This window comes from Stenotrophomonas maltophilia (assembly GCF_003970865.1).
Taxonomy (GTDB): Bacteria; Pseudomonadota; Gammaproteobacteria; order Xanthomonadales; family Xanthomonadaceae; genus Stenotrophomonas; species Stenotrophomonas maltophilia_AR.
This window is the reverse complement of sequence record NZ_RXLZ01000003.1, coordinates 55912-112304: the sequence shown is the minus strand read 5'-3', so window position 1 is coordinate 112304 and position 56393 is coordinate 55912. Positions and strand designations below refer to the sequence as shown.

General features: G+C 67.1%; 52 protein-coding genes, 1 other RNA gene, 1 pseudogene and 1 riboswitch (2 of these 55 only partly in view). Of the genes and pseudogenes, 38 read left to right on the top strand and 16 right to left on the bottom strand.

The genetic code is table 11. From position 1 onward, the window contains the following. The 4 genes in view from wecB to EKL94_RS01815 are tightly spaced (at most 6 nt apart) and all read left to right on the top strand, a layout consistent with a single transcriptional unit that may run on beyond the window. Positions 1–249, top strand: the final stretch of a protein-coding gene (wecB, locus tag EKL94_RS01830; protein ID WP_126927751.1) for a non-hydrolyzing UDP-N-acetylglucosamine 2-epimerase. Its footprint begins 936 nt before the window's first position; only the last 249 of its 1185 coding nucleotides appear in the window; its start codon lies beyond the left edge, outside the window; its stop codon occupies positions 247–249. Further along, positions 246–2447 (top strand): hypothetical protein, encoded by a 2202-nt coding sequence (locus EKL94_RS01825; RefSeq protein WP_126927750.1) that lies wholly within the window; start codon positions 246–248, stop codon positions 2445–2447. The genes wecB and EKL94_RS01825 overlap by 4 nt, the downstream gene beginning before the upstream one ends. Positions 2448–2453: 6 nt before the next feature. Then, positions 2454–4601 carry a glycosyl transferase family protein gene (locus EKL94_RS01820; RefSeq protein WP_126927749.1) on the top strand — a complete coding sequence of 716 codons (2148 nt, stop codon included), beginning with the start codon at positions 2454–2456 and terminating at the stop codon, positions 4599–4601. Beyond that, positions 4598–7420, top strand: coding sequence for an NfrA family protein (locus tag EKL94_RS01815; protein WP_126927748.1), 2823 nt, complete (start codon positions 4598–4600; stop codon positions 7418–7420). Before EKL94_RS01820 ends, EKL94_RS01815 begins: the two co-directional genes overlap by 4 nt. Here EKL94_RS01815 and EKL94_RS01810 read toward each other — a convergent pair. From EKL94_RS01810 to ettA, 3 genes are all read right to left on the bottom strand, one after another. Beyond that, positions 7414–8379: a DUF4434 domain-containing protein gene (locus tag EKL94_RS01810; RefSeq protein ID WP_126927747.1), complete on the bottom strand. Its 966-nt coding sequence runs from the start codon at positions 8377–8379 to the stop codon at positions 7414–7416. The two genes, EKL94_RS01815 and EKL94_RS01810, sit on opposite strands and share 7 nt — an antisense overlap. A 122-nt stretch (positions 8380–8501) precedes the next feature. Then, positions 8502–9818 (bottom strand): NCS2 family permease, encoded by a 1317-nt coding sequence (locus EKL94_RS01805; protein WP_049429488.1) that lies wholly within the window; start codon positions 9816–9818, stop codon positions 8502–8504. Positions 9819–9919: 101 nt separating this feature from the next. Then, positions 9920–11584 (bottom strand): energy-dependent translational throttle protein EttA, encoded by a 1665-nt coding sequence (gene ettA, locus EKL94_RS01800; protein WP_005412220.1) that lies wholly within the window; start codon positions 11582–11584, stop codon positions 9920–9922. 253 nt (positions 11585–11837) lie between these two features. On the opposite strand from ettA, the gene EKL94_RS01795 reads away from it, so the two are divergent. From EKL94_RS01795 to ribD, 9 genes are all read left to right on the top strand, one after another. Then, complete coding sequence (locus EKL94_RS01795; RefSeq protein ID WP_126927746.1) at positions 11838–12311, top strand: RcnB family protein; 474 nt, start codon at positions 11838–11840, stop codon at positions 12309–12311. A gap of 187 nt (positions 12312–12498) precedes the next feature. Next, positions 12499–13752 carry a serine hydroxymethyltransferase gene (glyA, locus tag EKL94_RS01790; RefSeq protein ID WP_126927745.1) on the top strand — a complete coding sequence of 418 codons (1254 nt, stop codon included), beginning with the start codon at positions 12499–12501 and terminating at the stop codon, positions 13750–13752. A 66-nt stretch (positions 13753–13818) separates the two neighbouring features. Beyond that, a complete protein-coding gene (locus EKL94_RS01785; RefSeq protein ID WP_126927744.1) occupies positions 13819–14238 on the top strand; it encodes a hypothetical protein in 420 nt (139 codons plus the stop codon). Between the two features lie 27 nt (positions 14239–14265). Continuing rightward, the gene (locus EKL94_RS01780) at positions 14266–14700 is read left to right on the top strand and encodes a hypothetical protein (RefSeq protein WP_126927743.1); all 435 of its coding nucleotides are present in this window, start codon (positions 14266–14268) and stop codon (positions 14698–14700) included. An 86-nt stretch (positions 14701–14786) separates the two neighbouring features. Next, positions 14787–15221 carry a hypothetical protein gene (locus EKL94_RS01775; RefSeq protein WP_126927742.1) on the top strand — a complete coding sequence of 145 codons (435 nt, stop codon included), beginning with the start codon at positions 14787–14789 and terminating at the stop codon, positions 15219–15221. A gap of 103 nt (positions 15222–15324) precedes the next feature. Further along, positions 15325–15450: a hypothetical protein gene (locus tag EKL94_RS22595; protein WP_260473354.1), complete on the top strand. Its 126-nt coding sequence runs from the start codon at positions 15325–15327 to the stop codon at positions 15448–15450. A gap of 97 nt (positions 15451–15547) precedes the next feature. After that, complete coding sequence (locus EKL94_RS01765) at positions 15548–15982, top strand: hypothetical protein (protein ID WP_126927740.1); 435 nt, start codon at positions 15548–15550, stop codon at positions 15980–15982. A 197-nt stretch (positions 15983–16179) separates the two neighbouring features. After that, complete coding sequence (nrdR, locus tag EKL94_RS01760; RefSeq protein WP_004143350.1) at positions 16180–16701, top strand: transcriptional regulator NrdR; 522 nt, start codon at positions 16180–16182, stop codon at positions 16699–16701. A gap of 167 nt (positions 16702–16868) precedes the next feature. After that, positions 16869–17954, top strand: a complete 1086-nt coding sequence (ribD, locus tag EKL94_RS01755) for a bifunctional diaminohydroxyphosphoribosylaminopyrimidine deaminase/5-amino-6-(5-phosphoribosylamino)uracil reductase RibD (RefSeq protein ID WP_126927739.1) — start codon at positions 16869–16871, stop codon at positions 17952–17954. Between the two features lie 35 nt (positions 17955–17989). On the opposite strand, the gene EKL94_RS01750 is transcribed toward ribD, so the two are convergent. From EKL94_RS01750 to EKL94_RS01740, 3 genes are all read right to left on the bottom strand, one after another. Next, positions 17990–18379, bottom strand: coding sequence for a hypothetical protein (locus tag EKL94_RS01750; protein ID WP_260473353.1), 390 nt, complete (start codon positions 18377–18379; stop codon positions 17990–17992). A gap of 134 nt (positions 18380–18513) precedes the next feature. Beyond that, positions 18514–19398, bottom strand: coding sequence for a hypothetical protein (locus tag EKL94_RS01745; protein ID WP_126927737.1), 885 nt, complete (start codon positions 19396–19398; stop codon positions 18514–18516). A gap of 151 nt (positions 19399–19549) precedes the next feature. After that, a complete protein-coding gene (locus EKL94_RS01740) occupies positions 19550–20170 on the bottom strand; it encodes an outer membrane beta-barrel protein (RefSeq protein WP_126927736.1) in 621 nt (206 codons plus the stop codon). Between the two features lie 187 nt (positions 20171–20357). Then, positions 20358–20503, top strand: a riboswitch (FMN riboswitch). Between the two features lie 74 nt (positions 20504–20577). On the opposite strand from EKL94_RS01740, the gene EKL94_RS01735 reads away from it, so the two are divergent. The 5 genes from EKL94_RS01735 to thiL all read left to right on the top strand — a co-directional run bounded on the left by EKL94_RS01735 (position 20578) and on the right by thiL (position 24534). Beyond that, positions 20578–21204, top strand: coding sequence for a riboflavin synthase (locus EKL94_RS01735; protein WP_024957263.1), 627 nt, complete (start codon positions 20578–20580; stop codon positions 21202–21204). Beyond that, on the top strand, positions 21201–22301 hold the full coding sequence (gene ribB / locus EKL94_RS01730; protein ID WP_126927735.1) for a 3,4-dihydroxy-2-butanone-4-phosphate synthase: 1101 nt from the start codon (positions 21201–21203) through the stop codon (positions 22299–22301). Before EKL94_RS01735 ends, ribB begins: the two co-directional genes overlap by 4 nt. A gap of 206 nt (positions 22302–22507) precedes the next feature. Beyond that, positions 22508–22975 (top strand): 6,7-dimethyl-8-ribityllumazine synthase, encoded by a 468-nt coding sequence (gene ribH, locus EKL94_RS01725; protein ID WP_005408061.1) that lies wholly within the window; start codon positions 22508–22510, stop codon positions 22973–22975. Next, positions 22972–23451: a transcription antitermination factor NusB gene (gene nusB, locus EKL94_RS01720; protein ID WP_005408062.1), complete on the top strand. Its 480-nt coding sequence runs from the start codon at positions 22972–22974 to the stop codon at positions 23449–23451. The genes ribH and nusB overlap by 4 nt, the downstream gene beginning before the upstream one ends. Before the next feature lie 120 nt (positions 23452–23571). After that, positions 23572–24534, top strand: a complete 963-nt coding sequence (gene thiL / locus EKL94_RS01715; RefSeq protein WP_126927734.1) for a thiamine-phosphate kinase — start codon at positions 23572–23574, stop codon at positions 24532–24534. 151 nt (positions 24535–24685) lie between these two features. On the opposite strand, the gene EKL94_RS01710 is transcribed toward thiL, so the two are convergent. Genes EKL94_RS01710 through EKL94_RS01700 form a run of 3 tightly spaced genes read right to left on the bottom strand, consistent with a single transcriptional unit; the run spans position 24686 to position 26404 of the window. Next, complete coding sequence (locus tag EKL94_RS01710) at positions 24686–25057, bottom strand: DUF805 domain-containing protein (protein ID WP_126927733.1); 372 nt, start codon at positions 25055–25057, stop codon at positions 24686–24688. A gap of 49 nt (positions 25058–25106) precedes the next feature. After that, complete coding sequence (locus tag EKL94_RS01705) at positions 25107–25829, bottom strand: fimbrial biogenesis chaperone (protein WP_126927732.1); 723 nt, start codon at positions 25827–25829, stop codon at positions 25107–25109. Between the two features lie 59 nt (positions 25830–25888). Next, entirely contained in the window at positions 25889–26404 is a 516-nt protein-coding gene (locus tag EKL94_RS01700; protein WP_126927731.1) for a fimbrial protein, read from the bottom strand. Positions 26405–26661: 257 nt separating this feature from the next. On the opposite strand from EKL94_RS01700, the gene EKL94_RS01695 reads away from it, so the two are divergent. From EKL94_RS01695 to EKL94_RS01685, 3 genes are all read left to right on the top strand, one after another. After that, positions 26662–27645: a fimbrial protein gene (locus EKL94_RS01695; protein ID WP_185829975.1), complete on the top strand. Its 984-nt coding sequence runs from the start codon at positions 26662–26664 to the stop codon at positions 27643–27645. Between the two features lie 142 nt (positions 27646–27787). After that, positions 27788–30235, top strand: a complete 2448-nt coding sequence (locus EKL94_RS01690) for a fimbria/pilus outer membrane usher protein (protein WP_260473352.1) — start codon at positions 27788–27790, stop codon at positions 30233–30235. A 16-nt stretch (positions 30236–30251) separates the two neighbouring features. Further along, positions 30252–30755: a fimbrial protein gene (locus tag EKL94_RS01685; RefSeq protein WP_126927728.1), complete on the top strand. Its 504-nt coding sequence runs from the start codon at positions 30252–30254 to the stop codon at positions 30753–30755. Between the two features lie 21 nt (positions 30756–30776). Here the strand turns inward: EKL94_RS01685 and EKL94_RS01680 are convergent, their stop codons facing one another. Continuing rightward, entirely contained in the window at positions 30777–31187 is a 411-nt protein-coding gene (locus tag EKL94_RS01680; RefSeq protein WP_126927727.1) for a hypothetical protein, read from the bottom strand. Between the two features lie 464 nt (positions 31188–31651). Here EKL94_RS01680 and EKL94_RS01675 point away from each other — a divergent pair, with 464 nt between their 5' ends. Further along, positions 31652–33673, top strand: coding sequence for an acyltransferase family protein (locus tag EKL94_RS01675; RefSeq protein WP_126927726.1), 2022 nt, complete (start codon positions 31652–31654; stop codon positions 33671–33673). 101 nt (positions 33674–33774) lie between these two features. On the opposite strand, the gene EKL94_RS01670 is transcribed toward EKL94_RS01675, so the two are convergent. The 4 genes from EKL94_RS01670 to EKL94_RS01655 form a co-directional block, all read right to left on the bottom strand. Continuing rightward, on the bottom strand, positions 33775–35160 hold the full coding sequence (locus tag EKL94_RS01670) for an FAD-binding oxidoreductase (protein ID WP_126927725.1): 1386 nt from the start codon (positions 35158–35160) through the stop codon (positions 33775–33777). Next, positions 35157–35801 (bottom strand): metal-dependent hydrolase, encoded by a 645-nt coding sequence (locus EKL94_RS01665; RefSeq protein WP_126927724.1) that lies wholly within the window; start codon positions 35799–35801, stop codon positions 35157–35159. Before EKL94_RS01665 ends, EKL94_RS01670 begins: the two co-directional genes overlap by 4 nt. A gap of 110 nt (positions 35802–35911) precedes the next feature. After that, the gene (locus EKL94_RS01660) at positions 35912–36280 is read right to left on the bottom strand and encodes a YraN family protein (protein WP_185829974.1); all 369 of its coding nucleotides are present in this window, start codon (positions 36278–36280) and stop codon (positions 35912–35914) included. Then, positions 36270–37991: a penicillin-binding protein activator gene (locus EKL94_RS01655; RefSeq protein WP_126927722.1), complete on the bottom strand. Its 1722-nt coding sequence runs from the start codon at positions 37989–37991 to the stop codon at positions 36270–36272. The genes EKL94_RS01660 and EKL94_RS01655 overlap by 11 nt, the downstream gene beginning before the upstream one ends. An 81-nt stretch (positions 37992–38072) precedes the next feature. Between EKL94_RS01655 and rsmI the strand changes: the two genes are divergently transcribed. Both rsmI and rnpB read left to right on the top strand, forming a co-directional pair. Continuing rightward, complete coding sequence (rsmI, locus tag EKL94_RS01650; RefSeq protein WP_126927721.1) at positions 38073–38891, top strand: 16S rRNA (cytidine(1402)-2'-O)-methyltransferase; 819 nt, start codon at positions 38073–38075, stop codon at positions 38889–38891. Between the two features lie 208 nt (positions 38892–39099). Continuing rightward, positions 39100–39451, top strand: an RNA gene (rnpB, locus tag EKL94_RS01645) — RNase P RNA component class A. A gap of 138 nt (positions 39452–39589) precedes the next feature. Here rnpB and EKL94_RS01640 read toward each other — a convergent pair. Both EKL94_RS01640 and EKL94_RS01635 read right to left on the bottom strand, forming a co-directional pair. Continuing rightward, a complete protein-coding gene (locus tag EKL94_RS01640) occupies positions 39590–40069 on the bottom strand; it encodes a DM13 domain-containing protein (protein ID WP_126927720.1) in 480 nt (159 codons plus the stop codon). Between the two features lie 317 nt (positions 40070–40386). Then, on the bottom strand, positions 40387–41139 hold the full coding sequence (locus tag EKL94_RS01635) for an NRDE family protein (RefSeq protein ID WP_126927719.1): 753 nt from the start codon (positions 41137–41139) through the stop codon (positions 40387–40389). A gap of 323 nt (positions 41140–41462) precedes the next feature. Between EKL94_RS01635 and mraZ the strand changes: the two genes are divergently transcribed. The 14 genes and pseudogenes from mraZ to ftsZ all read left to right on the top strand — a co-directional run. After that, on the top strand, positions 41463–41909 hold the full coding sequence (gene mraZ / locus EKL94_RS01630; protein ID WP_004143635.1) for a division/cell wall cluster transcriptional repressor MraZ: 447 nt from the start codon (positions 41463–41465) through the stop codon (positions 41907–41909). A gap of 14 nt (positions 41910–41923) precedes the next feature. Continuing rightward, positions 41924–42892, top strand: a complete 969-nt coding sequence (rsmH, locus tag EKL94_RS01625; protein ID WP_075675368.1) for a 16S rRNA (cytosine(1402)-N(4))-methyltransferase RsmH — start codon at positions 41924–41926, stop codon at positions 42890–42892. Continuing rightward, positions 42889–43152, top strand: a complete 264-nt coding sequence (gene ftsL, locus EKL94_RS01620) for a cell division protein FtsL (protein WP_005412242.1) — start codon at positions 42889–42891, stop codon at positions 43150–43152. The genes rsmH and ftsL overlap by 4 nt, the downstream gene beginning before the upstream one ends. Then, positions 43149–44993 (top strand): peptidoglycan D,D-transpeptidase FtsI family protein, encoded by a 1845-nt coding sequence (locus EKL94_RS01615; protein WP_126927718.1) that lies wholly within the window; start codon positions 43149–43151, stop codon positions 44991–44993. The genes ftsL and EKL94_RS01615 overlap by 4 nt, the downstream gene beginning before the upstream one ends. Next, positions 44990–46498 (top strand): UDP-N-acetylmuramoyl-L-alanyl-D-glutamate--2,6-diaminopimelate ligase, encoded by a 1509-nt coding sequence (locus EKL94_RS01610; RefSeq protein WP_126927717.1) that lies wholly within the window; start codon positions 44990–44992, stop codon positions 46496–46498. Before EKL94_RS01615 ends, EKL94_RS01610 begins: the two co-directional genes overlap by 4 nt. Next, positions 46495–47889, top strand: a complete 1395-nt coding sequence (locus EKL94_RS01605) for a UDP-N-acetylmuramoyl-tripeptide--D-alanyl-D-alanine ligase (protein ID WP_126927716.1) — start codon at positions 46495–46497, stop codon at positions 47887–47889. The genes EKL94_RS01610 and EKL94_RS01605 overlap by 4 nt, the downstream gene beginning before the upstream one ends. Continuing rightward, on the top strand, positions 47879–48964 hold the full coding sequence (gene mraY / locus EKL94_RS01600; protein ID WP_010481929.1) for a phospho-N-acetylmuramoyl-pentapeptide-transferase: 1086 nt from the start codon (positions 47879–47881) through the stop codon (positions 48962–48964). Before EKL94_RS01605 ends, mraY begins: the two co-directional genes overlap by 11 nt. A 1-nt stretch (position 48965) precedes the next feature. Beyond that, positions 48966–50285, top strand: coding sequence for a putative lipid II flippase FtsW (ftsW, locus tag EKL94_RS01595; RefSeq protein WP_126927715.1), 1320 nt, complete (start codon positions 48966–48968; stop codon positions 50283–50285). Next, entirely contained in the window at positions 50282–51370 is a 1089-nt protein-coding gene (murG, locus tag EKL94_RS01590; RefSeq protein WP_126927714.1) for an undecaprenyldiphospho-muramoylpentapeptide beta-N-acetylglucosaminyltransferase, read from the top strand. Before ftsW ends, murG begins: the two co-directional genes overlap by 4 nt. 40 nt (positions 51371–51410) lie before the next feature. After that, the gene (gene murC / locus EKL94_RS01585) at positions 51411–52847 is read left to right on the top strand and encodes a UDP-N-acetylmuramate--L-alanine ligase (RefSeq protein ID WP_126927713.1); all 1437 of its coding nucleotides are present in this window, start codon (positions 51411–51413) and stop codon (positions 52845–52847) included. Next, positions 52844–53806 (top strand): D-alanine--D-alanine ligase, encoded by a 963-nt coding sequence (locus EKL94_RS01580; RefSeq protein ID WP_126927712.1) that lies wholly within the window; start codon positions 52844–52846, stop codon positions 53804–53806. Before murC ends, EKL94_RS01580 begins: the two co-directional genes overlap by 4 nt. After that, positions 53803–54480 (top strand): annotated as a pseudogene (locus EKL94_RS01575) (cell division protein FtsQ/DivIB); the annotation flags it as partial. The gene EKL94_RS01580 and the pseudogene EKL94_RS01575, both read left to right, overlap by 4 nt. A gap of 68 nt (positions 54481–54548) precedes the next feature. Continuing rightward, the gene (gene ftsA / locus EKL94_RS01570; RefSeq protein ID WP_005408083.1) at positions 54549–55784 is read left to right on the top strand and encodes a cell division protein FtsA; all 1236 of its coding nucleotides are present in this window, start codon (positions 54549–54551) and stop codon (positions 55782–55784) included. A 170-nt stretch (positions 55785–55954) separates the two neighbouring features. After that, a protein-coding gene (gene ftsZ / locus EKL94_RS01565; protein WP_126927710.1) for a cell division protein FtsZ crosses the window boundary here: on the top strand, positions 55955–56393 show its 5' portion. Its footprint extends 797 nt past the window's final position; the window shows 439 of its 1236 coding nt (coding positions 1–439); it begins with the start codon at positions 55955–55957; its stop codon lies beyond the right edge, outside the window.

Here is a 56393-nt window from a genome sequence, read left to right as displayed (position 1 = left end):
GAGGCGGTCGAGGCCGGTGTGGTGACGCTGGTCGGCACCACGCCCTCACGCATTGTCGAAGCGGTCAACGCGGCACTGGCACAACCACCGCACCCGACCCGCTTCGATCCCGACGCCAGCCCCTACGGCGATGGTCGCGCCAGCGTGCGCATCGTCGCCGCGCTGCGTGGTACGCCGCTTCCCGAATTCTCGCCCGGCCTCCGCAGCAGCGGCGCCGTCCACCCCCATCCACGCGAAGTGACGCCATGACCCAGACCGGCCGCTCTCCCCTGTTTGCATCCGCCGCCGCGTTCGTCCTGTCGGGCGTGGTGGGCAGTGCCCATGCCGCCGACAGCGTCGCCGGCCAGTTCGCCGAGTGGAGCGGCGACGGCACGGTCAGCCGGCAGATGACCCTGCGCGAACTCGGTTTCCGCCAACCGCTGGTGCTCAGCGGGCAGGAGAGCCAGCGCGAGATCTACCTGCCGGTGCCGGCCGGCGTCGCCACCCGCGATGCGCAGCTGCAGCTGGATGGGCGCTATGTGCGCGGTCACGCCGGGCGCACTTCCGGCCTGTGGTCGGTCGATGGCGATCCGATCGCCGCACGCTCGATCACCGATGCACAGGGTGACGCCAGCCAGCTGCTGGCCATCGATGGCGAACCCCGCCAGAACGGCTTCGTGCGGGTCGGTGTCGGCTGGTGGTCGATCGTGTCCGACTACCAATGTGCCGACCAGAGCGCGCCGGCCAACGTGCTGCGGCTGTCGCCGGACTCGCGCTTCAGCTACCGCTTCGACGGCCGCGCCGTGGACACCGTGGCCAAGGCCTGGGGCGCGCTGCCCCCGCAGGTGCGCCTGCTGGTGGACGGCAAGGCGCTGCAGGCCCCCATCTACGACGCGGCCTGGCGCATTGGCACGGCCCTGCAGGCCGGTGGCAAGCAGGTGCAGGTGGTGGGACTGCCCAAAGTCGGTGACAGCGTCGACCTGACCGGCATCAGCATCCCGGCCAGCCTGCAGGGTGTGCCCGCTTATGCAGCGTTGGCCGCAGGCGAGCGCGCATATGTGATCAAGGATCTGGCTGAAGTGGGGGCACTGCTGTCGCTGCGTGACAGTGGGCCATTGGCCGCAGAGGTGATGATCGGCAGCGATGCGTTGCGGGCCGGCGTGCGCGCGGCCCTGGATGCGCTCGCTGCACAGGTCGGCGCCACCGGCGCCGATGCGGTCACGGCGTTCGCTGTGTGGCGTGGTACCGACATGGGCGGCCTGGAAAAGCCCGCCGCCAACGCGTCAGTCAGCGTGGTGGCCGTTGCCGGTCGTCCGACGCTGGTGGTCGACCCAGCGGCGGCGGGCAAGGTTTCCGGACTCTTCGCCGAACAGTGGCGCAGCTATGCGCTCGGCCGCAGCCTGCAGGTCAGCGCAGCGGGCACGCCGAAGCTGGACGGTGACCAGGTGCTGCTGAGCCGGCTCGGCAACATCGCCGGCACGATGGATGTCGTCACCCGCGCGGACCGCAGCGCCACCTTCGACCTCGGGGCGCTGTCGGCCGATGGGCGCCTGCCCGAAGAGGTGGTGATCGATGTCTCGGCGGCTCCCAACGCGGCCGGGCAGGGCGCGGTGGCGACGATCTACTTCAACGACTATCTGCTGGGCGGCAAGGTGCTGTCGGCCAACGGCCAGCCGCAACGGCTGGTGGCCAAGGTGCCGGCCTACGCGCTGTCGGCACGCAACGAGATCCGCGTCAGCTTCCTGCGCCAGCCGGCACGCCCCTACTGCCACGATCCGGCCACCGCGTATCCGGTCTCGATCCTGCCCAGCAGCCACCTGACCCTGGCCAAGCGTTCGCTGGGCAGTGACTTCGTCGGTGCCAGCAGTCAGCTGTCACGCGGCAACCAGATGTTCGTGCCCGCCACCTGGCTGCAGGACGCGCCGGCATCGCTGCGCAAGGTGATCGCGGTGGCCAGTGCAGTGGGGGCCTCGCCAGAGGCGTCGGAGCTGAAGGTGGTCGATGCCGGTGCGGCGGTCAGCCCGGGTGCGCCGTGGCTGGCCTTCGGAGTGGCGCCGTCGGGTGTCGATGTGGCCGGCCTGAAGGACGGCCACCTGCTGATCGGCGGCAAGCCGCAGCCGCTGCTGGATGTCAGCGGCCTGGACCGCGCCGCGGTGGTGCAGGTCGGCACCTCCGGTGGCCAGCTCGGCGTGCTGTACAGCGATCTGGGTGCACAGGCACCGTCGTTCGGCGCACCGTTCCGGCTGCTGCGCGGTGATCTCGCGGTGCTCGACGGCAGTGATGCCGTGCGCGAGTTCGATCGCCAGGATCCTTACGGAAGCCGCGTTGCCCAGGATGGCAATCCGCAATCGAAGTGGGAACGGCACATGGTCTGGTTGCTGCTGCTGGTCGGCGTGATCGTGTTCGCGCTGCTGGCCGCCCGCGTCACCCAGGTGCGCCGCCGCAAGTCCGCCAACGCAGGGCACTGATCCACCGTGGACGGTCTGTTCTGGAACATCCAGCTGGCCAACTACTACGCCGTCCTGGAAACCACGGCGGCGGCGGTGGCCGTGCTGATCCTGATCTCCAGCCTCGATGATCTGTTCATCGACGTCTGGTACTGGGTGCGCGAGAGCTGGCGCGCGCTGACCATCAAGCGTCGCGAAGCGTACCGGCCGCTGACCCAGGAAGACCTGATGCAGCGGCCGCAACAGCCGCTGGCGATCATGGTGCCGGCGTGGATGGAGTACGACGTCATCGCGCAGATGGTGGAGAACATGATCAACGTACTCGACTACCGCGAGTACGTCGTGTTCGTCGGCACCTATCCCAACGACCAGCAGACCATCGATGAAGTCGAGCGCATGCGCCGCCGCTACAAGCGCCTGCGCCGCGTTGAAGTACCGCACGACGGGCCGACCAGCAAGGCCGACTGCCTGAACTGGCTGATCCTGGCGATCTTCGATTACGAGAAGCGCCACGACATCGAGTTCGCCGGCGTGATCCTGCACGACAGCGAGGACGTGCTGCACCCGATGGAACTGCGCTTCTACAACTACCTGCTGCCGCGCAAGGACATGATCCAGCTGCCGGTCACCTCGCTGGACCGCGAGTGGTACGAACTGGTGGCCGGCGTCTACATGGACGAATTCGCCGAATGGCACGCCAAGGATCTGGTGGTACGCGAGAGCGTGTCCGGCATGGTGCCCTCCGCAGGCGTCGGTACCTGCTTCTCGCGGCGCGCGCTGCTGGCGCTGAGCGCGCAGACCGACAACCAGCCCTTCAACACCGACAGCCTCACCGAGGATTACGACGTCGGTGCGCGACTGGCGGCGATGGGCATGCAGTCGATCTTCGCCCGCTTCCCGGTGCAGTTCCGCGTGCGCCGCCCGTCATGGTTCGGCTGGGGACCGGTGCGCGAGCGCACCCAGCAGATGGCGCTGTGCGTACGCGAATACTTTCCCGACAACTTCCGCGCGTCGTACCGGCAGAAGGCACGCTGGGTGCTGGGCATCGGCCTGCAGAGCTGGGAGTCGCTGGGCTGGCGCGGCTCGCTGGCCACCAAGTACCTGCTGGCGCGTGACCGCAAGGGCATCATCACCTCGTTCGTCAGCATCATCGCCTACCTCATCTTCCTGCAGCTGCTGCTGTTCTGGCTGTTGAAGATGACCGGGCTGTGGACGATGCAGTTTCCCAGCGTGTTCCAGGCCGGTACCTGGCAGATGAATGTCGCGCTGCTGACCACCGCAGCGCTGGCGACCCGCGTCGTGCAGCGCTTCTACTTCGTCAACCGGTTGTACGGCTGGGAGCACGCACTGATGTCGATCCCGCGCATGGTGGTCGGCAACATGATCAATTTCATGGCCACCGCCCGTGCCTGGAAGGTGTTCCTGGCCTACCTGCTGTTCGGCAAGCGCATGGTCTGGGACAAGACCATGCACGACTTCCCGGATGCGGCGCAGCTGGTGCAGACCCGCAAGCAACTCGGTGAACTGCTGACCACCTGGCAGGCGGTGGAACCCGAACGCCTGCAGCAGGCGCTGGACCAGCAGCAGGCCGGTCGCCAGCAACCGCTGGGCCGCATCCTGCTCACCCAGGGCTGGCTGGATGATGAAACGCTGGCCGAGGCGATCGCCTTTCAGGGGGACCTGCCACGCGCGGTGATCGACGTGGATTACCTGCGCGCCTGCCAGTTCCCGGTCAGTGCCGATGCCTGTGTGCAATGGCGCATGCTGCCCTTGCCGCCGCGCCAGCAGGGAACACTGCGGCTGGCCGTGGCCAGCCCATTGCCCGAAGACGCGTTGGCCCTGCTGAAGCAGGAAACCCGCAGCGAGCACATCGAACAGAGCATCGCCCGCGAAAGCGAGATCAACGCGGGCCTGCGCCTGATCGGTGGCGACCGGCAGTGGCAGCTGGACAATGTGCCCCTGCTGGGTGACCTGCTGGTGGAGATGCGCCTGATCGATCATGCACGCTTCGAGATCGCACTGGACGACTACATGCCGCAGCGCGACGGTCGCATCGGCGACTACCTGGTCAAGCAGGGCATCACCACCGAAGAGGCCGTGGCCCAGGCCATGCAGGAGCAGCGCAGGCGTGCGGCCACGCTGCAGTCGCCGCCTCCCGGAGCCTTACCGGCATGAAGACCACCCTGCTATCCACCGTCATTGCCGTGGCACTGGCCACGGCCGCCGCGCCGGTGCTGGCGCAGGCCGATGCGGCACTGCCGCTGTCCGGTGCGGCCTACCGCATCGCCGAGCAGGCTTTTGCCGCCTATGAACGTGGCGATTACCCCGCCGCCTACCGGCAGTCCAGTGAAGCGATCCGGCTGCGCCCGGATGTGGTGCGGCTGCGCCTGCTGCAGATCTATGCGCTGCAGAAGCTTGGTCGTGGCGCAGAAGCGCAGCAGCAGGCGCGCCGTGCGCTGGCCGCGGGGATGAAGGATCCGGCCTTGCCGGCGCTGGCGGCCGCTGCGCCCAGGACGACCACAGGTGCCGCGCGCAGCACAGCGGTACCGCGTGCACCCGCAACGGTGGCCGACCGCAACAATCGGCAGGCCTACATGCTGGCAACCGAAGCCTATGCGGCCTACGACGCCGGGCAGATGGGCATCGCCGCCAGCAAGGCCGAGCAGGCGTTCCGGCAGCAGCCGAAACAGGGCGCATGGGCGCTGCTGTGGGTGGTCGCGCTGGAGGCACAGCAACAGCCCGGACAGGCCGACGCCGCCATCAGCACCGCGCTGCAGCTGGGCGCACCGAATGTCGAAGAACTGCGCACGCGGCGCGTGGCATTGGGCCGCCAACGCGCGCTGCTGCAGGCCCAGCAGGCCTATCAATCGCTGTCCGCAGGCGAGGATGCCGCCGCCATTGAGCAGGCGCACGCCGCCGTGGAGCTGGCCCCCGACGTTGCTTCATACCGGTTGCTGCTGATCACCGCGCAGCTGCAGGGCGATCAGCTCGCGAACGCTGAGCACAGTGCTGATGCGGCATTGCAGGTGGATGCCAACGACCTCAATGCACGGGTGATGCGTGGCTACCTGCGCCAGCGCCAGGGCAGTGTGGCGCTGGCCAATGAGGATTTCGACGCCGCGCTTGCCTCGCCGGGATCAACAACGCAGCAGCGCAACGTGCGCCTGCTGGCGGTGGATGCTGCGCTGGCCGCAGGTGATCGGGTACGCGCAGCTGCACTGCTGGCACCGTTGCAGGCGGCGGTACCGGCAGGTGAAGGCGATGCACGCGCGCAGCAGCTGCTGCAGCAGGGCATCGAGCAACGCAGCAGGGCGATCCGCTCCAGTCGCGCGCTTCCCCGCATCAGCGCCCAGGCCTACCCGGCACCGGTCCAGCACTGCCAGGCCGGTGACAGCGGCAACGTCTGCGAACTGATGCCGGCCGACCTGCAGGGGGATGGCGGTGCCGCACAGCGTGCCTACGCTGCCTACGCGCGCCAGGATTACGCCGATGCCATCGGTGAGGCACGGCAGGCCGTGCAACTCGCGCCGGAGGACGCGAACCTGCAGGGCCTGCTGACCACCACACTGGCGTCGGGCAACCGTACCCAGCAGGACGAAGCGCGGCAGCGCCTGGATGCAGCACTGGCGCAGCACCCCGATGAAGCGGGCGCGCTGATGCAGCGCGGCTACCTCAACCAGAAGGCCCGCGAGCCGGCGCGCGCACTGGCCGACTTCCGTGCCGCCGAGGCCACCGGCAGGGCACCGAAAAGCGTAGTGCTCGACCAGGCCTATGCCAGCGCAGCCAACGGCGACCATCCACAGGCGGTGACGCTGCTGCGTAGCGCCATTGATCGCGCCGATGCCGGTGAGCTGCCACTGGATGCGCACCAGCGCTACAACGTGCGCAATGCCATCGCCAATTACTCGCGCGAGTGGGGCGTGATCGCCTCGGCGGGTTTCCGAGGTGCGCGCCAGGCGGCGACCAATGTCGGCGGCGCGGCGATCAGCACGCCGGGCGATTCGGTGTTCAGCACGCTGGAGGCGTTCTGGCGGCCCCCGGCCTTCAACGACCAGCATGGCACGCTGGAACTCTACGCGCGCCTGCTCAACACGCTGTACGACGAGGGCGGCACCTACGAATCGATCCGCGCGGTGGACCCGTGCACCGGCGAATCAACGCCGGATGCGCGTGCACGCGCCGAGCGCCTCAGCCACTCGCGTTCCACTACCGGCTGGCCGTCCACCATCGCCTCGTTCGGCCTGCGCTACGCCTTTGGCCAGACCGGTTTGAGCGCCGGTGTCGAGCGCCGCCAGTTTCTCGGCAGCGCAACCCGCCAGGGCGAGGTCTACCCCGAGTCGGCAGCAGTGCAGTGCCGCCTGCAGCTGGCGCTGAACCGGCCGCTGGAAGCCAGCACGCTGGCACGTTACCGGCTGGCCAGTGGTTCCGGTGGCTGGATGTCCTACCTGACCTACGGCTATTACCACGGCACCGATCTGCGCACCGATGTGAACCAGTGGTGGATGGTCAGTGGCTACGCGCAGGGGGGATATACCTGGGACGACAACGGTGCCACCTTCACCCTCGACGCGCTTGATGCCAACGGCACGCCGGTGCGGCGCCTGGGTGAGGCCAATGGCCGCCTGCATCGCGAACAGTGGTTCGCAGCCGGTGAATTACGCGCCGGGCGCAGCTTCCGTTTCGGTGCCGGGCAGACGCATTGGGTGATCACACCCTATGTCGTGGTCGGTGCCGATTGGCTGGACCAGCGCTCGCGCGTGCGCGACATCCGTTACCCACTGTTCCCGGCGCAGTCGTTCGCGCTCAACGATACGCAGCGCAGCTGGTCACTCGGCGCAGGGCCAGGCGTGGGCGTGCGCTACTGGTTCCGAGAGGACCACTACAACACGCCGCGTTCCTACCTGGACCTGACCGTGCAGTACCGCTTCGCGATCGGTGGCGGTGATACGCAGCGTGCCAAGGGCCTGTTTGCCACCGCCATCCTCTACTACTGAGCCAGCCCCCAGCGCCGCCGCAGCGCCGCCGCCTGCGGTGTGTCCTGGGTCAACCATGGCTCCAGCGCATAGACCAGCACCTGTTGTGCGCCGCTGCCGCGTGCCCATGCCAACTGCCGCTGGATGCGTGCGGCATCGGCGGTTTCGCCCTTGAATCCGCTGCCGTCGGCAGGGCCGCTGGGCAGTTCGCGGAACAACTCAACGATCGCATCGAAACCGATGCCGTGTGCGTGGAAATGATCGAGCAGCGGTTGCAGCTGCTGCACGTTGCCGGCACCGGCCACCCCCACGCCATCCTGCACCATCGGCCGTAGCGTGGCCTGTGCCAGCACCGCCTGCCACAGCGTGACCAGGTTGCCATCGGTCTGCAGGCGGCTGAAGTAACAGGAGATCGCACAGTCACCGCCGCGCGCGCTGGCGGCCTCCACCAGCCCGTGCAGCCATTGCGCCAGCCACTGCTGGCGGGCCGGATCAGCCCAGTGGTACTGCTCCAGTTCGTAGGGCAGGTACCAGCCCTCGAAGGCCGGCTGCTGCGCCCAGGGGGCCTGTGCCAACCAGCTGCGTGCATGCGCGAGGCTGTCGGCAAGGAACGCCTGCAGCATGGCATCGTCGGCCCCGATCGCCTGCCACCAGCGTTGCTGGAAGGGCAGTCCGACGCGGATGCGGATGTCGTTCTCGCTGGCGGCAGTGAACAGCTGCTGCAGGCTGCCGTCGGGCAGCGACCAGTCGCCGTCGCTGCCACCGACGATGCCGGTCCATTGCAGCACCAGCTGACGGCAGCCCAGCGTATGCGCAAGCTTCAAGGATCGCTGCCAGTCGGCCAGGCCCCACTGCAGGTGGATGCGCCACGGCTGCAGGAAGGTGCCATCCACCTGCACTGGCAGCGAGCAGCCGGGCAGGGTGGCGAGCATGCTGGCCAATGGCGCCAGCACCGCCGAGCGCAGCAATCGACGGCGCAACGGCGAAGACGGATCCGCGGGAAGGGCAGGCCGAACCATGCCCGCATCATCCCAGAGCGCCGTGCGTGGCGGGTGAACCCCGCGTCCGGTAGTGCCGGCCGCTGGCCGGCATCACCTACCGCTTATTCCAGTGCGTAGCGCAGGGTGAACAACACCGCCACCAGCCATACCGCCGGATGCACTTCGCGCCAGCGGCCGGTGCCTGCCTTCAGCGCGGCGTAGGCGATGAAACCGAATGCCAGACCGTTGGCGATCGAATAGGTGAACGGCATCGCCAGCGCACACAGTGCCGCTGGCACCGATTCGGTCAGGTCGCTCCAGTCCACTTCCACCAGCTCACGCAGCATCAGGCCAGCCACGAACAGCAGTGCTGGCGCGGTGGCATAGCTGGGCACCATCGCCGCCAGCGGCGAGAACAGCAGCGCGGCCAGGAACAGCGCCGACACCACCAGTGCGGTCAGGCCGGTGCGGCCGCCCACCTGCACGCCCGAAGCGCTTTCGGCAAAGGCGGTGGTGCTGCTGGTACCGAGCAGCGAACCGGCCACGATCGCCGTACTGTCGGCCAGCAGCGCGCGGCCGAAACGCTTCTGCGCGCCCGGCAGCTTCAGCAGGCCGGCACGGCCGACCACGCCGTACAACGTGCCGGTGGCATCGAACACCTCCACCAGCACGAACACCAGCACCACCTGCAGCAGCACTGCGATCGGTGCGCCGCCGTCATGGTGCAGCAGGCCCGGCAGGTCCAGCTGCAGGAAGGTGGGTGCCAGGCTTGGCGGCAGCGAGACCAGGCCCTGGTACTGCACATCGCCCAATGCCCAGCCAGCGCCGGTCACGGCCAGGATGCCGATCAGGATCGCACCGCGGATGCGGCGCGCTTCCAGCACGGCAATCAGCAGGAAGCCGGCCAGTGCCAGCAGCGGCGGCGCCGTGTTCAACGGGCCCAGCGCCACCAGCGTGTCTTCATTGCCGACGATCACGCCGGACTTCTGCAGCGCGATGATCGCCAGGAACAGGCCGATGCCGGCCACGATCGCCGAGCGCAGCGATGACGGAATACCCGATACCAGCCACGCGCGTACACCGGTCAGCGACAGCACCAGGAACACCAGGCCGGAGATGAACACCGCACCCAGCGCCTGCTGCCACGGCAGGCCGGCGGCACCGACCACGGTGAAGGCGAAGAACGCGTTCAGGCCCATGCCTGGTGCCATGCCGACCGGGAAGTTGGCGGCCAGCGCCATCACCGCCGAACCCAGTGCGGCGGCCAGGCAGGTGGCCACGAACACCGCGCCCGCGTCCATGCCGGTGGTGCCGAGGATCTCGGGGTTCACGAAGACGATGTAGGACATCGTCAGGAAGGTGGTGACACCGGCCAGCAGCTCGGTGCGCACGGTGGTGCCGTGCTGCTGCAGCTGGAACAGGCGCTCGAACAGGGACATGGGGTCGCTCATGGGTAGATGCCGGCCGCTGGCCGGCATGCATGGTCGGTACACATTGCAAAAAGGAGAAAGGCCGCGCGAGCGCGGCCTTTCCTGTTGCCTTATTTCAGCGCCTTGAAGCGCAGGCGCTTCGGCGCAGCGTCGTCGCCCATGCGGCGGCGCTTGTCTTCTTCGTACTCGCGGTAGTTGCCCTGGAAGAACTCCACGTGCGAGTCGCCTTCGAACGCCAGGATGTGGGTCGCGATGCGATCCAGGAACCAGCGGTCATGCGAAATGACGAAGGTGTTGCCCGGGAACTCCAGCAGCGCATCTTCCAGCGCACGCAGGGTTTCGATGTCCAGGTCGTTGGACGGTTCGTCGAGCAGCAGCACGTTGCCACCCTGCAGCAGGGTCTTGGCCATGTGCAGTCGGCCACGTTCACCACCGGACAGCGAACCGACCATCTTCTGCTGGTCCTGGCCCTTGAAGTTGAAGCGGCCGATGTAGGCGCGCGACTGGATCTCGATGCCGTTGATGTTGAGGATGTCCAGGCCGCCAGCGATTTCCTGGAAGACGTTGTGGTTGCCTTCCAGCGCGTCGCGGCTCTGGTCCACGTAGGACAGCTTCACGGTCGGGCCGACCACGATCTCGCCGGTATCCGGTTTTTCCTGCCCGGTGATCATCTTGAACAGGGTCGACTTACCGGCACCGTTCGGGCCGATGATGCCGACGATGGCACCGGCCGGCACCAGGAAGCTCAGGTTGTCGAACAGCAGGCGGTCGCCGAACTTCTTCGAGACGTTCTTGAACTCCATCACCGCATTGCCCAGGCGCTCGCCCGGCGGGATGAAGATTTCGTTGGTCTCGTTGCGCTTCTGGTAATCGACCGACTGCAGCTCTTCCAGGCGGGCCAGACGGGCCTTGCCCTTGGTACGGCCGCCCTTGGCGTTCTGGCGCGACCATTCCAGTTCCTTCTGGATCGCCTTCTGGCGGGCCTTTTCCTGGTTGTCTTCCTGCTTCAGGCGCTCATCCTTCTGGGTCAGCCAGTCGGTGTAGTTGCCCTTCCACGGAATGCCGCGGCCGCGGTCCAGTTCCAGGATCCACTCGGCGGCGTTGTCCAGGAAGTAGCGATCGTGGGTGACCGCCACCACGGTGCCGGTGTAGCGCGCCAGGAACTGTTCCAGCCATTCCACCGACTCGGCGTCGAGGTGGTTGGTCGGTTCGTCGAGCAGCAGCATGTCCGGCTTCTGCAGCAGCAGGCGGCACAGGGCCACGCGGCGCTTTTCACCACCGGACAGCTTGCCGACCACGGCATCCCACGGCGGCAGGCGCAGCGCATCGGCGGCCACGTCCAGCTGATTTTCCAGGGTGTGCGCGTCGCCCGCGGCCAGGATCGCCTCCAGGCGCTCCTGTTCCTTGGCCAGCGCGTCGAAGTCGGCGCCTTCCTCGGCGTAGGCCAGGTACACCGCGTCCAGCGCGGCCTGTGCCTGCAGCACTTCGCCCACGCCTTCCTCGACCGCTTCACGCACGGTCTTGGTCGGGTCCAGCTCCGGTTCCTGCGCCAGGTAGCCGACCTTGATGCCCGGCTGCGGGCGGGCTTCGCCCTCGAAATCGGTGTCCACGCCGGCCATGATCTTCAGCACGGTGGACTTGCCGGCGCCGTTCAGGCCCAGCAGGCCGATCTTCGCGCCCGGGAAGAAGGACAGCGAGATGTCCTTGATGATCTGCCGCTTGGGCGGGACCACCTTGGACACGCGGTTCATGGTGTAGATGTATTGCGAGGACATGCGGTCTCCGTAGGCGCGGCCCTGCGCCCGACCCGTCACGGGAACATCCCGTTGCGGCAGCGGGCACAGACTGAAATGGAATACCGCCAATTATAGCCGGAACCGGTTCCGGGCCGCGCCCGGGAAGGGGCGCCGGGCTGGCCGCGGCCTGAATACCCGGTCACAGTCCTGCAGCGGGAAGCGTTTCCAGCCGGAAACGGTTCAGATCGGGTGCGCAATATGGGTTCACCACCCACCCGAGCAGAGGTCTGACATGCGCATCAATCGAGTAATGGCCGGCGCCGTGGCCTCTGTGCTGGCGCTGGGCGCCGTGGCCCCGGCTTTCGCCGACAACGACCATCGCCGCGACCACGACCGCCGTGAGTGGCGGGAGGATCGCCGTGAATGGCGCCACGACCGCCGTGACTGGGAACGCGACCGCCGCGAGGCCCGGCGCGACTACCGTCAGGATCGCCGCGAGTGGCACCGCGACCATGACCGCTACTACCGCCCGGCGCCGCCGCGTGTGGTGTATCGCCCGGCCTATGGCCCGGGCTATGGCTGGAAGGTCGGCCATCGCTACCGCGACTATTACCGCGGCCCGATCTATGTGGTGAACGACTACCCGCGCTATCACCTGCGTCGCCCGCCCTACGGGCACCAGTGGATTCGCGATGACCGCGGCAACATGCTGCTGGTGGCCATCGCCACCGGTGTGATTGCCCAGTATGTGCTCAGCAACCGCTGAGGATCGTGGCCGGGGTCGGATCCCTTTCCAACGGAAAGGGCTCTGACCCCACAACATCAATCGAAACCATACGGGGCCGGATTCCTTCGGGGATGCCGGCCCCGTCCGTTTCGGCCCCAGCAGGCCGGTGCGGGGCTACAATCGAGGGCTGAGTCGTACCCCCTTTCCCTGCCTGCTGGAGTACCCGATGTTCCCGCGTGACGTCCGCATCGAATCCTACGATCCCGAACTGGCCAAGGCCATCGCCGCTGAAACCCAGCGCCAGGAAGACCACGTCGAGCTGATCGCCAGCGAGAACTACACCAGCCCGGCGGTGATGGAAGCGCAGGGCAGCCAGCTGACCAACAAGTACGCCGAAGGCTACCCGGGCAAGCGCTACTACGGTGGCTGCGAGTACGTGGACATCGCCGAGCAGCTGGCGATCGACCGCCTGAAGCAGCTGTTCGGCGCCGACTACGCCAACGTGCAGCCGCATAGCGGTTCGCAGGCCAACCAGGCCGTGTACTTCGCCCTGCTGCAGCCGGGTGACACCATCCTCGGCATGAGCCTTGCCCACGGCGGCCACCTCACCCACGGTGCCAAGGTCAACGCCTCGGGCAAGCTGTTCAACGCCGTGCAGTACGGTGTGAACGACCAGGGCCTGATCGATTACGACGAAGTCGAGCGCCTGGCCCTGGAGCACAAGCCGAAGATGGTCGTGGCTGGCTTCTCGGCCTACTCGCAGGTGATCGACTGGGCGCGCTTCCGCGCCATCGCTGACAAGGTCGGTGCGTACCTGTTCGTGGACATGGCGCACGTTGCCGGTCTGGTGGCTGCAGGCGTCTACCCGAGCCCGCTGGAGCACGCCCACGTGGTCACCTCCACCACCCACAAGACCCTGCGCGGCCCGCGCGGCGGCATCATCGTCGCCAAGGGTGCCAACGAAGACCTGGTGAAGAAGCTGCAGTCGATCGTGTTCCCGGGCATCCAGGGCGGTCCGCTGATGCATGTCATCGCCGGCAAGGCCGTGGCCTTCAAGGAAGCACTGGAACCGGGCTTCAAGGCCTACCAGCAGCAGGTGGTGAAGAACGCCCAGGCGATGGCCAACACGCTGATCGCGCGCGGCTACAAGATCGTCTCCGGCGGCACCCAGAATCACCTGATGCTGGTCGACATGATCGGCAAGGACGTGTCCGGCAAGGACGCGGAAGCGGCGCTGGGCAAGGCCCACATCACCGTCAACAAGAACTCGGTGCCGAACGACCCGCGTTCGCCGTTCGTGACCTCGGGCCTGCGACTGGGTACCCCGGCGGTGACCACCCGTGGTTACGTCGAACAGGACTGCGTGGACCTGGCCAACTGGATCGCCGACGTGCTCGACGCGCCGAGCGATGACGCCGTCATTGCCCGCGTGCGCGATGCCGTCAGCGCGCAGTGCCGCAAGTACCCGGTCTACGGGTGATCGAAGCAGGGGTCGGATCCCTTCCCGCAGGGAAGGGCTCTGACCCCGGCATTGGAGCAACCGCGCATGGATGAGCGCCACCTCAAGTACCTCTACACCGCCCTGGCGGTGCTGTTCGGCCTGCCCAGCCTGGCGATGGGCGGCGCGGCGGCGACGATGCTGCTGCTGATGGGGCTGGGCCAGTTCGGTCATGGCACGCTGGCCTCGGTGACGGTGATGCCGCTGTGGGGCCTGGCCGGCATTGCCGGCTGCCTGGCCTGGTTGTGGCTCAGCGCGGGTTTTCTGATGCAGGGGCGTGCCGGGCTGCACGTGCACCGCCTCTGGTGGTGGATGCTGCTGGCGGGCGGTCTCGCCGCCTTGCCCCCGCTGGGGCTGGCGCTGTGGTGGGGCATCGCCGTGCACGGCGAAGGCCTCGGCTTGTTGCTGTTGGGCCCGTCGATGCTGGTGCCGGCTGCGATGCTGGTGTGGATCAAACGCCGCGCATGACGTGGCCCATGGAAGGAGATCGAACGCATGGATGAGCGTCTGCACAAACGCTGGATGGCGATCGCCGGCCTGCTGGTGGGCCTGCCCACCGTGGCGGCGGGTGGCACGGGGGCCGTGCTGGGGCTGATGGTCGTATGGGACGGCAAGTACCTGACGGGCGACGAGCACAGGTTGTTGCTGCTGTGGTCGTCGGCCGGAATCATCGGCCTGCTGTCGTGGTTGTGGCTGAGCGGCCTGTTCCTGTGGCGCGGTGTCACAGGCCTGCGCCACTCCCCGGTTGTTGCCTGGGTAGGGCTGGGGCTGGGGGCGCTGGCCGCGTTGGGCGTGGTTGCCGCCACGCTGTACTTCACCTTCAAGCACGGGGAAATCTCTACATTGGCCTTCCTCGGCTTTGGCCCGCCGCTGCTGGCGATGGCCGGGCACCTGGCGTGGCTGCGCTGGGGCGCGACCGACGCTGTGTGACTGGTGGTTGGAAGTTTCAAAGAAATTGCATGGTGTGCCGCAGGCGTCAGGACTAGGGTCTTCCGAACTACTGGAAGGAGCCCCCGATGCAATCCTGGCGCCGCCGACACGGCCTCTACCTGCTTCTCCACAGCCTTCTTTTTTCCATTCCCTGCGCGTTGGCTGGCCTGTTGGGTTCGCTGCTGTTCCTATGGGTATGGGCGCACGGCGGTGACAACAGCGCACTTCTTGCATTGCTTGCGATGTGGGGTCTGCTCTCTGTGACGGCGATCCCGCTTGTTTTCCAGCTCGCAAACACGTGGCAGATGCGCGGACCGGATGGATTGAAGCCCGCCGCGCCAGTGCTGGGGACGCTGTTTCTAGTGTCAGCTGCTCAGGCTGTGTCCGCGTCGGTGATAACAGTTTCAAGTCTTGGAGTGGATCCGATACTGCTGATATTGGCAATCGGTTGGGGGGCTCCCTGGATCAGCCTTGCCTGCCACTTCCGATGGCTGTCGAAAGCCAGCGGGCCAGTCAAGTGAAGCGGAGTTTGCTGGTCGGGCCCTTCTCAAGTGCTGTTGCAAAACTGTCAAAACCCTTCCGGCAGGTATTCCCCTGAGCCAGGCGTACCGATTCGCCTTCGGCGTGGTCGCCGCCACGCTGTACTTCACCTTCAAGCGCGGGGAGATCTCGACATTGGCCTTCCTCGGCTTTGGCCCGCCACTGCTGGTGATGGCCGGGCACCTGGCGTGGCTGCGCTGGCGGACCTGAGCTTTTTCTTCCCTGCCTCTGATTTTCAGACAAGTTGCATGGTGATGTAGAAATTCCCTGGCTAACTTCTCAAGAGTTTTCATCTTGGGAGTCACCCATGAACACATCCGTTCAAAGGAAACGCATCAGGGTGCTCTGGCATCTGCTGCTGTTCTCCATTCCTTGTGCGATGGCAGGTGTGCTGGCTACGCTGGTTCTTCTGATGGTGTGGCTCAGCCGCCAGCCATCAGAAGCGTTTCTGATGGCTGCCGCAAACTGGGGGGGCATGTCGGTCTGGAGCGCGTATGCAGCGCTGATGCTGGCCAACACTTGGCGGACTTGCGGTGCAGAAGGGCTGCAGTCCCAGTCCACCTGGCTGAATGCCTTGCCGGTGGTGTCTGCCTTCCAGGCCGTTGCGGCCGTCGCGATGCTCTTCACAGCCATTGGTTGGGAGCCGGCAGCTCTGCTCTATGCTCCCTTCCTGATGATTTTTGGTGCCCCATGGGCCAGCCTGAGCTGGCATCTGCGGCGGCTTTCAAGGCTGGAGGAATGACCAATTCGGCTTGTACGCCGTCGATGTCCGGTCGGAAGGCCCGGTTGAGCGGGTAGCCCAGACCTCGCTGGACGCTCTGTTTAGCCGAAATGCAGGCACTTCCGCGCAGACAGCATTTGCTGCGGGGCCCTTTCTCAGGTACCTTTGCGACGCTGCCATGACCGTGGCAATAGGTACTTCCCTGAGCCAGGCGTTCCATGCATTGCCCCTTCTGCCAACATGCCGATACCCGGGTCATCGACTCGCGCGTCTCCGAAGACGGCGCGACGATCCGTCGTCGGCGTGAATGCGAAGCTTGTGGCGAGCGCTTCAGCACCATGGAAACGGTCGAGCTGAAGCTGCCGGCCATCGTCAAGAGCGATGGCACCCGCGAGGCGTTCGACCAGCGCAAGGTCCGTGCTGGCTTCGACCGCGCGCTGCAGAAGCGTGCGGTGGCCGAAGACAAGATCGAAGCGGCAGTACGCGCCGTGGTCCACCAGTTGCGCATCAGCGGCGAGCGCGAAGTGCCCTCGATCAAGGTCGGCGAGTTCGTCATGAACGAACTGCGCAAGCTCGACCATGTCGGCTATGTGCGCTTCGCTTCGGTCTACCGCAGCTTCGAGGACGTCGCCGATTTCCGCGAGGAGATCGAGAAGCTTGAACGCGACCTGCCGTCCAGTACCGAACAGCTGCAGCTGCTGGGCGATGTCATCGCCCTGACCAAGAAGAAGAAGGGCTGACCGCCTCTGCTTTGGTGGGTGCCAACTTCGGTTGGCACGATGGCGCTCCATCCACGCATGGCGTGGATCTACCTTTACCTGGTGGGTGCCAACCTTGGTTGGCACAGTGGCGCCCATCCACGCATGGCGTGGATCTACACAGCCACCGGCGGCGTTACCATGGCCGCATGACCACCCCGTTCTCCGTTCTCGACCACCTGCACATGGCCAACGCACTGCGTCTGGCCGAGCGTGCCGCCTACACCACACGCCCGAACCCGATGGTCGGCTGTGTCATCGCCCACGGCGAACGCGTGGTCGGACAGGGCTGGCATCAGTGTGCCGGTGGACCGCACGCCGAAGTGTTCGCGCTGCGCGAGACCGGCAGCGAGGCCCGCGGTGCCACCGCCTACGTCACGCTGGAGCCCTGCGCACACTACGGGCGCACACCGCCGTGTGCGCTGGCACTGATCGAAGCGGGCGTGTCGCGCGTGGTTGCCGCGATGCGCGATCCGTTCCCGAAGGTCGATGGCGGTGGCTTTGACCTGCTGCGCAATGCCGGCATCGAGGTCGCCGAAGGACTGATGGCGATACAGGCGCGTGAGCTCAACAAGGGTTTCCTGTCGCGTGTGGAGCGCAATCGGCCGTGGTTGCGGGTGAAGCTGGCGGCCAGCCTTGATGGCCGTACCGCGATGGCCGATGGCAGCTCCAAATGGATCACCGGTCCAGCCGCGCGCGAAGACGTGCAGCACTGGCGTGCGCGTGCTGGTGCGATCCTGACCGGCGCCGACACGGTGCTGGCTGACGACCCGATGCTGACCGTGCGCCTGGCCAGTACCGAGGTGATGCCACCGCTGCGCGTGGTGCTCGATTCGCGGCTGCGTTCGCTCGAATGCAGCCGTGTGCGCGAGGGCGGAGCACCGACGCTGTATCTGCACGATGCAGCGGTGAGTGCACCGGATACGGCCGACGCAGAATTTGCCAGCGTGCCCAGTGTTGACGGCCGTCTCGATCTTGGCGCGGTGCTGGCACTGCTGGCCGAGCGCGGCATCAACGAAGTGCATACCGAAGCCGGCGCCACCCTGGCCGGTGCGCTGCTGCGCGGCGGCTGGGTGGACGAACTGCTGCTCTACCAGGCCCCCACATTGCTGGGCGACAACGGACGCCCGCTGCTGGCCGGCCTCGGCATCGATGCCATGGACCAACAGCGCCGCCTGCGTGTGGTTGACCAGCGCCAGGTCGGTGAGGACATCAGGCTGCTGCTGCGTCCATGAAGGAATGACGCAGAGCAGGGGCTACGCCCATGGCGTCAGGCCGCTTCGTCGTCTTCTTCGCCGACCGGGCACTGGCCCTTCCACTGCTGCTTCCACAGCACATGCAGGTCGCGGCAGTATGCGCCCAGTGTCTCGCCCGGCAGTTGCCTTGCCTTCAACCGCAGCTGGCGGCGCGTAAAGCCGTCGTCGTACTCATCCGGCAGTACCAGCACGGCACACTGATCGTGGTACATCAGGAAATCGCGGCAGTGGTCGTCATTGCTCATCCACGCATCCAGGTGCCTGTCGCTCAGCAGGGTCGACTCGAAGGCGACCGAGGGTTGGACGACGAAGATCCTGGTGGCTTTGAACCTGGACGCTTCGGCCTGCCAGCACACCATCAGCGCCAGCAACATGAGCGCGGTCGACGTCATACGGTGTTTCATGCGGTTGCCCCGGTGGAAGAGGGCGACAGCATTGACCATGCAGGCCGCGCAGGGCCATGCAACGGTTCTGAAAGTGCAGTCGCCCTTGTCGTCGGCGACGATGAGCCGAGCGCGGGCTCGGCTCTATGCGTGGCTCACGCGCACTCGTCGGTCCACATCATCTCGGCGATCGGGCGCAGTGCCTTGCACTCCTGCGTCATCTCGTCGGTCGACTTCACCTGCGCCTTGGCCCTCAGTTCCTCGGCCATCGCGTCCACGCCGCTGATCTGGTCCGGTGCGATCTTCGCCACGCAGCTGCGGTGCTGCTGCAGCAACAGGTCGCAGCCCGGAACGCCGGTTACCTTCGGCGCGTTGGCCGCCTGCGCGTCCTGCATCCAGTCCTCGAACGGTGCCAGCGCACCGGCCACGGTGCCCACCAGATCATCGAAGTTACCGCTGTACCAGTAGCCATTGTCCTTGGCCGGGTACAGGGTGAAGGTGCCGCTGGCCGGCACGCGCGCGCCACTCTGCAGTGCCTGGGTATAGGCATCGGTGAACTGCTTGCGCGCGGCCGGGCTGGCATCGTCGGCCAGGCTGGCGGCGAACAGCGGGCGGACCTTGCCCAGGTCAGGCACCTGGCAGCTGTAGGTGATCCGCGCCAGCTTCTGGTCTTCAACGTATTCGTTGTCTTCGATCACGCTCTTGGTCGCGCGGCATTTTGAATCGCGCAGTGCCTTGGCATACAGCGCTTCGGTGGCCGCAGCATCGACCTTGGCGCCGGTGCTGGCCAGTACCGTCTGCCAGGGTTCGGCCAAGGCCTTGGCCAGCGCACCCGGGTTCGGGGTCACGGCGTCCTGGCCCTCGAACGCCGGCTTCAGTGCGTCGTTGAGCGTGCGCGTGGCGGCCGCGTCGTCTTCCAGCAGCACGCGTGCATACAGGTCGAAGGCCTGCTCGGGCGTCAGTTGGGCCGGTGCCGCGCTGGCAATCAGCGGGGCGCACAGCAGCACGCTGGCCAGAAGGGTACGGGTGGGGGTCTTCATGACGGTGTTTTCCTGTTCCAGAGGCGCGCAAGCCTAGCGCATCTGCCCACACTTTCGATGGCGCGATGCAGCCAGGTGACGGTGTGCAGCGGACAAAAAACGGGCCCCTTGCGGGGCCCGTTCGATCGCACGACGAGGAGCGATCGTTGGATCAGAAGCTGGCGCGGACGCCGGCCGAGTACTGGGTGACGTCGCGGTAGCCGGAGATCTCGCCCACCAGACCCCAGGTCTTGGTGAAGTTGATCTGGCCGCCGACGGTGCCGACCCAGGTGCCCTTGAAGTTGTTGCCGCCGTCCATGTAACCGGCCTTGGCCCAGGCTTCGGTCATGCGCGACGGCTTGCCACGGATGCCCATGGTGACGCGGCCCAGGTTGGTATGATCCTTCTGGCTGAAACGCAGGCCGTCGTAGCGGACGGTGGCTTCGGCGTTCTGGCGCACCCACGCGGCATCGGCGGTGAAGTCCAGGCGGTCGGTCCACGGCATGTGGTAGCCGATGCCGAGCTCCGGCTGGTTCAGTTCCAGCTTCAGCGAATCATTGCCGTAGTGATTGGTCTTGCTGGTACGCGACCAGCCACCGAACACGTAGACCTGTTCGGCGATGGCTACCGAGCCACGCAGGTAGCCGCCGTCGACCTTCGGGTCGTCCAGTGCGTTGTCGTCAACCTTGACCTGCGTCCAGCCGCCTTCAACGTAGGTGTAGCTCAGGGCGTCGGCCGAAGCCGAGAACGGGGCGGCGGCCAGCAGGGCGGCCACGATCAGCATCTTGCGCATGGGAATTCCTGTGAATTTCAGTCCTTTGGCGGGCCTGCCCAACGGGCTGCCCGTGGCGACCTCATGTCGTCCGGGGCAGGATTTTAATGAAAGTTTTACAAATTGCGAGCGACGGCCGTCACAGCTGTGGCATCCAGCCCCGTTCAGCCCGGGCTGGTACACTAGCCACGCCGGTTCGCCGGTACACAAACGTCTTCAGGGCGGGGTGCAATTCCCCACCGGCGGTAGGTGCGCAAGCACGAGCCCGCGAGCGCTCCGGCCCACGGCCGGGGGTCAGCAGATCCGGTCCAATGCCGGAGCCGACGGTCATAGTCCGGATGAAAGAAGACGGTGCCACAGGGCTCATGCCCTGCGTGCGCCTGTTTGCCTTGCGGCGTTTTTCGCTCACTTTTCGCGGAGAACGTTACTTGTTTACTGGAATCATCGAAGGCGTCGGCCGTCTGGCCGCACGCGAATCCATCGGCGGCGATGTCCGCTTCACCTTCAATGTCGGGAATCTGCCGTTCGACAACGTGCAGATGGGCGAGAGCATTGCCATCAACGGCGTCTGCCTCACCGTCATCGCATTCGACGCCAGCAGCTTCCAGGCCGATGCCTCCACCGAGACCCTGGGCCTGACCACGCTGGGTCAGCTGGGCGAAGGGTCGGTCATCAACCTGGAGCGCGCCATGCGCCCGACCGACCGCCTGGGCGGCCATCTGGTCAGCGGCCACGTCGACGGCTTGGGCCAGGTGCTGTCCATCCACGAAGACGCGCGTGCCCAGCGCTGGCGTTTCGCCGCGCCGGCCTCGCTGCGCCGCTACATCGCCAAGAAGGGCTCGATCTGCGTGGACGGCGTCAGCCTCACCGTCAACGAAGTGGACGACGAAGGTTTTGACGTCGCCCTGATCCCGCACACGGTCGCCAACACCGCCTTCTCCGCCGCAGGCGTGGGCAGCGCGGTCAATCTTGAAATCGATCTGGTCGCCCGTTATGTGGAGCGGCTGATCAGTGTGCCGACCAACGGTCAGCACCCACAGGGAGATGTCGCATGAATTTCGCCCCGATTCCGGACATCCTGGAAGACATCCGCCTGGGCCGCATGGTCGTCATCGTCGATGACGAAGACCGCGAGAACGAAGGCGACCTGATCATGGCTGCCGAGCTGGTCAAGGCCAGCGACATCAACTTCATGGTCACCCATGGCCGTGGCCTGGTGTGCCTGCCGCTGAACCGTACCCGCGCCGCCGATCTCGGCCTGGCGCCGATGGTGCAGGCCAATACCGCCCAGTTCCAGACCAACTTCACGGTCAGCATCGAGGCCGCCGAGGGCGTCACCACCGGCATTTCGGCGCATGACCGCGCCCACACCATCCGCACCGCGGTGAAGCCCAACGCCAAGCCGTCGGACCTGCACCAGCCGGGCCACATCTTCCCGCTGATCGCCCAGCCGGGTGGCGTGCTGACCCGCGCCGGTCACACCGAAGCCGCCGTGGACATGGCCATGCTGGCCGGGCTGGAACCGGCCGGCGTGCTGGTGGAGATCCTGAACCCGGATGGCAGCATGGCGCGCCGCCCGGAGCTGGAAGTGTTCGCCCGCGAGCACGGCCTGAAGATGGGCTCCATCGCCGACCTGATCGCCTACCGCCTGGCCACCGAAAAGACCGTTGAACGCGTGGACGAGCGCGAGATCGACACCGAGTTCGGCCCGTTCAAGCTGGTCACCTACCGCGACCGCATCGCCCACGACCTGCATTTCGCCCTGGTCCGTGGCACGCCGGATGCGGAAACCCCGACCCTGGTGCGGGTGCAGGTGGAAAACCCGTTGGCCGACCTGCTGCACTGGCGCCGTGACGACTTCGGCGTGGCAGCTACCGATGCCCTGCGCGCGATCGATGCCGAAGGCGCCGGTGTGATGGTGGTGCTGCAGGCCCCGCGCGACGGTGAGTCTCTGCTGGCCCGCCTGCGCCAGCAGCCTGCGCCGGTGGTGCCGGGCAAGGACAAGGATGTGAGCCAGTGGCGCCGCAACGGTGCCGGTGCGCAGATCCTGTCCGACCTGGGCCTGGGCAAGCTGCGCGTGCTGGGCACCCCGCGCCGCCAGATCGGCCTGGCCGGCTATGGCCTGGAAGTGGTGGAGACGGTGACCCTGTAATGGGTAGTGCCGGCCGCTGGCCGGTAACCGCATCCCCGGGATTGCCGGCCAGCGGCCGGCACTACCACACCTCCGCCAACGGTGGGTGCCGACCCCATGCCACCGGTGGGTGCCGACCGTTGGTCGGCACGCTCTGGGCCCCGCCGATCACGGCCGGGGCCCATCCACGCTAGAATTACCCCCTTATCGAGTCCCCCAAGCCGCATATGAGCCACTTCGAAGGCGATCTTCGCACTCCCGAATCGGCGCGCTTCGCCATCCTGGCCAGCCGCTGGAATGCCCGCATCACCGACACGCTGGTCGCTGGCGCCCGCCAGAGCCTGGCCGGCAACGGCATCACCGAAGCCAACATCGACGTGATCCGCGTGCCGGGTGCCTGGGAACTGCCGCTGGTCGCCGCGCGCCTGGCCGCCGCCCATGAACATGCTGCCATCCTCACCCTGGGCTGCGTGATCCGTGGCGATACCCGCCACTACGAACACGTGGCCGACCGCTGCGCCGAAGGCCTGATGCGCGTGCAGCTGGACTTCGGCGTGCCGGTGCTGAACGGCGTGCTGGCGGTGGAACGTGTTGAAGACGCCGAGGCCCGCGCAGGCGGCAGCCACGGCAACAAGGGCGAGGAAGTCGCACTCGCCGCATTGGAAATGGTCAATCTTCTGGAGCAGCTGCCATGAACAAGAACACCCAGGGCAAGCCCTCCGGTAAACCCGTCCGCCGCGATGGCGTCGATCCGGTGCTGCGCTCGCGCGCCCGCCGTCGTGCCGTGCAGGCCATCTATGCCTGGCAGATCTCCGGCGGCAACGCACAGTCGTTGATCGCCCAGTTCGCCCACGAGCAGGCCCGCGAAATCGCCGACCTGGCGTATTTCGAGGCGCTGCTGCACGGTGTGCTCGACAACCGCCGCGACATCGATGAAGCGCTCGGCCCGTACCTGGACCGTGGCATCGAAGAAGTGGACGCGATCGAACGCGCAGTGCTGCGCCTGGCCGCCTACGAGCTGCGCTACCGCCTGGACGTGCCGTACCGCGTGGTGATCAACGAAGCCATCGAATCGGCCAAGCGCTTCGGTTCCGAACACGGCCACACCTATGTCAACGGCGTGCTGGATCGTGCCGCCGTGGAATGGCGCAAGGTCGAATCGGGTCACTGACCCACCTGTGGTAGTGCCGGCCGCTGGCCGGCAGCTGCAGGGATCCTGAGGTTGTCGGCCAGCGGCCGGCACTACCGCCCACCGCGCCCTGCGCGGCACGTACAACAGCGGGAACGCCCCATGTCCCTGGCCGAATTCGCCCTCATCGACCGCATCCGCGCCCGCACCCTCGAGCGCGACGACATACTGCTCGGCATCGGCGACGACGCCGCGCTGCTGCAACCGCGCGCCAACGAGCAACTGGTGGTCACCGCCGACACGCTCAACAGCGGCGTGCACTTTCCGGTGGAAACCCCGGCCTTCGACATCGGCTGGAAGACCCTGGCGGTCAACCTGTCGGACCTCGCCGCGATGGGCGCGCGCCCGGCGTGGTGCACGCTGGCGTTGTCGCTGCCGGAAGCCTCTGAAGACTGGATCGAGGCCTTTGCCGATGGTTTCTTCGCCCTGGCCGACCAGCACGACATCGCGCTGATCGGCGGTGACACCACGCGCGGCCCGCTGTCGCTGTCGGTGACCGCGATGGGCCAGGTCGGGCGTGGCCAGGCGCTGCGCCGCGATCGCGCGCAGGTGGGGGACGACCTCTGGGTCAGCGGCACGCTGGGTGATGCCGCCGGCGCGCTGCGCCTGTGGCAGCAGGGGGCACTGAGCGTGACCACCGCCACGCTGCTGGCCGACTACGAAAGCCTGCGCCTGCGTCTGCTGCGGCCGACGCCGCGTGTGACCCTGGGCCTGCGCCTGCGGGCCTTCGCGCACGCGGCGGTGGATGTGTCCGATGGCCTGCTGGCCGATCTGGGCCATATCACCACGCGCAGCAACGTGGCCGCGCATGTCGATGCCGATTCGCTGCCGATCTCGCACGCGCTGCGTGAGCTGCTCGGCCGCGACGTTGCGCGTGACTGCGCACTGCGCGGGGGTGATGACTACGAACTGTGCTTCACCGCCGCCGCCGACCAGCGCGACGCACTGCACTACCTGGCCGAATCGCTGGACGTGCCGCTCACCCGTATTGGTCGTATTGCCGAAGGGCAGGGCGTGCACGTGGACGGCGAAGCCGCCGACGGCGGATATCAGCACTTCGCGTAGCCGCAGCGGTACTGCGCGGGTGAGTGCCAACCTTCGGGGTGGGGTCAGATCGATGTTGCTCTGGTAGGTGCCAACCTCGGTTGGCACGAATGTGTAGTCGCTCGTGGCAACACCGTGTCGACCAAGGTCGACACCTACCAACACGGGCTGGTTACACGTGCGGAACCGGTGCGCCGAAACGGTTGTCGCCCGGCGTGCTGGGCAGCAGCAGGAACACCAGCAGCGCCAGGCTGATGAACGGTACGAACGCCAGCAACAACCACCAGCCCGAGCGATCGGTATCGTGCAGGCGGCGAATGGTTGCCGCAATGCACGGCAAGGCAAACACCAACCACATCACCACGCTCAGGCCGGTCGACAACAGGGCCAAGCCCTGCGAACCGCTGTAACCGGCATAGAAGCTCAGCACGTACAGCGGAATCGAAACGATCCCGATGAACAACTGGAACCACCAGTACTCACTGCGGCCGGCACGCCCGCTGAACTGCGCATAGCGGGTAAGCGGAATCATCATCTTCTTCATGTTGCGCGTTTCTCTCATCAAGTAGCGCCGAGCCATTGCCCGGCGTCAATCAGTGAACGACCTTTGCCTGGGCATCGCGCGTGGTGCCGTAGTCATCCAGCCACTGGAAGGTCAGGCTGGTCGGCATCGATGCGCCGGCTGGCAGCGGCAGCCGCACCTGTGCACCGGGCGCGATCATGTCCGCCGGTACCCGGCTGCCATCGGGCAAGGTCAACGAAGCCAGCGTCACGTGATAAGCAGTGGGATTGCTTACCTGCAATGCCCCTGATGTCACGCGCCACTGCAACTGGCCCGGCGCATCGCGCGCCTGGCCCGGCAGGCCGGCGGGACGATGGAACAGCTTCACCCGCGTGCGCACCGCGAACTGCAGCAGGTTCTTGTCGCCGGCATTGGCGGGCTTGGGCGGAATATCCAGCAGGTTGAAGTAGAACACCGACTCGCGATCGGTCGGCAGCGGCGGCTCCGAGGGTCGCGGCGCATAGGTGATCCGATAGGCCTGTCCCTGCTTGGCCTGCAACAAGCGCGGCTCGGACGGGGTCAGCCGGAACGGCGTGCGCACATTCTCCGGCCGCGCATGGCTGTCGCCGGCGTCGATCCAGATCTGCGTCATCGCGGGCCGCTCACCCACATTGCTGGCCTTGACCGTGACATCGCGGCTCTTGCTGGCGTCGTGCACGATGCGCGTGCCTTGCAGGGTGACCGCGGCCTGCGCCGGCAGCACAAGCGCGGTGGCCAGCAGGGCCGGCAACCACAACGATGGGCGGAGTTTCATGGAATACCTCATGCAGGAGGTGCACGCGCGCAGCCGTGCGCGCGTGCGCCGGATACCGGTTACTTGTAGAGCACCACGAAGTCGCCCGACGCGTTGGCGGTGCCAGCCGTAGCGTTCTGGCCCGGCGAGGCGTACCACGCGCTGTAATCCAGCTGGCCACTGCCACCGGCGGCGATGGTCACCCACTGGGTCGGGTCGTCACCGATCTTCTGGTGGTCGCCCGCTGCGTCATACAGCGCCACGCCCACATTGCTCGCGCCCGACGCGGCAGTCAGAGCCAGATTGCCGGTGCTGCCATCCGGCGTGCCACCGAAGCGCACGCCGACTTCCTGCGCGGCACCCGAGCCGGTGCAGTCCAGGGCAATGCTGAAATTCTTCTGGCCGGCACGGGTACCGGCATTCACCGACGCCAGGTCCACCTTGCCCATCGGCACGGTGATGGTGCCACCGGCGGAGCCGACACTGCAGGTGGAGGTCATCAGTTCGCCGGTGATTTCCAGCTTTTCGGCGTGGGCCGCAGGCGCGGCCATGATCGCCAGCGCGGACAGCGCCAGCAGGTTCAGTTTGATCGACATCGAAGTTGTTCTCGTTGCGGAATGGGAGGCGCCGGCAGCCGAGGGCCACCGAACGATGCGCAGTGTCGATGTCGTGCAGCCGCATCACCATGCAACTTGTTGCAAACGGTTTCCTCTTAGCGATGAATGCAATTTGTTGTATGGGGCCGGATGGCGGGACGGACTACTGTGCGCTTCCTCCAGCCACCCGCTGCCGTCGATCAGCGCCTCTGATCCGGCTTATCGGGCAGGCAATCTCCCTTGTCCGGAGCAATTTCATGCAAAGCGCACCTATCCATCCGCGAACCATCCTGCCGGCGCTTGCACTACTGGCCGCCGCCGCGGGAGCCTCTGCCGCCTGCCGCCCCATCAGCGGCGATGTGTTCATCGACCGTGTGTTCGACGTGGCATTCACCGAACTGCCTGACCAGATCCTGGGCAGCGCCAGTGGAATGCTGTCGATGGTCTGCGACGCTACCGATAAGCGAGCGGAGATACGGCCCCAGTTCTCCGGCCTGCGCTATGCGCGTGATGTGAGCACTGGAGGCGGCTACTTTTCGCCGGCCTATGAGATCAATCCAACGTCGCCCCTGATCGTGTTCTCATTCAAGTACGGCGCATGTGACGAGTTCGATCCAGAGTGCCCCATTGAGGAGGTCGAAAATGGCGGAATTGATCTCCGTGATGGCGTTCCCGAGCTGGTGAATATCGTCGGCGGTGATCGCAAGGATATCGTCCTCTCCATCTCCATCTACTCGCGAGGAGGGCCGATGCGCGATGTCGCGGCTGCCCCTCTCGGAACAGTCGCAACCACATTCAGCGGTAGTGGTGGAACTCACCACGTAACGGCCGGTTTCCGCTTTCGTGCCCAGACCTGTGCGGTCACTCCCCAGTCCGTGACGCTCGACCCGATCGACGCCCGCACTCTGGATCGGCAGCAGAGTGCAGGAGAGAAGTCCTTCAACGTCGCGGTCAACTGCGGTGCCAGCGGTCGCCCGCTGGTACTGGAAATGAGCGACGTGCACGACCTGGCCAACACCGGCGATGTCCTGGCGCCCGCGCCGGGCACCACCACAACCGGCGTGGCGCTGCAGGTCCTGCAGGACGGTACGCCGGTACGCATGCAGCAGCCCTGGAGCTACGGCACCACCACCGGCACGGTCATGTCCGTGCCGTTCAGCGCCCGCTATCTGCGCACGCCTGCGGAACTTCGCACCGGGAGCATCCTCGGCGAGGTCTCGCTGCTGGCGGACTACTACTGATGCCTGCGCACGCCTTCCTTTTCTTGCTATCGCGCCGCATCTCGCTGCGCGCCTTCATGCGTCCCCTGTCATGACCGCCGTTCGTTCCTGCGCGCGTTCCCGCGCATTCCCCCTCTCCCATCTGCCACGCGCGATTGCAGGGATGCTCTCCATCTCGCTTCCGCTTGGAGCCGCTGCCGCACCGGCCATCGAGTTCAGCGAAGGATTCCTGATCGGCGGGCAGTCGATCGATATGCGCCGCTACGCGCAGGGCAATCCGGTCGAGGAAGGCCAGCACCGGGTGGATGTGTGGATCAATGGACAGTTCCATCAGACCCGCGACATCACGTTCAAGGCATCAGAGGGCGAAGCCCATGCGCGCCCGTGCCTGCCCGCAGACCTGCTGGATGCACTGCAACTGCGCGAGGATCACCGCCAGGCCCTTCACGCACAGGTGGCCGACATCGGTTGTATCGATCTGCCAGCCGCCATCGAGGGGGCCACCGCAACCTTCGACGACAGTGCGCTGCAGTTGCAGCTGACCGTTCCGCAGGCAATGCAGGCACGACGTGCGCGTGGCCATGTGCCGGCTGAACACCGCGACTCCGGGATCACGGCCGGATTCGTCAACTACACCGCCAACCACTACCGGAGCACCCATCGCGACAGCAGCTACGTGGGCGTGAGTGCCGGCTTCAACATGGGCGACTGGCGCCTGCGCCATCGCGCTTCGTTCAATCACAGAAGCCAGGGCTCCCGCTATCGAACCATCAGCAGCCATCTGCAAAGGGATCTGCCAGCGCTGAACAGCCAGCTGTTGCTGGGCGAGGGCAATACCGGTGGCGAGCTGTTCGACAGTGTCCCGTTCATGGGAGCACGTCTGTACACCGACGAACGCATGCTGCCCGACTCGCTGCGTGGCTATGCACCGGCCGTGCGCGGCATCGCCGAGGGCAACGCGGTGGTCAGCATCCGCCAGAACGGCATCGTCATCCATGAAGTCAGCGTCGCGCCCGGGCCGTTCGTCATCGACGATCTGTACCCGACCAACTCCGGTGGCGATCTGGAAGTGGTGGTTACCGAGGCAGATGGGCGCAGCCAGCGGTTCAACGTGAGCTTTTCCGCTGTGCCGCAGGCATTGCGCGCAGGTACGTCCAGGTTCAGCGCGAGTGCGGGAACGCTGCGCGACGCCGGAGGCCGTCTGGCCCATCTCCGCTTTGCCGAGGGGACCTACGCACGCGGTCTCAGCAATCACCTCACCGCGTTGGGGGGTATTCAAGTCGCGCAGGGCTATCGCGCTGCGATTGCCGGTGCCGCTGTCAACACGCCAGTGGGGGCCGTCGGCATCGACATCACCCACTCGCAGGCGGAGCTGCCCGGACGCCCCAGCGTTGCCGGCAACAGCCTGCGGCTGAACTACCAGCGCTACGTGGCCAGTACTGGAACCAACGTGGGTCTGGCCGCGTACCGCTACAGTACGCGCGGATTTCTTATCCTGAATGACGTGGCCCGTGCTGCGTCTGACGACTGGGGCTACGCCGGCCGCGCGCGACAGCGCTACCAGGCCAATCTCTCCCAGCGCCTGGGGGCGGCAAGCCAGCTGTTCCTCAATGGCGGACACGTGGCCTTCTGGGATACCGCGCAGCGCCAGACCGATTTCCAGTTCGGCTTCAGCAGCACCGTGGGGCGCGCGAACTACGGCGTTTCGGTGTTCCGCTACCGGCTGGGCAATGGCCGCCCTGACACACGCTATACCTTCACCTTCGCAGTGCCGCTGGGCCGTAGCGAAAGTGCGCCGAGGGCGAACACCCAGATCAGTCACGCCAGTGGCGGGCAGCAGGTGCAGGCGGGGGTGAGCGGCTACCTGGGCGAGCGGCGCGCGATGAGCTATTCGGTGTCCAGTACCCAAGGCGAGGGTGGCAACAGCAGCAGTGCCTATCTGGATTACCAGGGCCGCTACGCCAACGTCAACGCCGCCTACAGCCGCGCGACCGGGCACAGCAGCCAGACCCTGAGTGCTTCCGGCGCGCTGGTGGTGCACGCAGGGGGCCTGAACATGGGGCCGCCGGCAGGCGAGGGCTTCGCGCTGGTGCATGCACCGGGTGCAGAAGGCGCACAGGTGGGTACGGGTGTGGATATCCGCGTGGCACGCAACGGTTACGCGTTGTTGCCACACGTCAGCCCCTATCGCTGGAACCGCATTGATCTGGATCCTTCGGGGCTGCCGCTGGAGGTGGAAATGCTGCAGACCTCGCAGCGTGTTGCGCCCACCGCCGGTGGCATCGTGCGCGTACCGTTCGAAGTGCGCCGCGAGCGCACCTTGTTCATCGATGCCACCGATGCATTGGGCCAGCCACTGCCGTTCGCCGCACGCGTGCAGCGCGAGGACGGCACGCCTGCAGGCGTGGTGGGGCAGGGCGGTGTCATCCAGTTGCGTGGCGCACAGCCCGAAGGCGCGCTGATCGTTGACCCGGACGGGCCGCAGCGCTGCCGCCTGGCGTATCAACTGCCTGATGCGCCCGATGCCTACGGCCTGTCTTGGGCCCAGGCCACCTGCCAACCCTTTGCTGTCTCACTCGAGCTGGCTGGCGCCGGCCCGTCCATCCATTGACCTTCTGGAGTACCCGATGAAACGCTTGCTGTTCCCCTCATTCACCCTTCTGGCGCTGGTATTGCCCATCGGCAGTGCAGCGGCCGCCACGCTCACTATTTCTGGCCGCGTATTGCCCGGCACCTGTACGTTGACGGCACCGGCCATCACATTGAACAACGTGAAGGCCGATGAGATGAAAGTGGGCGACAACCTGCTGAAGCAAAGTACGTTGAACTTCACCGGCTGCATCGGTGTTGCCAAAGCCACGCTGTCCTTCGATGGAACGGCTGCCGATGGCGACGCGCAGCGTTGGAAGAACACCGCCAGCACCGACCCGGCGCGAGGTGTTTCGGTCGCCCTGTTGGCCGGGGCCACGGGCAACGTCTATCTGAAGAAGGGCGACACCGGCATTGAAGTGCCCGTGACCGGCGCCACTGCCAGCTACACGCTGCGCGCGGGCTATTACCTGCCCACGACTAGTGGCGTCAACGCGGGTGCGATTCAGACGGCCATTACGGTTACCGCGCTCTACGATTGAGCGGGCTGCGGTTGCGGGTTGTCATACTGCCCGCAACTGCACATCCACATACTCGGCCAGCCCACGGCAGGCCAGCAGCAGCCCTTCGCGCGCACCATCGCCCATCTCCTGATCGATTTCCCCGTCCACGCGTACGCGTTCGGTGGCGTGCAGCAGTTCCAGCAGGAAACTCAGCCCCGCATTGGCGCGGTCGATGCGCGCCAACGCCACGCGCTGCCCGGGTGTACGGTTGCTGCCGGGCCACGGCTGGCCATCAGCCGCATCGCCCTGGCGGATGTGCTGCAGGCAGGCCTGCAGGGTGATGGTGCCAGCGTTGTTGCCGCTCTGCAGTGCAACGAAGGTGTCTTCCAGCGTGCGTGCCAGATCGTCTGGCAGGCGCGTGGCGGCGTCGCCCAGGGTGGCGAACAGGTGCGGGTAGGGGGAAGCGGTCATGGCGGCGTCCTTGTGCAAGCGGCAAGGAGCCACCCTGCTTAACAGCGAGGGTGGCGGACGGTGCGTGGTTCCAATACCGGAGGTCGATGTAGAAGCGCCGGCGGGCACGAGGCCCCCACGCACCGCCCGCCATGTAAGCGCGGACGGAATGCCTGCCGACGCCACCCAACAAGGAAAGAGCGACGCCGGCAGGCAAGCGTAACCAACACATCAACCTAACGGGATTGGAAGCCCGTGCCACCCGTTATCGGTGGCGCTACATGATCTGCATGAAGCGCCAATGCTGCCAATGAGAATTGTTGGAAAGTTCGAAAGCGTAGGAATTTCGTCGCTGGCAGGCGGCACAGGGAGCTGCCTGCCGAATACGACATTCCCTGCAGAGTCGAGCCATGCTCGACTCTGCAACCGCGTCGAGCTATGACCGGACCTGAACGATGTCCTTGCCTGTCGTGATCATCCATTGAATGACTACGGCAGCGGTGGCGATGCTGTCGGATCGTTCTCCACCCGTTGCCTGCATGTTCCCTCCCGAACGTTCCCACAACGCCGCCATCGATGGCCTGCGCGCACTGGCGGTGCTGGCTGTCGTCGTCTTCCACACCAACGCGACGTGGCTGCCCGGGGGCTTCACCGGCGTGGACCTGTTCTTCGTGGTGTCCGGCTTCGTGATCAGCCAGTCGCTGGCCTTGCGCACCCACGCGTCGCTGGGCGCGATGCTGCTCGACTTCTACCGGCGCCGCGTGCTGCGCCTGTTGCCGGCGCTGCTGGTGATGTTGATGGCCACCTTCGTGCTGTCGGCGCTGTTCATTCCCCGCGCGTGGCGCAACGAGCAGTTCGACCAGGCCGGCTGGGCTGCGCTGGTCGGCTTCAGCAACATCGTGCTGGCCGGGCAGCAGGACGACTATTTCTCACCCGGCGCCGAACTCAACCCGTTCCTGCATACGTGGACGCTGGGTGTAGAAGAGCAGTTCTATCTGGTCTTCCCACTGCTGTTCTTTGTGTGGCTGCGTGGGCGTGAGCGCTGGCCGTGGTCGCGTTGGTTGTTGCCAGTGCTCACCCTGCTGTCGCTGGCGTGGGCAGGCTGGCAGGCGCAGACGGCACCGGCGGCAGCGTTCTACCTGCTGCCGGCGCGGTTCTGGGAGCTGGCTGCGGGCGCGCTGCTCTACCAGTGGATGCGCACGCGTACGCCGGGCCAGAACGGTGATGCGGTTGCAGTGATCGGTCTGGTGCTGCTGGGTGCAGGCGTGGTGACCGCACCGCAGCTGGCGATGCCGGTTCCGGGCGTGCTGGCCACCGTGGCCGGTACGTTGATGCTGTTGGCGAGCGTGTCGGCACCGGGCACATCGCGCATTGCGCGCGCACTGGGCTGCGCACCGTTGGCCTACCTGGGTCGGCTGTCCTATTCGCTGTACCTGTGGCATTGGCCGCTGCTGGTGCTGCTGCGCTGGACCTACGGCCTGCACGGTGCCGCGCTGTGGCTGTATCCGGTACTGCTGCTGGCGGTATCCGCTGCGTCGTATCACTTCATCGAGCGCCCGCTGCGCAGTGCGGCGCCGCTGTTACGCCTGGCACCGGCCAAGGTGCTGGCGATGGCGCTGCCAGTGGTTGCGCTATGCGGTGCGGGTGCCTGGGCCACGGTGGAGTATCACGAGCAGGTCTCGCTGAGCGTGACCCGCGACGGCTATGCATGGCAGGCACGCCGCTACCCGGCGTGGCGCCCGCTGGAGCCGGTGAGTGCGCCGGCGCTTGAAGGGCGGCGCCTGTTCGTGGCTGGCGATTCGCACGCGGCGGCGTATCGCACCATGATCAGCATGGTCGCGCGCCAGACCGGCATGGAGGTGCGCCAGCAGGATCGCGGTGGCTGCAGCTTCGTCAACCTGCTGCGGGCCAGCCCGGCCGACTGCCAGGACTTCATTGAAGGCGCGTTGTCGACGATCAAGCGCGAGGCGCGCCCAGGTGACATCGTGCTGCTGGCGGCCTTGCGCATGCCGGAGCTGCGAGGATTCGACTGGCAGCGGCAGGATGCACAGGAAATCTATCGGCAGCTGCTGGCCGAACGCACGCCGGCCCATGCGCAGGCGGCACGCGATGAGGCCGATCGCGTGCTGGGGCGTTTGCAGAAGCTGGGCGTACACGTGGTGATTGACGCACCGCTGCCGCTGTTCAAGGCCGGGGCTTACCGTTGTTCGGACTGGTTCAACCGCCACAATCCGGCTTGTGCGGGTGGTCTGAGCATGCCGCGTGCTGACCTGGAAATGCTGCGCGCACCGCAGATGGCGCTGCTGGCCAAGCTGGCAGCGCGCTATCCATCGCTGACAGTGTGGGACCCGCTGCCGCTGCTATGCGGGCCGCAGACCTGTTCGGCGGTGGAAGACGGTGAACCGCTGTTCTTCGACAACGATCACCTGAGCGGACACGGTAATCGCGTGCTGTTGCCCAGCTTCCGGCAGACCCTGAGCGATATCGCGAACGACAAGCCTTTGTAGAGCCGAGCCCACGCTCGGCTTGCCGCGCGCAGCGCGGGCTTCATCGCGATCGGGTCGAAGAGCAGCCGAGCATGGCTCGGCTCTACAGGAGTGCGCGCGGTCTATGCCGGCGGCAGTACCTTGCCCGGGTTGAGAATGCCGTCCGGGTCCAGCGCAGCCTTGATCGCGCGCATCGCCGCCAGCGTTTCCGCGCTGAAGGCCTGCGCCATGAAATCGCGCTTGGCCAGGCCGATGCCATGTTCGCCCGACAGCGTGCCACCCAGCGCCAGCGTCAGCTCGAAGATCTTCGGCAGTGCGGCATGCGCGCGCGCGTTCTCGTCGGCATCGTCCGGGTGATACAGGATGTTGACGTGCAGATTGCCGTTGCCGGCATGGCCGAAGGTGACGATGGTCAGCGCGTAGTCGCGCGCCAAGGCCTGCACGCCCGCTACCAGCTCCGGAATACGCGACACCGGCACCACCACGTCTTCATTGATCTTGCCGGGCGCGACGGTGCGCAGTGCCGGCGACAGTGCCTTGCGCGCGGCCCACAGCTGGTCGCGTGCACGGCCTTCCATCGCCACATCCAGTTCGATCATGCCGTCGCCTTCAGCGGCGCTGGCCAGTGCCTGCAGCAGATAGGGCAGGGTGTCGTGGTCACCATCGGCTTCCACCAGCAGCATCGCGCCAGCCTCGGGTACTTCCGCACCGTTGAGACGCAGCAGCTCAAGGCTGCGGGCGTCCATGAATTCCAGGCGCGTGGGCACCACCGGCTGCGACATCAGGCGTGACACCGCGGCGGCGGCCGCATCGGCATCGCGGTACAGCACACGCAGGCCGGCCTGGCTGACCGGCAGCGGGGTGAGCTTCAAGGTGGCTTCCACGATCAGTGCCAGTGTGCCTTCGCTGCCCACCAGCAGGTGGGTGAGGTCGTAGCCGGTGGAATCCTTGGTGTAGGCACCACCGCAGCGGATCACCTCGCCGGTGCCGGTCACGGCCACCAGGCCCAGTACGTTGTCGCGGCTGGTGCCGTACTTCACCGCGCGCGGGCCGCCGGCGTTGCAGGCGAGGTTGCCACCGACGCTGCAGATCTCGGCGCTGGAAGGATCCGGCGCCCAGAACAGGCCATGCGGGGCCAGCGCCTGCTGCAGAGTTCCATTGAGAACGCCCGGCTGCACCACCGCGCAGCGGTCGCTGGCGCGGATCTCGACGATGCGGTCCATGCGGATGAACGACAGCACGATACTGCCGGGCAGCGGTACGGCCGCGCCGGTGGTGCCTGTGCCAGCACCGCGCGCGACCAGCGCCACGCCGTGCGCGCGGCAGGCACGCACCAGCGCCTGCACCTGTTCAATGTCGGCTGGCAGCGCCACTGCCGCCGGGCGCTGGTGACGCCATGAGTTGTCCTGCGCGTTGGCCTCCAGCGCGCTGTCATCCATACGCCAGCCCTCCGGACCCAGCAGGGCGGACAGTTCGGCAACCAGGGCAGCAGGCAGGGCAGGACTCATGACGGATCTCGTGGGGCAGCAGGAGCGGGTTGTATCAGTTTCCAGGCAACAACGGCGCCGGCCAGGGGCAGCCATACCCAGCGCAGTTCGGACATCAGGGTGGCCAGGCCGCGCGCGCTGAAGAACTGTGGGGCGAAGGGTGAAACGCGGATCGGTCGCCACGGCGCGAAGAAGCGTTGTTCACTCCAGGGCCAGGCCAGTGCGACGCCGAGGCCGCCGGAGGTCATCGCATCCAGCAGAGGATGGCTGGCCGCACAGATGAAGACGAACACCGCCGCTTGCACGGTAGATGCCACCGTTGGCCGCGCAATGGTAGGTGCCAACCTTGGTTGGCACGAAACCGCCGACCAAGGTCGGCGACTACCGGGGCTGTATGGTGCCGACCAAGGTCGGCGACTACCAAAGAGCGCCAACGCCGCGGCCAATGCCGCCAGCACGCCGGCAAACAGCAGCGAATGGCTGGCGCCGCGATGGCCGAACACATCGGCGTAGGGAATGTGCAGCGCGAAGGCCAGTACATCGGCATCGGGCAGCATCGCTGCAATCACGCCGGCTGCCAGCAGGCGCGGCGGGATGCGGCCGCGATCAGCGGCGCACCACAGCGCCAGCGGCACAGCGGCATGGGTGATGATCGAAGGCATCAGTCACGCACCGTGGTAGTGCCAGCCAGGCTGCGCTCTGGTAGGTGCCAACCTTGGTTGGCACAGAAGCGCCGACCAAGGTCGGCCTCTACCAGAGCGGACGGAAACCATCAGCAGTCATCCAGCCGGAACGCATCACGCAGCCATCGCAGCTGCGGCGGCTCGCCCGTGGCGTCGATCACATCAAAACGGCAGGGTGCATTGGCCAGCGCCGGGTTGTCCTGCAGGTACAGCTGCGCGGCGTGCGCCAGGCGTCGGCACTTGCGCACATCCACCGAAGCGGCGCCGCCACCGAAATCCGATCGCGCGCGATAGCGCACTTCCACGAACACCACGGTGCCGGCATCGTCCATCACCAGGTCCAGTTCACCGCCGCGATAGCGCACGTTGCGCGCACGCGGCTGTAGTCCGGCCTGTTGCAGATGCTGCTCGGCGGCGGCTTCCACCGCCGAGCCACGTTGGCTGCGCTCAGCGACCACCGACGATCGGCATCGGCCGGCCGCCATTGAAGGTGGACCATGCCGGCTGGCGCAGGATGTTGCCGTTGCTGTCCAGGAACAGGGTGCCGGTGGCACCGTCCAGGCCGCCCTCGTTGGACAGCTTGTCCAGATAGGCGGTGATCTTCCAGGCATCGGCACCGAAGGCGAACAGGCGACCGGCCGCGCCGCGGGCGCTCGGCAGCGCGCTGGCCACCTGGCTGGCCGACGGCAGGCCGGACACGCTGCGCACATTCCAGGCTTCGTTCGGGTAGACGATGCCGTCCAGCGCCACATCTTCTTCTACCTTGCCGCTGCCGACGGTCAGCTGCGAGGTGCCGACGCGGGTCGCGCCACCGGCACCGGCCAGGGCCAGCTGAGGCGCCAGCAGGCGCGCCTGCGGGGCGCGCACGGCGAGGAACACGGCATCGACCTGACCGGCATTGCGCACCTGCGCGCCGACATCGCCGACGGCTTCGCTGACATTGACCGTGGCCACCACCTGGCCACCGCGCTGTACGAAGCGCTGGGCGAAGGCGGCGGCGGCACGGCGGCCGGTGTCGTCGTTGCTGCTGATGACCAGCGCGCGGTTGCGCTCGCGGCCACGCAGGTATTCGGCGGCAACGATGCCGTCGTCTTCCGGGGCCAGCGAGAAACCGGCGCTGCCGGCCGGCGGTGCGTCCTTGCCGCGGTTCAGCGCCAGCACCGGTACCTGCAGCTGCTGGCGGCCGTACACGGCGTCCACTTCGTCGCGGCCCAGCGGGCCGACCACGAAGTCGGCACCGGAGGCGACGGCCTTGTCGTAGGCGGCGAGGGCACCGGCCGGGGTGCCGGCGGTGTCGAAGAAGTTGATGTCCGGGCGGCGGCGGCTTTCACCGTAGTAGGCGCTCAGCAGGCCATCGCGCACCGGCTGTGCGGCGGTGGCCAGGCGGCCGCTGAGCGGCAGCAGCACCGCCAGCTTGGCCGGCGGGCGGTAGCCGTCGCTCATCGCCGGCGGGCGCTTGCTGGTGTCGAACTGGGCGGCGCCATCGCGATCGAACGGGCGCGGCAACGGCAGGCCGCGCGCGATCAACGCACGGCCGGCGAAGTTGTACAGCGGGTCGTTAGCCGGCAGCGCAGCGGCACGGCTGCGCAAAGTGGCGTCGTCGAGAGTGCCGAGCAGACCGGCGATGGCGGCCTGGTTCTCGCTGCGCGCGCTGCCGGTCAGGCTGGCATGGGCACGGGCACGTTCGGTGGCGGCGCCGAAGGCGTCGCCGGTGCCCTGCAGCGCGTTGGCGCGGGCTACGTACCAGCGCGTGCGCAGCGCGGGGAAGACGTTGTCGCCATGTTCCTTCAGCAGGGCCAGGGCCTGCGCCGGCTGCCTGTCGGCCAGTGCCAGTTCGGCGCCGGTCAGCTGGTAGCGCTGCAGGCTGGGGCCGGACAGCTGGCGGGCGGTGAGCTGGCCGAGCAGACTGCGTGCGCGGGCACTGTCGCCGGCCAGGTGCCAGGCCCAGGCTGCATCGGCCAGCGCATTGCTGCGGGCACCACCGCGCAGGGTGGCGGCCAGGCCTTCCAGCTGCAGCGCGGCATCGCGCGGCTTGCCCTGTTCGATCAGCGCCAGCGCCTGGCTCTGGGCCGGCGATTCGGGCGCGCTGGTCAGGCTGGTGGTGGCGCAACCGGCCAGCAGCATCAGCGACAGCGACAGGGCGGAGATCCGTGCGGCGGGCTTGTTCATGATCGGGTCCATGCGATGAGGGCAGCGGCCTTGGCCGGGTACACGCTACGATTCTACCCTTGCCCCGTGAGTACCGCTGAAATGAGTGTGCCAACCCTGTACGTCGTCGCCACCCCGATCGGCAACCTGGCCGATCTGAGCCCGCGCGCGCAGGAGGTGCTGCGGTCGGTGGCGGCCATCTGTGCCGAAGACACCCGCCGCAGCGGCCAGCTGCTGTCCCATTTCGGCATCCAGCAGCCGCTGGTGGCCCTGCACGAACACAATGAAGAGGCCCTGGCCCAGCGCCTGGTCTCGCGTCTGCAGGCTGGCGAATCGTTGGCGCTGGTCAGCGATGCCGGCACCCCGCTGGTCAGTGATCCCGGTTTCCGCCTGGTGCGCGCCGCGCGTGCGGCGGGCATCAAGGTCAGCCCGATTCCCGGCGCGTGTGCCGCCATCGCCGCGTTGAGCGTGGCCGGCCTGCCCAGTGACCGCTTCAGCTTCGAGGGTTTCCTGCCGGCAAAGGCCAGCGGCCGCCGCGACCGTCTGCAGGCGCTGGCCGGTGAAGTGCGCACGATGGTGTTCTATGAATCCTCGCATCGCATCGTCGAGTCGCTGGCGGACATGGCGGCGATCTTCGGCGGCGAACGCCCGGCGGTGCTGGCCCGCGAGCTGACCAAGCTGTTCGAGACCGTGCTCGATGGCGACCTGGCTGGACTGCTGGCGAAGGTGGAAGCTGACGAAAACCAGCGCAAGGGCGAGTTCGTGGTGATGGTGCAGGGCGCCGGCGACGACGAGGAAGCGCAGCTGGCGCATGGCCGCCGCGTCTATGCCAAGCTGAGCGAACACCTGCCGCCGTCGACCGCGGCCAAGCTGGCCGCTGAGCTGACCGGCGCACCGCGCAAGGCGTTGTACGGCAGTTGATGGATCGTGCGGACCAAGGTCCGCACCCACCAAAGCGGCGGAATCGGTAGATCCACGCCATGCGTGGATGGGTTACACCTCCAGTAGATCCACGCCATGCGTGGATGGGTTACACCTCCAGTAAATCCACGCCATGCGTGGATGGATGAACCGGATGCCGCGATCAGCACGGCAGGAAGGGCGTGCGTAGGCTAGAATGTACGCTGGCGGAGCCGGCCAGACAGTCGCGTCATCCCTTCGGGGGTGCCGAGGAAAGTCCGGGCTCCATAGGGCAAGGTGCCAGGTAACGCCTGGGCGGCGCAAGCCGACGGAAAGTGCAACAGAAAGATACCGCCTACGTCTTCTTCGGAAGGCCGGTAAGGGTGAAATGGTGCGGTAAGAGCGCACCGCGAGTCTGGCAACAGACCGGCACGGCAAACCCCACCTGGAGCAAGACCAAATAGGGATCCTTTGGCGCGGCCCGCGTTGGATCCGGGTAGGTTGCTTGAGCGTTGCGGTGACGTAACGCCTAGAGGAATGACTGTCCACGACAGAACCCGGCTTATCGGCCGGCTCCGCCTCTTTCTTCTATATGCGTGCTTCTAAATGCGCGAACCGCGCAGCGGTAGTGCCGGCCGCTGGCCGGCAGCTTCACGATGCCTGCAGCGGCGGACAGAGTGCCGGCCAGCGGCCGGCACTACCCCGACGTCGCGCGGTCCTCAGCCAGGCGTACGGTATTGCCCGGCCGAAATGAACTGCGAGAAGCGCTCGCACCACACCACCACCGTGGTGTAGTCGTCCACGTTGACGTCATCGGGTACATCGACCAGGAAACGGTTGAAGGTCTTCACCTCGCCGATGCGCCGGGCCTGTGCCTTGATCTTCAGGAAGTCCGCCTTGTTGTCGACGAAATCGCGGACCAGGTAGACCTTGTAGTCCGGTCCCGGTCCCATCTTGCCGTCGAAGGCCACCTGGCGCGCGCTGACGCTGACCTTGCCTTCGGCCCAGTGCACCGCGTCGCTGCCCTTGAGGTCACGGCGGAACGTGGTGTGATGAGTGGCGTCGTTCATGGCGGCCTGCACCTGTGCCACCGGCGGATCATCAGGGGCGATCAGGATCGGCAGGAGGTACACCCCCAGGCCGAAGCCGAGGCCGAGCGTGAGTAGATGGGTGGCGAGCAGGATGAGGGTGCGGCGCATGGGGCCTCCATGTGGATGTGGATCGCGCGGCCTGGTGCCGGGCACGACCACCTTGGGAGGTTGCGGGCGGCATTTATAGACACAGTGGCAGACGCAAAAAGGGCACAGTGGGGGGGCCGTGGTGGCGCAGGCCCTGTGGTACGGGCGAGAAGGCGCAGCGCCGGGAAGCTGAATGACGCCGTTGGCAGTCTTGGAGCGGGTAGTGCCGGCCGCTGGCCGGCAGCTGCGTGGCCTGCCCGAAGATCCGGAGGTTGCCGGCCAGCGGCCGGCACTACCCGGCTGGAAAGAGATTCCGGCCGGCGGCCGGCATGACCGGGTCAGAAAATGACGTGGCTCTGTCCGTTGGCTGCGCCCTGCGGGCCAAAGCGGCGCTCGTGGATCTCGCCGTGGCCATCGGCGTCGATCAGCAGCACGGTGCTGGCGCGGGTGCCGTAGTCGTCGCCGCGGATGAAGGCCGGGCTCAGCCAGCGCTCGCGTTCCAGGCCGATGCCGGTGTCGGGCAGGTCGCTGTCGGCGGGGCGATGTTCGTCGGCCAGGGCGGCCCAGAGCGGAGTCAGGTCCTCATCGCCGGCCTGCAACCACGCCGACAGCGCGTCCATCAGCCGTCGGGTCTTCGGCCAGGGGGCATCCAGCGCACCGTTGGACATGCCATGCACGCCCGGGCCCAGGCTCTGCCGCTCGGCGGGGTGGTTGCCCAGGAACTCCAGGCTGTGGCCGTCGGCCAGCAACAGGTTGAATGGCGCGTAGGCGCCGGCCACCGTTGCCAGTCGGTCGATGTGCACGGCCGCCGGATCGCGGCCGCGCAGGAAGTCGGCCACCAGCGCGCCCCGTGAAGGACCGGTCTGGGCCGCCAGCGGGTCGCGGACGTTGGTGACCACTGCCATCCGGCCCGAGGCGCCAACGCCGGCCCAGCCGCCGCCGGAGCGCAGGTCGCGCCCCCCGATGACGGAGGTCTCATCTTGCCAGGGGGCCAGCGCCGCCGTCGGGCGGGCGTGGAACTCATCACGGTTGCCGGTCATCACCAGCCGCCAGCGCGGGTGGTGCATCCAGCCAAGAGCGAGCAGGCACATGGCCTCATTGTGCACGGTTTGCGCAGTCTGGCGCCGCTTCCGGCCCGTTTTGGATGAATGCGCGGCCGATGTTTCACGCGCTGTCCACAGCCCTGAACTTCCGTTCAATCTCAAAAATTGAGACGGATCAGCAACTTGTGGATAAGCCTTGAACAATTCTCTAAAGGTTGTTGCAAGCCATTGATGTGGCTGGCGATTTCTCCGCTGAAAAGTTGTTGACAACCCTTCGGCCGCTGCTAAGGTGGGCATCAGAGGGAAATCCGGGTGTTTTGTGGGTTTTCGTGGTTCAATGTTTCACCGGGCGAAGGATAGGTGCACGCGTCGTGTTCCAGGGCGAGACGGCCATCACAGTTGACGACAAAGGGCGCATGGCGGTTCCCACCGCTTACCGCGACCTCGTCGCGCGCGCCAGCAACAACCGTCTCGTGCTGACCTACAACCCGTTCGAAGCCGGCTGCCTGTGGCTGTATGCAGAGTCGGAATGGGAGCGGGTCCGCGACGACGTGATGTCCAAGCCCAACACCCAGCGCGTCGTGCGCCTGTTGCAGCAGAAGCTGGTCGGCTCGGCCGCCCATCTTGAGCTGGACGGCAACGGTCGCATCAGCATCCCCGCCAGCCACCGCGGTGCGGTGGGCATTGAGAAGAAGGCGGTATTGCTCGGTATGGGCGACAAGTTCGAATTGTGGAGCGAGCAGGCGCATCGGGCCCTGATCCAGCAGACATTGTCTGACGAGGATCTGGGTGATGGGTTGCTCGACCTGAAGTTGTGAGCCGGGGTGCCCGGATGCGCCCAGAAGCGCAGGCCGGTCACCTTCCGGTGTCGCAGTCGCCGGCGGTGCACCTGCCGGTCCTGTACACCCAGGTCCTTGAAGGCCTGAGGGTGATCGAAAACGGACGTTATCTGGATGGCACGTTCGGTCGTGGCGGTCATGCACGTGGCGTGCTCACCCAGCTCGGTCCCGAGGGGCGCCTGCTGGTCATGGACAAGGATCCGGAAGCCATCGCCGTAGCCGAGCGCGATTTCGCGCCGGACCCGCGCGTGTCCATCTTCCGTGGCAGCTTCGCCCAGCTGCTGCAGTGGGATGCGACGGCCGAAGGCCTGGACGGCGTGCTGTTCGATCTCGGTGTGTCGTCGCCGCAGCTGGACGTGGCCGAACGTGGCTTCAGCTTCGGCAAGGATGGCCCGCTGGACATGCGCATGGACCCGGACAGCGGGGAAAGCGCCGCGCAGTGGATCAACCGCGTCGAAGACCGCGAGATCGCCGACGTGCTGTGGACCTACGGAGAAGAGCGGCAGAGCCGCCGCATCGCCCGCGCCATCGTGGCCCGCCGCGAGAAGCAGCCGTTCACCCGCACCGCCGAACTGGCCGAGCTGATCGCCTCGGTGATGCCGCGTGGCAAGGACAAGATCCACCCGGCCACGCGCAGTTTCCAGGCCATCCGCATCCACATCAACCGCGAGCTGGCCGACCTGGAAGCCGGGCTCGATGCGGCCGTGGAACGGCTCAAGCCCGGCGGCCGCCTGGCGGTGATCAGCTTCCATTCGTTGGAAGACCGCATCGTCAAGCAGTACATGAACCGCCTGGCCAAGGCGCCGCCGGCCAACCGCCGCCTGCCCGAAGCCGTGGCGTTCGTGCCGACCCTGGATCTGATCGGCGGCGCCATCAAGGCCACCGATGAAGAACTGGCCGCCAACCCGCGTGCCCGCAGCGCCGTGCTGCGCGTTGCACAGAAGCGGGAGGCCGATGCATGAGCCGGCTGCTGCTGATCATCCTGTTGGCCTCCACCGTGGCCTCGGCGATCGGCGTCGTGTTCGTGCGTCACCGTCACCGGCAGACGTTCATCGAGCTGTCGCGCGCCGAGCGCAAGCGCGATGACATCAATCTGGAATTCGGCCGCCTGCAGCTGGAGCAGGCGACCCTGGCCGAGGCCAACCGCGTGGACCGCATTGCCCGCGAAAAGCTGGGCATGAAGTTCCCCGAGGCCGCCGACATCGTGGTGGTGCGGCCATGAGCAAGACCGGCCGCAACCGCCCGCGCAACGCCTTCAACCTGCGCCAGCGCCTGCGCTGGGTCGCGCTGGCGCTTGGCCTGTGCTCGGTGTCGCTGGTCGGTCGCGCGGCCTACGTGCAGATCATCAACAGCGATTTCTACCAGCGCCAGGGCGAGGCCCGTTACCTGCGCGAGCTGCCGATCAAGACCTCGCGCGGCATGATCACCGACCGCAACGGCGAGCCGCTGGCGGTATCCACCCCGGTCGCCTCGATCTGGGTCAATCCGCAGGACCTGCTGCGTTCGCCCGAGCGCATCCCGGAGCTGGCCCAGGCGGTCGGCATGTCGGTGGATGAGCTGAGCAGCCGCCTGTCGCAGAAGTCGGACAAGGAATTCATGTACCTGCGCCGCCGGATCAATCCGGACGAGGCAGAGAAGGTGGTCGCGCTGAAGATTCCGGGCGTGGCCGCGCAGCGCGAGTTCCGCCGCTTCTACCCGCAGGGTGAGGCGATGGCGCACGTGCTGGGCTTCACCAACATCGACGACCGCGGCCAGGAAGGCCTGGAGCTGGCGTTCGACGAGTGGCTGCGCGGCAAGGCCGGTGCCAAGCGGGTGATCCGCAACCGCAAGGGCGAAACCGTCGAAAGCGATCTGCTGCGCGCCGCCGAACCGGGCAAGGACCTGACCCTCAGCATCGACCGCCGCATCCAGTACCTGGCGTTCAAGGAACTGCGCAACGCGCTGGTGGCCAACAAGGCGGCCGGCGGTTCGATGGTGATCATGGACGTGACCACCGGCGAGATCCTGGCCATGGTCAACCTGCCGACCTACAACCCGAACTCGGTGGGTGGTGCGGCCCCGGATACCCGCCGCAACCGTGCGGTGACCGACCTGGTCGAGCCGGGTTCGACGATGAAGCCGTTGACCATCGCCACCGCGCTGCAGTCCGGTGCGGTGACCAAGGACACCGTCATCGACACCAACCCGGGCTACATGCAGGTGGCCCGCTTCACCATCCGCGACGTGCCGCGCAACAACGGCGTGTTGAACGTGACCGGCGTGATCACCCGCAGTTCCAATATCGGCGCGGCCAAGGTTGCGGCGAAGATGCCGGACCAGGTGTTCTATGACGGCGTGCGCCGCTTCGGCTATGGCTCGGTGCCGCACAGCGGCTTCCCGGGTGAATCCGGTGGCGTGGTGCGACGCCCGGCCAACTGGGATGGTGCCACCAAGACCACCATGTCCTACGGCTACGGCCTGAACGTGACGCCGCTGCAGATCGCCACCGCCTATTCGGCGCTGGCCAATGGCGGCAAGCTGATCGCGCCGACCTTCGTCAAAGGCCAGCGCAACGAATCGCATCAGATCATCGATGAGAGCGTCGCCAGGCAGGTGGTGGCGATGATGGAAACGGTTGTTACCCAGGGCGGCGCCAAGCAGGCGGCAGTGCTGGGCTACCGCGTGGCCGGCAAGACCGGTACCGCGCGCAAGACCGGCCCGGGTGGTTACGAGCGTGGCCATTACAACGCGCTGTTTGCCGGCGTGGTGCCGGCCACCAACCCGCGCTTCGCCACCGTCATCGTCATCAACGACCCGCAGGCCGGCAAGTTCTACGGCGGCCTGGTGTCGGCGCCGGTCTACCACAACGTGATGGAAGGCACCCTGCGCCTGATGGACGTGCCGCTGGACGACCTGCAGTCGTGGCTGGCCGCACAGCAGTCCGGCAAGGTCGGCCACTCGGCCTCGATCCTGCCTGCGCCGCCCGCAGAGGCTGCGCTGCCGGTGGATGCCGCCGCTGAATTCGACGCTGCGCTGCCCAGCGCGCAAGCCCAGACGCCGCCCGCTACGGGAGGCACGCAATGAGTCCTTCGATGTTGCTTTCGCAGTTGCTTCCGGACGTTGCTCTCGCCGGGCACGACCCCGTTCTGACCGGCCTGGTGCTGGACAGCCGCGCCGTGCGCCCCGGCAATGCCTTCGTCGCCATCGCCGGTTTCGGCGCGCATGGCCTGGGCTTTGTCGAGCAGGCCCGTGCGGCCGGCGCCAGCGCCATCCTGTTCGAACCGCCGGCACCTGCCGAACTGCCGGCACCGGGCGATGCGATTGCCGTGCCGGGCCTGCGCGCGCGCATGGGTGCGATGGCCGACCAGTTCCATGGCGCACCGTCGCGGGCAATGGCGATGGTCGGTGTCACCGGTACCAACGGCAAGACCTCCACCGTGCAGCTGCTGGCCCAGGCCTGGCATCTGCTCGGAACGCCCAGTGGCAGTATCGGCACGTTGGGCGCCGGACTTTATGGTGCGGTTGAACCGACCGGCTTCACCACGCCACTGGTGCTGCAGATGCATGCGCTGCTGGCGCAGCTGCGCGACGCCGGTGCGCGCGCGGTGGCGATGGAAGTCAGCTCGCACGCGCTGGACCAGGGCCGCGTGGATGCCGTGCACTACGACGTGGCGGTGTTCACCAATCTCACCCGCGACCATCTGGACTACCACGGCGACATGGCCAGCTACGGCGCGGCCAAGGCGCGGCTGTTCCATCGTCCGGGCCTGAAGTCCGCGGTGATCAATCTTGACGACGCCTTCGGCCGCCAGCTGTTCGCCGGCCTGCCGGCGGGCGTGCAGCCGATCGGCCTGAGCTCGCGCGGTGCCACCGATGCCAGTGTGCGCGCCGAAGCGCTGCAGCTGGACGGGCGTGGCATTGCCTTCGAACTGGTCATCGACGGCCAGCGCGCGGCGGTGCAGTCGCCGCTGCTGGGCCGCTTCAACGTGGACAACCTGCTGGCCGTGGCCGGCACCCTGCACGCGCAGGGCCAGCCGCTGCCGCGCATCGCCGAGGTGCTGTCGGCGCTGCAGCCGATCCGTGGCCGTATGAACCGCCTGGGCGGCGAAGACGGCCTGCCCACCGTGGTGGTCGATTACGCACACACCCCCGACGCGCTGGAACAGGCGCTGGACAGCCTGCATGGCCACCTGCACGGCGCGCTGTTCTGCGTGTTCGGCTGCGGTGGCGAGCGCGATACCGGCAAGCGCCCGCAGATGGCGGCCATCGCCGAGCGCCTGGCCAACCAGGTCATCGTTACCGACGACAACCCGCGTGGCGAGGATGGCGACGTGATCGTGGCCGACATCCTGGCCGGCTTCACCGATGCCTCCGCCGTGACCGTGCAGCGCAGCCGCGCGCGTGCGATCGGCCTGGCGGTGAAGCGTGCCGGTGCCGGCGACATCATCCTGATCGCCGGCAAGGGCCACGAGCCGTACCAGGAAGTGAATGGCGTGCGCCATGACTTCGACGACACCGAAGTGGCCGCCGCTGCACTGGCGGCCAAGGCGGGTGTACTAGAGGCGCAGGCCGGGGAGGGCGCGGCATGAAGCGCACCCTGCTTTCGCTGATCGCGCACTGGGCCGGCGGCGAGATCCACGGCGACGACGTGGCCATCGATGCGGTCAGCAATGACACCCGCAACCTCGGCCCGGGCAGCCTGTATGTGGCGCTGCGCGGCGAGCGTTTCGACGGCCATGACTTTGCCGCCGACGCGCAGGCGCGCGGTGCCAGCGCACTGCTGGTCGAGCGCCTGCTGCCGATCGAACTGCCGCAGGTGCTGGTGGCCGACAGCGAACTGGCGCTGGCGAAGATCGCCACCGGCATGCAGCGCGACCGCGGCACCGAGGTGTTCGCGATCACCGGCAGCAACGGCAAGACCAGCGTGAAGAGCCTGCTGCTGTCGATCCTGCAGCAGGTGGCCCAGCACGCGCACAAGGTGGTCTACGCCAACCCGGGCAACCGCAACAACGAGATCGGCCTGCCGCTGGCAGTGATCGATGCACCGGAAGATGCCGACTACGCCGTCTACGAGATGGGCGCCGGTAAGCCGGGCGACATCGCCTACCTGACCGACATTGCCCGCCCGCGTTATGCGCTGGTCAACAACATCGCCCCGGCGCACCTGGAACGCATGGGCAGCCTGCTCGGCGTAGCGGTGACCAAGGGCGCGATCTATGCCGCGCTGCCGGCCGATGGCGTGGCCGTGATCAATGTGGACGATGCCTACGGCCGCTGGTTCGAACAGCACTTCGTCGGCACTCCGGCACGCTGCCGCGTACTGCGCTATGGCCTGGAGCACACCGCGGACATCACCGCGCGCGACATCCGCGCCGGCGCGCAGGGCAGCCAGTTCACCCTGGTCGCACCGAGCGGCGAAGCCCGCGTGGTGCTGGGCCTGCCGGGTCGCCACAACGTCAGCAACGCGCTGGCCGCTGCCAGCCTGGCGCTGGCGGCTGGTGTCGATCTGGCGCTGATTGCGGCCGGCCTGGCCGAAGCGCAGCCGGTGCCGGGCCGCCAGATCGCCCATCAGCTGCGCAACGGCGCGGTGCTGGTGGACGACAGCTACAACGCCAATCCCGGTTCGCTGGCTGCGGCCATCGACGCCCTGGCCGCCGCGCCGGAAGAGGGCTGGCTGGTGCTGGGCGACATGCGCGAGCTGGGTCCGGACGCCGAAGCGCTGCATGCGCAGGCCGGCATCCGCGCACGCGCCGCTGGTCTCAAGCGCCTGTATGCGCTGGGCCCGCTCAGCGCCGCCGCCGCCACCGCCTTCGGCGAAGGCGGCCGTCATTTCGCCACCCATGACGCGCTGTCGCAGGCGCTGAAGGACGAGCTGCACGCCGGCGTGCGCTGCCTGGTCAAGGGTTCCCGTGGCAGCGCCATGGACACGATTGTCAAAGCGCTGCTGGCGCAAGGAGAGGAATCCCCGCATGTTGTATGAACTGGCTCGATGGTTGCAGCAGTTGGAGAGCCTGTTCGGTCTGTTCAACTACCAGACGTTCCGCGCCATCCTTGCCGCGTTGACGGCCCTGTTCCTGTCGCTGTGGCTCGGCCCGGCGATGATCCGCAAGCTTGCCCAGTTCAAGGGCGGCCAGCCGATCCGCAAGGACGGTCCGCAGACCCATTTCTCCAAGGCTGGCACGCCGACCATGGGTGGTTCGCTGATCCTGCTCACCATCACCCTGTCGGTGCTGATGTGGGCCGACCTGCGCAACCGCTACGTGTGGCTGGTGCTGGCGGTGATGCTGTGCTTCGGCGCCATCGGCTGGTATGACGACTGGATCAAGATCGTCCGCCGCGACCCGAACGGCCTGAAGTCGCGCTGGAAGTACCTGCTGCAGTCGATCTTCGGCCTGGCCGCGGGCCTGTTCCTGTTCTACACGGCCGACGTGCCGGCGGCGCTGACCTTCTACATCCCGATGTTCAAGTCGATCGCGCTGCCGCTGGCCGGCATCGGCTTCGTGGCCATCGCCTACTTCTGGATCGTCGGTTTCTCCAACGCGGTGAACCTGACCGACGGCCTGGACGGCCTGGCGATCATGCCGACCGTGCTGGTGGCCTGCGCGCTGGGCGTGTTCGCCTATGCCTCGGGCAACGTGGTGTTCGCCAACTACCTGCAGATCCCGCAGATCCCGGGCGCCGGCGAGCTGGTCATCATCTGCGCGGCCATCGCTGGCGCGGGCCTCGGCTTCCTGTGGTTCAACACCTATCCGGCCATGGTGTTCATGGGCGACATCGGCGCACTGGCGCTGGGTGCGGTGCTGGGCACGATCGCGGTGATCACCCGCCAGGAGCTGGTGCTGGTGATCATGGGCGGCGTGTTCGTCATCGAAACGCTGTCGGTGATGATCCAGGTCGCCTCGTTCAAGCTGACCGGCAAGCGCGTGTTCCGCATGGCGCCGATCCACCACCACTTCGAACTGAAGGGCTGGCCGGAGCCGCGCGTGATCGTGCGCTTCTGGATCATCTCCGTCGTGCTCGTGCTGATCGGCCTGGCCACGTTGAAGGTGCGCTGAGATGAACGACCTGTCCCGCCAGGCAACACGCCTTGAAGCCATCGAAGGCAGCTACGACAAGTGGCTGCTGGGCGCGATCATCGCGCTCACGGGCATCGGCGTGGTGATGGTGGCGTCCAGCTCGATCGCTCTGATGAGCAGCCCGTTCTACTACCTCAACCGCCACCTGATCTTCCTGGCGGTGGGTATCGTGCTGGCGGTCGTTGCCGCCCGCACTGAACTGAAGTCCATCGAGCAGTACAACCAGATGCTGCTGCTGGGCTGCTTCGTGCTGCTGCTGGCGGTGTTCGCGCCGGGCCTGGGCAGCACGGTCAACGGTGCACGCCGCTGGATCAACCTGGGCATCTCCAAGTTCCAGACGGTGGAAGCGGTGAAAGTGCTCTACATCGTCTGGCTGTCCAGCTACCTGGTGCGCTTCCGCGACGAGGTCAACGCGACCTGGCCGGCGATGCTCAAGCCGCTGGGTGTGGCCGGTGCGCTGGTGCTGTTGCTGCTGCTGCAGCCGGACTTCGGCTCGTCGACCCTGCTGCTGGCGATCACCGCCGGCATGCTGGTGCTGGGCGGGGTGAACATGCCGCGCATGTCGATGCCGGTGATCATCGGCCTGGTCGGCATGAGCGCGCTGGCGATCATCGAGCCGTACCGCATGCGCCGCATCACCTCCTTCCTGGACCCGTGGGCCGACCAGCAGGGCGACGGCTACCAGCTGTCCAACGCGCTGATGGCGGTGGGCCGTGGCGAGTGGACCGGCGTCGGCCTGGGCAATTCGGTGCAGAAGCTGTACTACCTGCCCGAAGCGCACACCGACTTCATCTTCTCGGTCACCGCCGAGGAATTCGGCTTCCTGGGCACCTGCGTGATCGTGGCCCTGTACGCGCTGCTGGTCGGCCGCACCTTCTGGCTGGGCATGCGCTGCGTGGAGATGAAGCGCCACTTCTCCGGCTATATCGCCTTCGGCATCGGCCTGTGGATCAGCATGCAGACCTTCGTCTCGATCGGCGTGAACCTGGGCATCCTGCCGACCAAGGGCCTGACCCTGCCGCTGATCTCCTCCGGCGGTTCGTCGGTGCTGATGACCTGCGTGGCGATGGGCCTGCTGCTGCGCGTGTCCTATGAACTCAAGCGCGCCGAGCGCCGCCAGGCCGTGCGCATCGGCGGCACCGAAGACGCCGCTGCCGAGCCGATGGACGAGCCCGCCGCACCGGTGACCGCCAGCGTGCCGATGAGCGCCGAGCCGACGGCTGCCGCTGCAGCGAACGCCGCACGCGGTACCAGCCGCCTGCAGTCGCGCATCGAACCGACCTTCGGGAGGCTGTCATGAGCGCAGCCACCGACAACGTGCGCCCGGTGATGATCCTGGCCGGTGGCACCGGCGGTCACATCTTCCCCGGCCTGGCCGTGGCCCGCGTACTGCGCGAGCGTGGGGTGCCGGTCACCTGGATGGGTGCCGACGGTGCGATGGAAACCCGTCTGGTGCCGCAGCACGACATTCCGATCGACACCCTGGCCATCACCGGCCTGCGCGGCAAGGGCAAGCTGGCCCTGCTGGGCGCGCCGTGGCGGCTGATGCGCGCGCTGCGCGCGGCCGGCATGATCATCCGCAAGCGCCAGCCGCGTGCCGTGGTCGCCTTCGGTGGTTTCGCCTCTGGCCCCGGTGGCATGGCCACGCGGCTGCATGGCCTGCCGCTGATCGTGCATGAACAGAACCGTGCACCGGGCCTGACCAACCGCATCCTGTCGCGCTATGCGCGCCGGCTGCTGACCGGCTTCCCCGGTACCTTCGCCAAGGGCGAGGAGTTTGTCGGCAACCCGGTGCGTGCGGAGATCGCCGCCATCGCACCGCCGGAACAGCGCTTCGCCGACCGCCAGGGTCCGCTGCGCGTGCTGGTGGTCGGTGGCAGCCAGGGCGCGCGTGCGCTCAACACCGGCGTGCCGCAGGCGATTGCTGCGCTGGGCACGAGCGTGCCGGTGCAGGTGCGCCACCAGAGCGGCGAGAAGATGCATGCCGAAGCGGTCGAGGCGTATGCCAAGGCCGGCGTGCAGGCTGAAATCACCCCGTTCATCGCGAACATGGCCGAAGCCTTCGCCTGGGCCGACCTGGTGGTGTGCCGCGCAGGCGCTTCGACGCTGGCCGAGCTGTGCGCGGTCGGTGTCGGCAGCGTGCTGGTGCCATTCCCCGCCGCCGTCGACGATCACCAGACCCGCAATGCGGAGTACCTGGTCGAGCGCGGCGCGGCGGTTTTGCTGAAGCAGGACGGAACGCTGGCCGACGGCATTGCCGCACTGCTGCGCGATCTGTCCGAAAATCCCGCCCGCCGCATGCAGATGGCGCAAGCCGCGCGTGCCCTGGCCAAGGTCGATGCCGCCGAGCGCATCGCCGATATCATTCTCGAGGAAGCTGTATGAAGAAGGCATGCCACCGCGCCTGCCCTGCGCGAGGCCGCGCATGATCCGCCGCCTGCACGACACCAACGACCTGGTGCGCGCATTCCCGCGCGTGCATTTCGTCGGCATCGGCGGCACCGGCATGAGCGGTATCGCCGAAGTGATGCTGACGCTGGGCTATGAAGTGTCCGGTTCGGACAACGCAGACAACGTGGCGACCCGCCGCCTGGCCAGCCTGGGTGCGCGCATCATGCGCGGCCACTCCGCGGCCAACGTGCTGGGCACCGACTGCGTGGTGGTCTCCAGTGCCATCCGCGAAGACAACCCGGAACTGATGGAAGCGCGCAGCCAGCGCATTCCGATCATGCCGCGTGCGGCCATGCTGGCCGAGCTGATGCGCTTCCGCCGCGGCATCGCCGTGGCCGGTACCCATGGCAAGACCACCACCACCAGCCTCACCGCTGCGGTGCTGAGCGAAGGTGGCCTGGACCCGACGTTCGTGATCGGTGGCCAGCTGTTGGCTGCCGGCGCCAACGCCAAGCTGGGCGGTGGGCAGTGGCTGGTGGCCGAGGCCGACGAAAGCGATGGCAGCTTCCTGCGCCTGAACCCGCTGATGTCGATCATCACCAACATCGATGCGGATCACCTGGAGAACTACGGCAACGATTTCGCCCGCGTGCAGGCGGCGTTCGCCGAGTTCCTGCAGCGCCTGCCGTTCTACGGCCTGGCGGTGCTGTGCATCGATGACCCGGAAGTGGCTGCACTGGCCGCCAAGACCCCGCGCCACGTGATGAGCTACGGCATGAGCCCGCAGGCCGACGTGCGCGCCGAGAACGTGGTGCAGGAAGGCTCGCGCATGCGCTTCACCCTGCGCCTGCCGCAGGGCACCAGCCAGGAAGTGGTGCTGGCGTTGCCGGGCAAGCACAACGTGCTCAACGCGCTGGCCGCCGCTGCGGTGGGCTGGCAGCTGGGCGTGGCGCCGGATGCGATCGCACGTGCGCTGGAAGCCTTTGCCGGTGTCGGCCGTCGCTTCAACGATCTGGGCGAAGTAACCACCGCCAGCGGCGCCAAGGTGCGCATCATCGACGACTACGGTCATCACCCGAGCGAGCTGGAGGCCGTGTTCGCCGCCGCCCGTGGTGGCTGGGCCGACAAGCGCCTGGTGGTGGCCTTCCAGCCGCACCGCTACAGCCGTACCCGCGACCAGTTCGACAAGTTCGCTGCGGTGCTGTCCAGCGTCGATGCGCTGGTGCTGAGCGAGGTCTATCCGGCCGGCGAGGAGCCGATTGCCGGTGCCGACTCGCATGCGCTGGCCCGCGCCATCCGTGCCCGCGGCCGCAGCGAGCCGGTGGTGGTGGGCAAGGCCGCCGAGCTGGCCAGCGTGCTGCCGGACGTGCTGCAGGACGGTGACCTGCTGCTGATGATGGGCGCCGGCGACATTGGCGCCGTGGCCACCCACATCGCGGTGGAAGGCTTCAAGGGGGAGGGCCAGGCGTGAGCGCGCTGACCTTCCCGCCGCTGCGCGTGACCGCCCCGGCCAGCTTCGGCCGCGTCGCCGTGCTGCTCGGTGGCACCTCCAGCGAACGCGAGGTGTCGCTGGATTCCGGCCGCAACGTGCTCGAAGCCCTGCAGTCGCGCGGCGTCGATGCGTTTGCCGTAGACGGCATTCCGGCCCTGGCCAAGGCGCTCGCCGCCGGTGGCATCGACCGCGTGTTCAACATCCTGCATGGCCACAACGGTGGTGGTGAGGACGGCATCGTGCAGGGCCTGATGGACGCCTTCGGCGTGCCGTACACGGGCTCGAACGTGCTGGGTTCGGCGCTGAGCATGGACAAGATTCGTACCAAGCAGGTGTGGCTGTCACTGGGCCTGCCGACCCCGCAGTACCGCAAGGTTACTGCCGAGGACGTCCACGCCAATGCCGCCGAGCTGGGCCTGCCGGTGGTGGTGAAGCCGGCCAATGAGGGCTCCAGCGTGGGCATCAGCCGGGTCACCGACGATGCCGGCCTGGATGAGGCGGTCGCCCTGGCTGCGCGCTACGACGGCCAGCTGCTGATGGAGCAGATGGTGGTCGGCGACGAACTCACCGTGGCCATCCTCGGTGACGTCGCGCTGCCGTCGATCCGCATCGTGCCCAAGGGCCAGTGGTACGACTACAACGCCAAGTACATTGCCGAGGACACCCAGTACCTGTGCCCGGGCCTGGATGGTGACGACGAGGACGAGATCCGGCGCATCGCGTTGGCCGCGTTCCGTGCCGCCGGCTGCCGGGGGTGGGGCCGCGTGGACGTGATGCGCGACCGCAGCAGCGGCCGCTTCTTCCTGCTGGAAGTGAACACCGCGCCGGGCATGACCAGCCACTCGCTGGTGCCCAAGGCCGCAGGCCAGGCCGGCATCAGCTTTGAAGAGCTGGTGTGGCGCGTGCTGGAACAGACCCTGGAGGCCTCGCACGCATGAACGCGGTGCTGCGCATCTTCGTCTGGCTGTTGGCGCTGTCGGTGGTTGCACTGCCGGTGGTGGCCGTGGTCAATGGCTGGGTCGGCGCCGAGCGCTGGCCGCTGGCGAAGCTGCGCGTGCATGGTGAGTTCAAGCGGGTGCCGGCCGAGCAGCTGCAGCAGGTGCTGCTGCCGTATGCGCACGCGGGTTTCTTCGCGGTCAAGCTGCAGGACGCGCAGGACGCACTGGAACAGCTGCCGTGGGTGGAAAGCGCCCAGGTGCGCAAGCAGTGGCCGGACGTGCTGGAAGTGACCCTGGTCGAGCACAAGCCGTTCGCGCGCTGGGGCAACGACCGCCTGGTTTCCGAGCAGGGCAAGTTGTTCCCCACGCCGAAGAAGCTGGCCGATCTGGCGCTGCCCGAACTGGACGGCCCGGACAGCCAGACCGAAGAAGTGATGAAGCTGTACAGCGACTCGCGTGCATTGTTCGCACCGGCTGGCGTGGACGTGCGCCGGGTGACGATGGATGCGCGCGGCAGCTGGTCGCTGGTGCTGAGCAATGGCACTGAAGTGGTGGTCGGCCGTGACGACGCGCGTTCGCGCATGCAGCGCTTCGTGCAGGTGCTGCCGCAGTTGAACCGCCAGGCCGCGCCAATCGAGCGCGCCGACCTCCGTTACACCAATGGTTTCACGCTGAGCTGGGGTACCCCGGCCACGCCGGCGAAAACGCCGGCGACCCCGGCCAGCAGGACGCAGGAAAGGACATGAATCGCAAGGGTGACAAATCGCTGATCGTTGGCCTGGACATCGGCACCTCCAAGGTGGTGGCGCTGGTGGGCGAGTACTCGCCGGGCAACCCGATCGAAGTGATCGGCATCGGCTCGCACGAGTCGCGCGGGCTCAAGCGTGGCGTGGTGGTGGACATCGAATCGACCGTGCAGTCGATCCAGCGCGCGGTGGAAGAAGCCGAGCTGATGGCCGGCTGCGAGATCCGCTCGGTGTATGCCTCGATCTCCGGCAACCACGTGCAGTGCAAGAACTCGCCCGGCATCGTGCCGATCCGCGACGGCGAAGTGACCTGGGGCGACCTGGATCGCGTGCTCGATGCGGCCAAGGCGGTGGCGATCCCGGCCGACCAGAAGATCCTGCACGCGATCCCGCGCGAGTACGTGCTGGACGATTCGCAGGAAGGCATCCGCAACCCGGTCGGCATGACCGGCGTGCGCCTGGAAGTGCACGCCCACCTGGTGGTGTGCGCGCAGTCGGCTGCAGCCAACATCAGCAAGTGCGTGCAGCGCTGTGGCCTGCAGGTGGACGACCTGGTGCTGTCCTCGCTGGCCTCCAGCGTGGCGGTGCTGACCGCTGACGAACGCGAGCTGGGCGTGGTGCTGGTCGACATGGGCGCCGGCACCACCGACATCGCGGTGTTCGTGCAGGGCGCGATCTGCCACACGGCTTCGCTGCCGATCGCTGGCGACCACGTCACCAATGACATCGCGCACATGCTGCGCACGCCGACCCCGGAAGCCGAGCAGATCAAGGTGCGTTACGCCTGCGCCCTGGCCCAGCTGGCCACCGCCGAGGAAAGCATCCAGGTGCCGTCGGTGGGCGACCGTCCGCCGCGCCGCATGCCGCGCCACTCGCTGGCGCAGGCCGTGCAGGGCCGCTACGAGGAAATCTTCGAGATGGTGCAGGCCGAACTGCGCCGCTCCGGCTTCGAGGAACTGGTACGCGCCGGCATGGTGCTGACCGGTGGCGCTTCGAAGATGGAAGGCGTGGTCGAACTGGCCGAGGAAATGCTGCAGATGCCGGTGCGCGTGGGCATCCCGCAGCACGTCACCGGCCTGGGCGAAGTGGTCGGCAACCCGGTGCATGCCACCGGCGTGGGCCTGCTGCTGATGGGCAGCCAGATCGAACACCCGCGTCGGCCGTCGCTGCCGACCGGGCGCGCTGGAAGCATGTTCAAGAAACTCAAGACCTGGTTCCGCGGCGAGTTCTGACGCGGAACCCGTAACACCGGGCATCGCCCGGGCGCAGCACCCGCAGTACCCGTAGCACAACGCAACACCGGCAACACACAACCCACACAGCCGCAACGTCGGCATGCAGCAGGACGGCAGGACGCCCGAATGCCCATGCCAGCCAAAGCGGATACAACGAGGACACGGACATGGCGCATTTTGAACTGATCGAAAAGATGGCACCCAATGCGGTGATCAAGGTGGTTGGCGTGGGCGGCGGCGGCGGCAATGCCGTGGCGCACATGGTCAACTCGGCGGTGGACGGCGTGGAATTCATCACCGCCAACACCGACTCGCAGGCCATCAAGAATTGTGGTGCCAAGCTGCAGCTGCAGCTGGGTACCAACGTGACCAAGGGCCTGGGCGCAGGCGCGAACCCGGAAGTCGGCCGCCAGGCCGCGCTGGAAGACCGTGAGCGCATCATGGACGCGCTGCAGGGCGCGGACATGGTCTTCATCACCGCCGGCATGGGCGGCGGCACCGGCACCGGCGCTGCGCCGGTGGTGGCACAGCTGGCCAAGGAAATGGGCATCCTGACCGTGGCCGTGGTCACCAAGCCGTTCCCGTTCGAAGGCCGTCGCCGCATGC

Excerpts from the sequence above, each read along its gene's own strand:
- EKL94_RS01695 (WP_185829975.1), top strand. The coding sequence starts at position 26,662 with ATGCAAAGCGCACCTATCCATCCGCGAACCATCCTGCCGGCGCTTGCA.
- EKL94_RS01635 (WP_126927719.1), bottom strand. The coding sequence starts at position 41,139 with ATGTGCCTGCTCGCTCTTGGCTGGATGCACCACCCGCGCTGGCGGCTG.
- EKL94_RS01690 (WP_260473352.1), top strand. The coding sequence starts at position 27,788 with ATGCTCTCCATCTCGCTTCCGCTTGGAGCCGCTGCCGCACCGGCCATC.
- EKL94_RS01780 (WP_126927743.1), top strand. The coding sequence starts at position 14,266 with ATGGATGAGCGTCTGCACAAACGCTGGATGGCGATCGCCGGCCTGCTG.
- EKL94_RS01750 (WP_260473353.1), bottom strand. The coding sequence starts at position 18,379 with ATGAAACACCGTATGACGTCGACCGCGCTCATGTTGCTGGCGCTGATG.
- glyA (WP_126927745.1), top strand. The coding sequence starts at position 12,499 with ATGTTCCCGCGTGACGTCCGCATCGAATCCTACGATCCCGAACTGGCC.
- rsmH (WP_075675368.1), top strand. The coding sequence starts at position 41,924 with ATGCGCCCAGAAGCGCAGGCCGGTCACCTTCCGGTGTCGCAGTCGCCG.
- ribH (WP_005408061.1), top strand. The coding sequence starts at position 22,508 with ATGAGCCACTTCGAAGGCGATCTTCGCACTCCCGAATCGGCGCGCTTC.
- EKL94_RS01740 (WP_126927736.1), bottom strand. The coding sequence starts at position 20,170 with ATGCGCAAGATGCTGATCGTGGCCGCCCTGCTGGCCGCCGCCCCGTTC.
- ftsA (WP_005408083.1), top strand. The coding sequence starts at position 54,549 with ATGAATCGCAAGGGTGACAAATCGCTGATCGTTGGCCTGGACATCGGC.
- EKL94_RS01655 (WP_126927722.1), bottom strand. The coding sequence starts at position 37,991 with ATGAACAAGCCCGCCGCACGGATCTCCGCCCTGTCGCTGTCGCTGATG.
- EKL94_RS01745 (WP_126927737.1), bottom strand. The coding sequence starts at position 19,398 with ATGAAGACCCCCACCCGTACCCTTCTGGCCAGCGTGCTGCTGTGCGCC.
- EKL94_RS01705 (WP_126927732.1), bottom strand. The coding sequence starts at position 25,829 with ATGAAACTCCGCCCATCGTTGTGGTTGCCGGCCCTGCTGGCCACCGCG.
- EKL94_RS01795 (WP_126927746.1), top strand. The coding sequence starts at position 11,838 with ATGCGCATCAATCGAGTAATGGCCGGCGCCGTGGCCTCTGTGCTGGCG.
- murG (WP_126927714.1), top strand. The coding sequence starts at position 50,282 with ATGAGCGCAGCCACCGACAACGTGCGCCCGGTGATGATCCTGGCCGGT.
- nrdR (WP_004143350.1), top strand. The coding sequence starts at position 16,180 with ATGCATTGCCCCTTCTGCCAACATGCCGATACCCGGGTCATCGACTCG.
- EKL94_RS01685 (WP_126927728.1), top strand. The coding sequence starts at position 30,252 with ATGAAACGCTTGCTGTTCCCCTCATTCACCCTTCTGGCGCTGGTATTG.
- EKL94_RS01670 (WP_126927725.1), bottom strand. The coding sequence starts at position 35,160 with ATGAGTCCTGCCCTGCCTGCTGCCCTGGTTGCCGAACTGTCCGCCCTG.
- EKL94_RS01680 (WP_126927727.1), bottom strand. The coding sequence starts at position 31,187 with ATGACCGCTTCCCCCTACCCGCACCTGTTCGCCACCCTGGGCGACGCC.
- murC (WP_126927713.1), top strand. The coding sequence starts at position 51,411 with ATGATCCGCCGCCTGCACGACACCAACGACCTGGTGCGCGCATTCCCG.
- ribD (WP_126927739.1), top strand. The coding sequence starts at position 16,869 with ATGACCACCCCGTTCTCCGTTCTCGACCACCTGCACATGGCCAACGCA.
- EKL94_RS01785 (WP_126927744.1), top strand. The coding sequence starts at position 13,819 with ATGGATGAGCGCCACCTCAAGTACCTCTACACCGCCCTGGCGGTGCTG.
- EKL94_RS01615 (WP_126927718.1), top strand. The coding sequence starts at position 43,149 with ATGAGCAAGACCGGCCGCAACCGCCCGCGCAACGCCTTCAACCTGCGC.
- rsmI (WP_126927721.1), top strand. The coding sequence starts at position 38,073 with ATGAGTGTGCCAACCCTGTACGTCGTCGCCACCCCGATCGGCAACCTG.
- EKL94_RS01700 (WP_126927731.1), bottom strand. The coding sequence starts at position 26,404 with ATGTCGATCAAACTGAACCTGCTGGCGCTGTCCGCGCTGGCGATCATG.
- EKL94_RS01825 (WP_126927750.1), top strand. The coding sequence starts at position 246 with ATGACCCAGACCGGCCGCTCTCCCCTGTTTGCATCCGCCGCCGCGTTC.
- ftsL (WP_005412242.1), top strand. The coding sequence starts at position 42,889 with ATGAGCCGGCTGCTGCTGATCATCCTGTTGGCCTCCACCGTGGCCTCG.
- EKL94_RS01765 (WP_126927740.1), top strand. The coding sequence starts at position 15,548 with ATGAACACATCCGTTCAAAGGAAACGCATCAGGGTGCTCTGGCATCTG.
- EKL94_RS01805 (WP_049429488.1), bottom strand. The coding sequence starts at position 9,818 with ATGTCCCTGTTCGAGCGCCTGTTCCAGCTGCAGCAGCACGGCACCACC.
- ribB (WP_126927735.1), top strand. The coding sequence starts at position 21,201 with ATGAATTTCGCCCCGATTCCGGACATCCTGGAAGACATCCGCCTGGGC.
- EKL94_RS01815 (WP_126927748.1), top strand. The coding sequence starts at position 4,598 with ATGAAGACCACCCTGCTATCCACCGTCATTGCCGTGGCACTGGCCACG.
- EKL94_RS01775 (WP_126927742.1), top strand. The coding sequence starts at position 14,787 with ATGCAATCCTGGCGCCGCCGACACGGCCTCTACCTGCTTCTCCACAGC.
- thiL (WP_126927734.1), top strand. The coding sequence starts at position 23,572 with ATGTCCCTGGCCGAATTCGCCCTCATCGACCGCATCCGCGCCCGCACC.
- EKL94_RS01610 (WP_126927717.1), top strand. The coding sequence starts at position 44,990 with ATGAGTCCTTCGATGTTGCTTTCGCAGTTGCTTCCGGACGTTGCTCTC.
- ettA (WP_005412220.1), bottom strand. The coding sequence starts at position 11,584 with ATGTCCTCGCAATACATCTACACCATGAACCGCGTGTCCAAGGTGGTC.
- mraY (WP_010481929.1), top strand. The coding sequence starts at position 47,879 with ATGTTGTATGAACTGGCTCGATGGTTGCAGCAGTTGGAGAGCCTGTTC.
- nusB (WP_005408062.1), top strand. The coding sequence starts at position 22,972 with ATGAACAAGAACACCCAGGGCAAGCCCTCCGGTAAACCCGTCCGCCGC.
- ftsW (WP_126927715.1), top strand. The coding sequence starts at position 48,966 with ATGAACGACCTGTCCCGCCAGGCAACACGCCTTGAAGCCATCGAAGGC.
- EKL94_RS01710 (WP_126927733.1), bottom strand. The coding sequence starts at position 25,057 with ATGAAGAAGATGATGATTCCGCTTACCCGCTATGCGCAGTTCAGCGGG.
- EKL94_RS01665 (WP_126927724.1), bottom strand. The coding sequence starts at position 35,801 with ATGCCTTCGATCATCACCCATGCCGCTGTGCCGCTGGCGCTGTGGTGC.
- EKL94_RS01605 (WP_126927716.1), top strand. The coding sequence starts at position 46,495 with ATGAAGCGCACCCTGCTTTCGCTGATCGCGCACTGGGCCGGCGGCGAG.
- EKL94_RS01675 (WP_126927726.1), top strand. The coding sequence starts at position 31,652 with ATGACTACGGCAGCGGTGGCGATGCTGTCGGATCGTTCTCCACCCGTT.
- EKL94_RS01640 (WP_126927720.1), bottom strand. The coding sequence starts at position 40,069 with ATGCGCCGCACCCTCATCCTGCTCGCCACCCATCTACTCACGCTCGGC.